Annotated in this window: 36 protein-coding genes and 2 pseudogenes (1 of these 38 running past the window's edge); 25 read left to right on the top strand and 13 right to left on the bottom strand. The window is 71.0% G+C overall.

Annotated elements, in window-relative coordinates; genetic code table 11:
• The 4 genes in view from KDK95_RS11605 to KDK95_RS11590 are tightly spaced (at most 10 nt apart) and all read right to left on the bottom strand, a layout consistent with a single transcriptional unit that may run on beyond the window.
• Window positions 1–697: the beginning of an FtsK/SpoIIIE domain-containing protein gene (locus KDK95_RS11605; RefSeq protein WP_212518101.1), read on the bottom strand. 3,818 nt of this gene lie to the left of the window's left edge; only the first 697 of its 4,515 coding nucleotides appear in the window; the start codon lies at window positions 695–697; the stop codon falls past the left edge of the window.
• A gap of 10 nt (window positions 698–707) precedes the next feature.
• On the bottom strand, window positions 708–1,562 hold the full coding sequence (locus KDK95_RS11600; protein WP_212518100.1) for a hypothetical protein: 855 nt from the start codon (window positions 1,560–1,562) through the stop codon (window positions 708–710).
• The gene (locus tag KDK95_RS11595) at window positions 1,556–2,098 is read right to left on the bottom strand and encodes a sigma-70 family RNA polymerase sigma factor (protein WP_212518099.1); all 543 of its coding nucleotides are present in this window, start codon (window positions 2,096–2,098) and stop codon (window positions 1,556–1,558) included. Before KDK95_RS11595 ends, KDK95_RS11600 begins: the two co-directional genes overlap by 7 nt.
• Complete coding sequence (locus tag KDK95_RS11590) at window positions 2,098–4,173, bottom strand: right-handed parallel beta-helix repeat-containing protein (protein WP_212518098.1); 2,076 nt, start codon at window positions 4,171–4,173, stop codon at window positions 2,098–2,100. Before KDK95_RS11590 ends, KDK95_RS11595 begins: the two co-directional genes overlap by 1 nt.
• A 331-nt stretch (window positions 4,174–4,504) precedes the next feature.
• Between KDK95_RS11590 and KDK95_RS11585 the strand changes: the two genes are divergently transcribed.
• On the top strand, window positions 4,505–5,080 hold the full coding sequence (locus KDK95_RS11585; RefSeq protein WP_212518097.1) for a SigE family RNA polymerase sigma factor: 576 nt from the start codon (window positions 4,505–4,507) through the stop codon (window positions 5,078–5,080).
• Between the two features lie 30 nt (window positions 5,081–5,110).
• Window positions 5,111–6,094: a hypothetical protein gene (locus tag KDK95_RS11580; RefSeq protein WP_212518096.1), complete on the top strand. Its 984-nt coding sequence runs from the start codon at window positions 5,111–5,113 to the stop codon at window positions 6,092–6,094.
• Window positions 6,095–6,114: 20 nt separating this feature from the next.
• On the opposite strand, the gene KDK95_RS11575 is transcribed toward KDK95_RS11580, so the two are convergent.
• Together KDK95_RS11575 and KDK95_RS11570 are read right to left on the bottom strand one after the other, a co-directional pair.
• Window positions 6,115–7,011: a hypothetical protein gene (locus tag KDK95_RS11575; protein WP_212518095.1), complete on the bottom strand. Its 897-nt coding sequence runs from the start codon at window positions 7,009–7,011 to the stop codon at window positions 6,115–6,117.
• A gap of 69 nt (window positions 7,012–7,080) precedes the next feature.
• A complete protein-coding gene (locus tag KDK95_RS11570) occupies window positions 7,081–9,432 on the bottom strand; it encodes an arylsulfatase (RefSeq protein ID WP_372463309.1) in 2,352 nt (783 codons plus the stop codon).
• A 459-nt stretch (window positions 9,433–9,891) separates the two neighbouring features.
• On the opposite strand from KDK95_RS11570, the gene KDK95_RS11565 reads away from it, so the two are divergent.
• Window positions 9,892–10,857 (top strand): polysaccharide deacetylase family protein, encoded by a 966-nt coding sequence (locus KDK95_RS11565; protein WP_212518093.1) that lies wholly within the window; start codon window positions 9,892–9,894, stop codon window positions 10,855–10,857.
• A gap of 108 nt (window positions 10,858–10,965) precedes the next feature.
• On the opposite strand, the gene KDK95_RS11560 is transcribed toward KDK95_RS11565, so the two are convergent.
• The gene (locus KDK95_RS11560) at window positions 10,966–11,343 is read right to left on the bottom strand and encodes a BON domain-containing protein (RefSeq protein WP_307844314.1); all 378 of its coding nucleotides are present in this window, start codon (window positions 11,341–11,343) and stop codon (window positions 10,966–10,968) included.
• Between the two features lie 143 nt (window positions 11,344–11,486).
• Between KDK95_RS11560 and KDK95_RS11555 the strand changes: the two genes are divergently transcribed.
• Both KDK95_RS11555 and KDK95_RS38195 read left to right on the top strand, forming a co-directional pair.
• Window positions 11,487–12,221, top strand: coding sequence for a nitroreductase family protein (locus tag KDK95_RS11555; protein ID WP_212518092.1), 735 nt, complete (start codon window positions 11,487–11,489; stop codon window positions 12,219–12,221).
• 43 nt (window positions 12,222–12,264) lie between these two features.
• A pseudogene (locus KDK95_RS38195) lies at window positions 12,265–12,357 on the top strand (TetR/AcrR family transcriptional regulator); the annotation flags it as partial.
• Window positions 12,358–12,387: 30 nt separating this feature from the next.
• Here the strand turns inward: KDK95_RS38195 and KDK95_RS11550 are convergent.
• On the bottom strand, window positions 12,388–13,008 hold the full coding sequence (locus KDK95_RS11550; protein ID WP_212518091.1) for a TetR/AcrR family transcriptional regulator: 621 nt from the start codon (window positions 13,006–13,008) through the stop codon (window positions 12,388–12,390).
• Window positions 13,009–13,149: 141 nt separating this feature from the next.
• Here KDK95_RS11550 and KDK95_RS11545 point away from each other — a divergent pair.
• A pseudogene (locus KDK95_RS11545) lies at window positions 13,150–13,809 on the top strand (SDR family NAD(P)-dependent oxidoreductase); the annotation flags it as partial.
• A 47-nt stretch (window positions 13,810–13,856) separates the two neighbouring features.
• On the opposite strand, the gene KDK95_RS11540 reads toward KDK95_RS11545, so the two are convergent.
• Entirely contained in the window at window positions 13,857–14,486 is a 630-nt protein-coding gene (locus tag KDK95_RS11540) for a TetR/AcrR family transcriptional regulator (protein ID WP_212518089.1), read from the bottom strand.
• A gap of 238 nt (window positions 14,487–14,724) precedes the next feature.
• Between KDK95_RS11540 and KDK95_RS11535 the strand changes: the two genes are divergently transcribed.
• Window positions 14,725–15,561, top strand: a complete 837-nt coding sequence (locus KDK95_RS11535; RefSeq protein ID WP_212518088.1) for an NmrA family NAD(P)-binding protein — start codon at window positions 14,725–14,727, stop codon at window positions 15,559–15,561.
• A gap of 136 nt (window positions 15,562–15,697) precedes the next feature.
• Here the strand turns inward: KDK95_RS11535 and KDK95_RS11530 are convergent, their stop codons facing one another.
• The gene (locus tag KDK95_RS11530) at window positions 15,698–15,919 is read right to left on the bottom strand and encodes an MbtH family protein (protein ID WP_212518087.1); all 222 of its coding nucleotides are present in this window, start codon (window positions 15,917–15,919) and stop codon (window positions 15,698–15,700) included.
• Window positions 15,920–16,158: 239 nt separating this feature from the next.
• Here KDK95_RS11530 and KDK95_RS11525 point away from each other — a divergent pair, with 239 nt between their 5' ends.
• From KDK95_RS11525 to KDK95_RS11440, 18 genes are all read left to right on the top strand, one after another.
• A complete protein-coding gene (locus tag KDK95_RS11525) occupies window positions 16,159–17,709 on the top strand; it encodes an amino acid adenylation domain-containing protein (protein WP_212518086.1) in 1,551 nt (516 codons plus the stop codon).
• Between the two features lie 211 nt (window positions 17,710–17,920).
• The gene (locus KDK95_RS11520) at window positions 17,921–20,869 is read left to right on the top strand and encodes a type 2 lanthipeptide synthetase LanM family protein (RefSeq protein WP_212518085.1); all 2,949 of its coding nucleotides are present in this window, start codon (window positions 17,921–17,923) and stop codon (window positions 20,867–20,869) included.
• A 17-nt stretch (window positions 20,870–20,886) separates the two neighbouring features.
• Window positions 20,887–21,117 carry a hypothetical protein gene (locus KDK95_RS11515; protein ID WP_212518084.1) on the top strand — a complete coding sequence of 77 codons (231 nt, stop codon included), beginning with the start codon at window positions 20,887–20,889 and terminating at the stop codon, window positions 21,115–21,117.
• 168 nt (window positions 21,118–21,285) lie between these two features.
• On the top strand, window positions 21,286–24,189 hold the full coding sequence (locus KDK95_RS37390) for an ATP-binding protein (RefSeq protein ID WP_212518083.1): 2,904 nt from the start codon (window positions 21,286–21,288) through the stop codon (window positions 24,187–24,189).
• A gap of 366 nt (window positions 24,190–24,555) precedes the next feature.
• Entirely contained in the window at window positions 24,556–25,458 is a 903-nt protein-coding gene (locus tag KDK95_RS11505) for a GNAT family N-acetyltransferase (protein WP_212518082.1), read from the top strand.
• Window positions 25,459–25,576: 118 nt separating this feature from the next.
• A complete protein-coding gene (locus tag KDK95_RS11500) occupies window positions 25,577–26,710 on the top strand; it encodes a TauD/TfdA family dioxygenase (RefSeq protein ID WP_212518081.1) in 1,134 nt (377 codons plus the stop codon).
• A gap of 63 nt (window positions 26,711–26,773) precedes the next feature.
• Window positions 26,774–28,576 carry a non-ribosomal peptide synthetase gene (locus tag KDK95_RS11495; protein WP_212518080.1) on the top strand — a complete coding sequence of 601 codons (1,803 nt, stop codon included), beginning with the start codon at window positions 26,774–26,776 and terminating at the stop codon, window positions 28,574–28,576.
• A complete protein-coding gene (locus KDK95_RS11490; RefSeq protein WP_212518079.1) occupies window positions 28,573–29,349 on the top strand; it encodes a thioesterase II family protein in 777 nt (258 codons plus the stop codon). The genes KDK95_RS11495 and KDK95_RS11490 overlap by 4 nt, the downstream gene beginning before the upstream one ends.
• The gene (locus KDK95_RS11485) at window positions 29,346–30,098 is read left to right on the top strand and encodes an aspartyl/asparaginyl beta-hydroxylase domain-containing protein (protein WP_212518078.1); all 753 of its coding nucleotides are present in this window, start codon (window positions 29,346–29,348) and stop codon (window positions 30,096–30,098) included. Before KDK95_RS11490 ends, KDK95_RS11485 begins: the two co-directional genes overlap by 4 nt.
• Window positions 30,098–35,164: a non-ribosomal peptide synthetase gene (locus tag KDK95_RS11480; protein ID WP_212518077.1), complete on the top strand. Its 5,067-nt coding sequence runs from the start codon at window positions 30,098–30,100 to the stop codon at window positions 35,162–35,164. The genes KDK95_RS11485 and KDK95_RS11480 overlap by 1 nt, the downstream gene beginning before the upstream one ends.
• 29 nt (window positions 35,165–35,193) lie before the next feature.
• Window positions 35,194–42,462, top strand: coding sequence for a non-ribosomal peptide synthetase (locus KDK95_RS11475; protein ID WP_212518076.1), 7,269 nt, complete (start codon window positions 35,194–35,196; stop codon window positions 42,460–42,462).
• Window position 42,463: 1 nt separating this feature from the next.
• The gene (locus tag KDK95_RS11470; RefSeq protein ID WP_212518075.1) at window positions 42,464–45,952 is read left to right on the top strand and encodes a non-ribosomal peptide synthetase; all 3,489 of its coding nucleotides are present in this window, start codon (window positions 42,464–42,466) and stop codon (window positions 45,950–45,952) included.
• Window positions 45,953–46,073: 121 nt separating this feature from the next.
• The gene (locus tag KDK95_RS11465; protein ID WP_212518074.1) at window positions 46,074–46,322 is read left to right on the top strand and encodes an acyl carrier protein; all 249 of its coding nucleotides are present in this window, start codon (window positions 46,074–46,076) and stop codon (window positions 46,320–46,322) included.
• Complete coding sequence (locus KDK95_RS11460) at window positions 46,319–46,903, top strand: ferritin-like domain-containing protein (RefSeq protein ID WP_212518073.1); 585 nt, start codon at window positions 46,319–46,321, stop codon at window positions 46,901–46,903. Before KDK95_RS11465 ends, KDK95_RS11460 begins: the two co-directional genes overlap by 4 nt.
• Window positions 46,900–48,564, top strand: coding sequence for an AMP-binding protein (locus tag KDK95_RS11455; RefSeq protein WP_212518072.1), 1,665 nt, complete (start codon window positions 46,900–46,902; stop codon window positions 48,562–48,564). Before KDK95_RS11460 ends, KDK95_RS11455 begins: the two co-directional genes overlap by 4 nt.
• A 37-nt stretch (window positions 48,565–48,601) precedes the next feature.
• On the top strand, window positions 48,602–49,507 hold the full coding sequence (locus tag KDK95_RS11450; protein WP_212518071.1) for a branched-chain amino acid transaminase: 906 nt from the start codon (window positions 48,602–48,604) through the stop codon (window positions 49,505–49,507).
• Window positions 49,507–50,742, top strand: a complete 1,236-nt coding sequence (locus KDK95_RS11445; protein WP_212518070.1) for an acyl-CoA dehydrogenase family protein — start codon at window positions 49,507–49,509, stop codon at window positions 50,740–50,742. The genes KDK95_RS11450 and KDK95_RS11445 overlap by 1 nt, the downstream gene beginning before the upstream one ends.
• An 11-nt stretch (window positions 50,743–50,753) precedes the next feature.
• Window positions 50,754–52,052, top strand: a complete 1,299-nt coding sequence (locus tag KDK95_RS11440; protein WP_212518069.1) for an MFS transporter — start codon at window positions 50,754–50,756, stop codon at window positions 52,050–52,052.
• Window positions 52,053–52,109: 57 nt separating this feature from the next.
• On the opposite strand, the gene KDK95_RS11435 is transcribed toward KDK95_RS11440, so the two are convergent.
• The 3 genes from KDK95_RS11435 to KDK95_RS11425 all read right to left on the bottom strand — a co-directional run bounded on the left by KDK95_RS11435 (window position 52,110) and on the right by KDK95_RS11425 (window position 57,557).
• Window positions 52,110–52,844: an AfsR/SARP family transcriptional regulator gene (locus KDK95_RS11435; protein ID WP_212518068.1), complete on the bottom strand. Its 735-nt coding sequence runs from the start codon at window positions 52,842–52,844 to the stop codon at window positions 52,110–52,112.
• 224 nt (window positions 52,845–53,068) lie between these two features.
• On the bottom strand, window positions 53,069–55,627 hold the full coding sequence (lanKC, locus tag KDK95_RS11430) for a class III lanthionine synthetase LanKC (protein WP_212518067.1): 2,559 nt from the start codon (window positions 55,625–55,627) through the stop codon (window positions 53,069–53,071).
• Window positions 55,611–57,557 (bottom strand): AfsR/SARP family transcriptional regulator, encoded by a 1,947-nt coding sequence (locus KDK95_RS11425; protein ID WP_212518066.1) that lies wholly within the window; start codon window positions 57,555–57,557, stop codon window positions 55,611–55,613. Before KDK95_RS11425 ends, lanKC begins: the two co-directional genes overlap by 17 nt.
• Between the last annotated feature and the right edge of the window lie 114 nt (window positions 57,558–57,671).

Raw genomic sequence — 57,671 nt, 5'->3', positions numbered from 1 at the left:
TGAAGTCGACCGCGAAGCCGTCGCCCGAGGCGGACACCGCGGCGTCTGCCTGCGCGGCCTCGGTCAGCCGCAGCAGTTGCCTGCCGATGGGCAGATCGGCGCCGACCGGCCAGGGAATCTCCGGCTCGGCCCCGGCCGCATCGCGCCGCACGTCGCCCTCGGGGGCGAGCACCGCGATCGGGACGACGGGCGGGGTGCCGGACCTGCGGGATCGCCCGGACGACGCGGCGATCCAGCCTCGTCCGTCCGGCGTGATGGTGAGGGTGAACGGCTCCTCCGCCTCCGTCACCTGGATGACGTGCCCGGCGTCCGGGCCGACGGTGTAGGTGCCGGGACCGAGCAGCCAGGCGCCTCCCGCGTCCGGGCCGCCCACGACGCGCAGTTCCGCCACCGACCGGCGCGCGCCGACGACCCTGCGCACCGGCACGTCGTTCCACGGCTCCGTGCCGCCGAGGACGAGGGCCGTGCCGTCGACGATCCCGGCCCCGCGCAACGGGAGCTCGGCCGGGAGCAGCCGCCCCTCGACGCTGAGCAGGGGCGCTTCGAGGCTCGAGAAGCCGGATGTGCTCTCGGCGAGGGTTTCGGCGACGCGGCCGATCCGGCTGCCTCCGTGCACGCCGAGGACGAGCTCGGTCGGCTCGGATCCGGCACCGGTACCCGAGCCGCGTACCGTGACTCTGAGCTGTGCTGCTGACAAGGGTCTTACCTCAGCTGTCTGTGTCGTGGTCGGCGTCGCGGCTGCTGACGGAGAGCGCCAGCTCGTGGAGTCCTTCTTCGGGCGCTGCGGGCGGGGTCGATATCGGTTCCGTCGGTGCTACTACCGCCACCGCCGTGTTTACGTCCCGCAGCGGCCTTCCGTCGAACGGCAGGCCCAACTCCTCCACGGCGCCGAGCCCGTTCCGTCCGATCCGCACTGTCCAGCAGCCCGAATCAGGCTTCTGCTGGGTGACCTGAATCCCGTGCGTATCCCCGAGCGTCCCGATCCAGTCGGCGGCACCTGCCCCCGAGACCGCTATCGTCCCCGGGCAGTAGTCGAGGTCGACGACAAGCCATCCCTCGCCCTGCATCCCGAGCACCAGCAGCGCCGCGTCGGCCGGGTCCGCCGTCAGCTCGTCGGTCGGCGCGACCCACCGGTTCGCCGCCGTCGCCGTCCACGGAGCGCGCGGCTTTCCGGCGTCCGCCCCGGGCAGCAGCACCTCGACCTGACTCGCGCCGGCCAGCACCGCGTACGGCGCCGGGCTGTCCTCGCCTTCCGCCAGCGAGGCCAGCGCGACGGCGGCGAGCGTCGTCGCTTCCGTCGTGCCGAGCCCCGGTCGACCGGCCCGGAGCGCGCGCGGGGCCTTCGGCCGGCGTGCAGCGGCCGCCGCGCTCGCCGCGCGATCGGCCCGTCGCGCCCAGTCGTAGAGCGAGCCCACGGACCGCACGAGCGGGGCCGCGAAGACCAATAGCGCCAGGCCGAGCACGGCCAGCGGCCAGTACCGCGTGATCTGCGGGGAAAGGAAGCCGCTTGCCGTGACGAGATCGGGCGGCGGCGCCACGGCCGGGTGGAGCTCGGTCAGCATTCGTCGATTCCTGTTCTCAGCAGCGCTCCGCGCAGCGCGCGCGTCGCATGGTGTGTGCGGGACTTGACAGTGCCTGGCGGGATGCCGAGGTCGGCGGCGATCCGCGGTCCCGAATGGTCCAGGCAGTAGAAGCGGACGAGGATCTCCCGGTGCGCGTCGGTCAGTAGGCGCAGCGCCCGCGCGAGCACGACGGCGTCGAGCACCTGCTCGTCCACCGGCGCGGACGGATCGACGTGGTGCGGGGCGAGCTCCTCCTCGACCTCGCGCGGCCGGGCCGCCGCGCGCCGCCGCGTGTCCACGACCAGGTTGCGGGCGACTGTGAACAGCCACGCCCGCGGCGAGCCCGCGGCGCCCTGGTCGACCAGCGTCGGCGCCGCGAGCCACGCGCGCAGCAGGGTCTCCTGCACGATGTCCTCCGCTCGGTGCGGATCGTCCGGCACCAGCCTGCGCACGTAGCGCATCAGCGGCCCGCGGTGCTCGGCGTGCAGGTTGTGCCAGAACCCTGCGATACCCGGGTCCGCGATCTCGTCGGCCACTAGCAGGCTTCCGGCGCGGGCAGGTCCTCGGGCCGCAGCCGGACGAGGTCGGACTCGGTCGGATCCGCCAGCGCGGCGAGCCGCCGCGCGTGGTTCTCCGTCATCCGCTGGAACACCTGCCGCGCGGTACGGCCGTTGCCGAAGCCGCGCTCCCGGGGCAGCGAGCCGAACAGGGCCGCGAGCTGCGCGACCGTGTCCTCGTCGAGTTCGTAGGCGTGCGACGCGGCCTGGTGGGTGGCGATGGCCACGAGCTCCCCGACGCTGTAGTCCTCGAACATCAGAGTCCTGGTGAAGCGGGAGGCGAGTCCGGGGTTCGCCGCGACGAAGCGCCCCATCTCTCCCGGATAGCCGGCCACGATCACCACCGCGCGGTCCCGGTGGTCCTCCATCAGCTTGACCAGCGTGGCGATCGCCTCCTGGCCGAAGTCGTTGCCCGGCGAGGCCGGCGTGAGCGAGTACGCCTCGTCGATGAACAGCACCCCGCCGAGCGCCCGCTTGAACACCGCCTGCGTCTTCGGCCCGGTGTGCCCGACGTACTCGCCGACCAGGCTCGACCGGTCGGCCTCGACCAGGTGGCCCGACTCCAGCAGCCCGAGCGCGGCGAGGATCCGCCCGTAGAGCCGGGCCACGGTGGTCTTCCCGGTGCCCGGATTGCCCGCGAAGACGAGGTGCCTGCTCAGCGGCGGGGCGGGCAGGCCCGCGTCCTGCCGCCGTCTGACCAGCCGCATCACGTCGACGAGGGTCGCGATGTCCTGCTTGACGGAGGCGAGCCCGGTCAGCCCGTTCAGCTCGGCCAGCACCTCGTCGAGATCGGCCGCCGGCTCCGTCCGCGCATCCGCTCCGGCCTCGGCGGCTGGAGTTCCACCACTCACCGCGGCGGGCGTCCGGATACCCCGAGGCAGGCTGCTGACCGCCACGTTCTCCGTGCGGCAGTCCTCGAACACCCCGCGCGCGTCGTCGTGCGCCGCGTAGTCCTCGGCGCAGTCATGGACGGTCAGCCGCCGCAGGACCGGATCGGCGCCCGCACCGATACTCACCGCGGGGTAGGCCGTGTCCGATATCTCGCAGTCCGTGTACGTCCCGTGCGCTCCGTCCGCGATGTACAGCCCGTTCTTCCCGGCTCCGGCGATCGTCAGCGAGCTGATATCGGGGGCGGCCCCCGTCCACACCACGACGGCGCCGGCGCCGGCCTTCTCGACCCGGCAGCGGTCGAGTGACGCCTTGCCCGGAGTCTGGAGCAGGAAGCCCGCCGAACCGACCCCGAGCACCGCGCAGTCCGCGAACCGGACCCGCGACCTCCCGTCCGCGGTGACGCCCGTCAGTTTCGCGCCCTCGATCACGCAGCCGTACGCATCGACCTCGGCCTCGTCCGTCGTGCGCACCCCGTGCTCGTCGCCGCCCTCGATGCGTATTCCGGACAGCCTGGCGAACGACGCGCCGCCCAGGTGCACCGCACTGAACGAGGTCCGTCCGAACCGGCCGTCGGCCACGTCGGCCCGCGCGCGGTCGCCGCACAGCATCCCGTTGCCCCCGCTCCCGGACACCGTCAGGCCGCGGGCCACGAGCCTGGCCCGATCTCGCAGCACGAGCCCGCTCGCTCCCGCATCCGCGATCTCGATGTCTCGGAGGTCTGCGAAGCCGTCGTCAGTCAGCACGATCCCCGCACCCGAGACCCTCACGACGCGGCTGTCCCGGATCGCCAGGGCGGCCCGTCCCGCCCCGTGCACGGCGGCGGTCGCCGACCCTTCGAACGTGCAGGACTCGATGACGGCCGGTCCCGTGGCAAGGCAGCCGATGCGCCCACCCGTCACCGTCGCGTCCGTCAGCCGCGCCCCGATCCCCAGTCGCACGACCGTCTGCGCCGAATCAGTGCCCTGAATCCGCACCCCGGTGACGCTCGCGCCGGCGCCCAGCGTCACCGAGCCGATGACGCGGCCCGGCTCCTCGCCCTCCACGGCGAGAGCCACGCCGGCAGGCACCTCGACGTCCCCCGTGAACGACTGCCCGCCCGGCCACCCGACCGTGCTCCCGGCCTCCGCACCCCGCAGCCGGGCCGCCAGGACGCTCAGTGACATGCCCCGGGCATTGTCCCGACCTACCACCGCGCGCAGCGGCCCCGCTCGCATCAGTTCTCGACCCATCCTTCTTGAGGCAGCAGTACCGGGAGATCGTCGCGGAGCAGAATGTCCGCCGGGTGTCCAAAGCTGGAAGTTAGGTTAACTAAGTCGGCGGATCGGCGCTCGCTCGAGCCAGCCGCCGGCTGAACACCGCGAGCTACCTGCCAGCCGGTCGATCCGGTCCAGAACAAGGCCGCCCGGGGAGTCGTGCAACCTTTCTGCACCTCCATCTTGTTGAGCTCATGTCCGCCCACTTACGCTCGCGACTGGATCAAGAAGGGGGGCTCGCATGGCCGGGGCACAGCATGATGCGGAGTTCACCGAGTACGTCGCCGCCCGCACGGCGTGGCTGCGCCGTACCGCGTACCTGCTGTGCCAGGACTGGCACCGGGCCGACGATCTGACCCAGGCCGCGTTTCTGCGGCTCTACGTGCACTGGGAACGTGCGCTGAAGGTCGAGCACCTCGACGCCTACGTTCGCACGATCCTGGTCAACACCTTCCTCAATGAGCAGCGTTCGCCCTGGTGGAAACGGATCACGCTGACGCACGGCCGTGCGGGCGGCGAGGAGTTCCCCGTGCTCACCAATGCTCAAGCCCGCAGCCACCTCGGCGCCCGCTCCGAAACCGCGCCCGGATACGCCGCGGCCCCGCAGGACGCGTCCGAGGACTCGCTCGATCTGCTGGCCGCTCTCGCCGAACTGCCACCCCGGCAGCGTGCCGCCCTCGTCCTGCGCTACTACTGCGACCTCTCGATCACCGACACCGCGCACCTGCTCGGCTGCACCCCCGGCACCGTCAAGAGCCAGACCTCACGCGGGCTCGACGCGCTCCGCCGGGTCCTCGAGGTCCGCCCCACCGCCTGAAACCCGGGAATGGAAAGGAGAACCAAGCAGATGTCCCTGGACAGCGACAACCTGGCCGAGCGTTTCGCGCACGTCTTCGACGCGCCCGAGCCCGCAACCGACATTGACCCGCACAACCTGCTCGAGGCAGGCCGGCGCATCAAGAGACAGCGGCGCCGGACACGGCAGATCACCGGCTCCGCGGCCGGCCTCGTCTGCCTCCTCGCAGCAGGCGCGTTCGTCCTCACTGCGTCGCACCCCACCGGCCGTACCCCGGACACCACCACGTCCGAGGCCGGCGATCCGCTCACCATTCAGGCCGACTTCACCTGGCTGCCCGGCCCGACACGCTCGATCCAGTATTCGAGCGGTAGCCTCCGCGGCAGCGGCTACGTCGACCACACCTGGAGCGACGGCACGATCCCGGTCACCGAGGACCTGACCTGGAATACGACACCCGACCCGATCATCCGCAAGCTCAAAAGCGCCGGCACCGTCAACGGCCAGGCCGCCTATTACACGAGCGACGGCGCACTGTATTTCAAGTCCCCCGCCGGCCAGTGGGCCGAACTCACCGCCGCCGCCCTCCCGGGCGGCAACGCCGCCCCCGACTACGGCCACGTCCCCGTCGCGACCGAACTGGCGATCGCCCGCTCGGTCCGCTTCGCCCCGCGAGAGATCGCCCTGCCGATCCGGATCGATGACGCCGACGCCAAACCCTCCCGCGTCACCTTCTCTACTCAGGGCAACGACGCGTGGACCCTGCAACTGGCCTACACCGAGGGGCCGATCGACATCACGATCGACGTCAAGCCGGGGAAACCCTATCCGACGAACCTTGGAGTGGAGTTGAACTATTACGTCTCCACACACACGTTCAAAGACGCGGCTAAGGCATCGAACGGACTCGGAATCAACATCGAAATGGCCAGCTTGAAGCAATCCGCACCCGGCGACCCCACGGCCTACCTCTCGCGGATCACCTCACTCGGCCTCGACCCGGCAGACTGGACCACTCACCCCATCGGGAACTGACGCGGCTGGCGATATCGACATTAACGGCGGCGGAAGCGCCTTCTGGCGTACAGTCCGCCGCCCAGAAACAGGAGCGCGGCAGGCACGGCGACGTCGAGCACGGGAACACCGTGCCGTTGCGGTTGCGACGCCGCGGTGTCCTGCGTTCCGGTCAGAGTCGCCGCGCTGTCGCTGGGTGCGGCCGGATCACTCGGCATCGACATCGCCGACGCCGACCGTGAGTTCTTCGCGTCGGCGCTCGGACTCGGACTCGGACTCGATGCGGCGGTGCCGGTGCGCGACGGCGTTGGGGGAGTGGTGGCCGCGGAGGTACGCACCGCCTCGTGCGTCGGGGCGGAGGTCGTGGTCTTGTACGTGCTCGGCGACGGCTTGGGCTGGGTCCAGCCCTGCGCGTATTGGCTGTACTCGAAGTTCATGCCGAGTTCGTTCATGGAGCACGGGTCGGCGCTGTACGCCAGGTCGTACTGGTATTCGCCGGACGGACTGGCGGTGGTGAACTCGGTGCGGATGTCGAGTGTGTGTGCGGCCTTCGGCGCGAAGGTGGCACCGAAGTACTGCACCTGGCTCTGCCAGTCGACGGCCGAGGCCATCCACGTCAGCCCGAACGCGTGCCAGGCGCCGCCGTCCACCCGCCAGGAAAGCGCCGGTGCGCCGGTCCCGCCGTGAACACCAGGTGGCGGAAGCAGAGCCAGGATGAAGCTCGCGTTCGAGAGCACCGCGGCCGTGGTGTTCGTCAGGCGAGTACTGTCGACGATCGCCGCACCCGCCTTCACGGACGTGGGCGTACCGCTCACGTTCGCGGCAGACAGATTGCCATCGGAGCACGACGGCGAGACCGTTGCACCGTAGGCGTATCCGGCCGGGACGCCGAGCGCGGCCAGTAGAGCGACGGTGCAGCACAGGACACGCCTGACCATGAGAGCCCCCGATGTCAATGGATAGCGGACGCATTCTGGCACACCTGGGCCCGCGCGGATATACGACTTTCAGTCGATCATGAACCAGCCGCGTACCTGCGCCTCGTGGTCGACGTAGCGCTCGCCGGAGACGTCGACGACGACCTTGTCGATGGTGCCGCCGGTGAACTCGAACGGCCCCTGGTAATCGGGGGTGACGGACGACGCGCTGTCGCGGCCGACGCAGATTCCGTCTCCGACGACACAGAAGTAGCCGGGTTGGGTCGTGATCTGCCCGGTACCGACATGCCGGTCATCGATATAGAGGTTCACGGTGCCGGTGGTTCCGGGCATCGCAGGGTCGGAGCTTCGTCCGTCGGCGGTGAAGTCGACCGTGATGACGTGCCGGCCCGGCGTGACCTCCTGATCCGCGCGCACGGTCTGGAGGTGCGTGCCCACCCAGTTGAACGCGTAGTGCGGCCGGCGGTCCTTGACGTAGAGACTGTGGCCTCCCGCGAGGCCGCCATGGGCATACAGGACGCCATGCACATCGGGGGAGTCGATATCGACCCCGGCGGCGATCGTGTACGAACGCCCGCTGATCACGACTCCCGACTGTTCGGGCACCGGGGAGCAGTCGGGGTAGTAGACGTATCGGTCTCGCGGCGGCGTGCCGTGCGGGCGTTCCGCGAGCGTCTGTTCGAGGGCCGTGCGATCGTCTAGAGGCAGGCCGTGGTAGACGCCTGCGTAGTAGTACCACAGGCTCTTGAGGGTCTCGAGGCGGGCCGGCTCCTGCGCTGCGATGTCGTGGACCTGCGCGCGGTCGGCCGCCAGGTTGTAGAGCTCCCACTGATCGTGCTCGAAGTTCCTCCAGCCGCTCAGCGGCGGGTGAACCGTGCAGGCCAGCCATCCCTCGTGGTAGATCGAGCGCTGACCGAGCATCGAGTAGAACTGGGTGTCCTTGCCCGGTGCGGCCGGATCGGCGAGGGAGGCCGCGAAGCTCACTCCCTCGATCGGGTTCTGCGGATACCCCTTGAGCGTCGCGGGCGGTTCGATCTCCAGAAGCTCGTAAAGGGTGGGCACGATGTCGACGGCGTGGATGTACGGATGGCGTACCTCTCCGCGAGCCTTGATCTTGGACGGCCAGGCGACCAGGCACATGTCGGCGACGCCGCCCTCATAGCCGGCCCAGCGCTTCCAATAAGGGAACGGAGTATCGAACGCCCACGCCCAGCCGGTGTTGTAGTGGTTGTAGGACGCCGGGCTGCCCAGCTCGTCGATGTGCTGCAAGGACAGCTCGGCCGGAGTCGGCAGGCCGTTGAAGAAGCGCCACTCGTTGAACGTGCCGTCGGGTCCACCCTCACCGCTGCCTCCGTTGTCGGAGACGGCCACGATGATCGTGTTGTCCAGTTCGCCGATCGACTCCAGGAAGTCGATCACCCGGCCGAGCTGGTCGTCGCTGTAGGAGACGTAGCCGGCGAAGACTTCGGCCATCCGGATGAAGAGCCGCTGCTCGTCAGCGCTGAGCGAGTCCCAGGGGCGGACGGTGTCGAGGCTCGGCCACGGCTGCCCGTCCGGCCCGGTCGCCGCCGGCTCGCCGTGCGGGTTGATCGGGGACAGCTCGGTCTGCTCAGGCAGCAGGCCGAGTTCCTTCTGCCTGCGCAGGATACCGGGCCTGATGGCCTCGTAGCCCTGGTCGAAGACGCCTTTGTACCGATCGGCCCATTCCTTGAAGACGTGGTGGGGCGCATGGGCCGCGTCCAGCGCGAAGTACATGAAGAAGGGCTTGTCTGGCTCTACCGACTTCGCGTCGCGGATGAACCGGATGGCCTGGTCGGAGAAATCCCGCGCGATGTGGTAGCCGTCCTCGGGCCTTCCCGGAGCGTCGATCGAGTGGTTGTCGTGGATGAGGTCGGGATACCAGCAGCTCGACTCGCCGCCGAGGAACCCGTAGAAGCGCTCGAAGCCGCGTCCCAGCGGCCAGCGTCCCTTGTAGGAGGCCATGCTGGTCTCCTCACCCGGAGTCAGGTGCCACTTCCCGACGCAGTACGTGTTGTAGCCGTGCTCGAGCAGCACCTCCGAGATGAACCCGTTCTCGAACGGGATGCGCGTGGAGATCCCCGGGAAGCCGGCACTGAACTCGGCGATCGTCGCCATGCCGTTGGAGGTCGCGTTCCGGCCGGTCAACAGCGATGCCCGGCTCGGCGAACACAGTGCGGTGGTGTGGAAGTTCGAATAGCTCACCCCGAGGTTCGCGATCCGCGTCATCGTCGGCGTCTCGACCGGGCCGCCGAAGCAGTCCATCGTGCCGTAGCCCACGTCGTCCCAGGCGATCAGCAGCACGTTCGGCGCGTGTTCGCGAGCTTTCGGGGCCAGGAAGGGCTGCCAGTCCGGCCGCGAGTCTCGGATATCGAGTGCGATCTTCCCCTTGAACGATCCCACCACAGCCAACTCCGCTTTCTCCCTCGTCGCGTCCGCCGGCAGACGGGGGCGCGGTCGGCGATGACCTCGACGGCGAACTCGGCGGCACCGATCGGTTGCCGGGGCCGACCGGCCTGGCCCGGAGCCCGGCACGAAGTCGCCCGTATCTCAGCCTGCGGCAGTCGGCTGCCCGTCGCCACCGCTCGTCCGCTCCTTCGCTCGAATGCAGTAGGCAGGGGAGAGGCGGCCGGGCCACGGGTGGGAGAACCGACTCTGCCGGCCGCCGGCCTGGATAACTCCCGGCCGTATGACGAGGTGTCACCGCACTGCAGCCGACCTTGGGCCGCTCGGGTCATGCAGGCGCGGCGACGCACTCGTGCGGAGCACACCGGGGGCGGGATGACGCGGTGTCGGCTTACGTTCGAAGTGCCGAGATCATGTACGGGAGTAGCCCGCGAGCGGGCCTGATGGGAGGTCGGGATGCGCAAGTGGGGCGCGCGGGGCGAGGCGAGCGGCGGCGAGGACGGGCAGCGGCGTGGGACGTCGTCCCGTAGACGGGTGCTGTGCGCGCTCGGCGGCTGGACGCTTGTGGCCGGGGGCGCGATAGCCCTGGAGGAGACCGTGCTTCCGGGTGCTTCTTCCCTGGAGGAGACCGCGCTACCGAGTGCTTCTCGTGCCGCCGCGTCACCGCCGATGATCGCCGCGCGCAACGCCGTGACCGCGTCCGGGGCGCACTCGCCCGCCGGCGGATCTGCGCGACCGGCTGGAGCGGGCGCGGCCCCGCTTGCGCTTGGGGACCGGCGCGTACCGGTCCCGCCGCCGGGCGCGGAGATACGCAGCGCCCCGGTCTGGTACGTCGACGGACGCGGGTCGAAGGCGATCGCGCTGACCCTGGATGACGGCCCGGACCCGGTCTACACCCCGCAGGCACTTGACCTGCTCGCCGCCCATGGGATCACCGCGACGTTCAACATGGTCGGCCGTCAGGTCGCCCAGCATCTGTCGCTGGTGCGCGAGGTCGCCGCGGCCGGGCATGCGATCACCAACCACACGTGGGACCACAGCGACCCGCGGCGGCTGACCTACGCCCAGACCTGTGCGCAGATCGACCGGTGCAACCAGGTCCTGGCCGACGCGGGGCAGCACCCGCGCATCTTCCGCGCCCCCTACGGCAACTGGACCCGAAGCGTGTACCGGGCGTGTGCCGCCTACGGCCTCACGCCGGTGGCCTGGTCGGTCGATCCGCGCGACTGGGCACGCCCCGGCGTTGGGGCGATCGTGACGAACGTGCTGACCCACACCCGAAGCCGCGACATCATCCTCGAGCACGACGGAGGCGGGAACCGCGCGCAGACCATCGCCGCGATGCGCATCTTTCATCCCCGCGCTACTCGAACGCGGATATCAGTTCGTGGCGATGTGAGACGGGCGTGTTCACCGACGTAAGACGGGCCTGTCCACCGGGGCAGTAACGGAGCGTCGTTCCGGGGGCGCGTGGCCCGGCGTGAGCGCTCCTGGCGTACGCCGAGCATCCGTCCGCGCGCTCGCTTCGGCTCAGCCACCGAGCGGCCCGGTGCCTCCGGCTCTGCCGTGGGTTTCGTCGTAGTCGAAGCCGAGTTCGCCGGCGACGGCGACGACTCCGTCCGTGCGGGCGACGACGCCGCTGATCAGCCCGGCCTGTCCGCGGGTCGGAACCCGGCCGTGTAGGTGGACCACGCCGTCCTCGACCCGCACGCGCACGGCCGCCGGGTCGATCCAGAACATGCCACGTATGACGTCCTCGGCGACCTCGCGGCGGATCTCCTCATCGGAGCGCGCGAACACCTTCAGCACGTCCTTCCGGCTGACCACGCCCTCCAACCGCCCATCCGGATCCGTCACGACGAGACGCTTGACGTGCTGCTTCAGCATGCTCCGGGCGGCTTCTGGAATCTCCTTGCGAAGAACTCCCCTTCACGCTCCCCGAGAACCCCAGAGCGCGCAAAGGTCTTTAGTCCCGCCCGAACCTGGCCGCAGGACCCGTCCGAGCGCGCCCGCGCCGCGCCGATCATTGATCCCAGAGGAGGTTATCCGCGATGACCAACCTGGCAGACCTCATCAGAAACCGCCGTTCCGAGCGGGGCGGCTACGATCCGGACCGTCGACCCCCGGACGCCGACATCCGCGCGATCCTCGAGGCGTCCCAGTGGGCCCCGACCGCGCACAACATGCAGAACTTCGAGGTGATCGTCCTCGACGATCCGGCGGTGCTGGCCGAGATCGGCCGGGTGCCCGGCGGCGTCTCGGCCGAGTTCATCCGGGAGAACTACGCCCAGCTCTCCTTCAGCGAGGACGAACTGATCGCCAAGGGCACGGGTCTGCCGGCGACGATGTTCCCCCCTGAGTGGCGGCAGCCGGAGACCCCGTCCGATGATCAGCCCGCGGCGGACCTCATCGAGCACGGCTTCCTCGACCAGACCATGCGCTCTTGCCCGCTCGTGCTGATCGTCGTCTACGACACCCGCAAGCGGGCACCCGCCTCCGAGGGAGACGTCCTCGGGTTGATCAGCCTGGGCTGCGTACTGGAGAACATGTGGCTGACCGCCACCTCGCGCGGTATCGGCCTGCAGGTGATGAGCGTGTTCAGCGACACCGGCATCGAGACGCGCTTGCACGAGATCCTCACGATCCCCGACCACATGAAGATCGCCTACGCCTGCCGCCTCGGCTACCCCGCCACGCAACCCGCCCGCTACCTGCGCGTGCGCCGTCCGCTCGAGCACTTCGTACACCGCAACACTTACACGCGCCACCTCGCCCCCACGCGCTGAGCCCGTCCCCCGCAGCTTACGATGGAGTGCTCTGCGAATACACCCGGACCTGCTGGCTCGTCAGCTAAGCCTGGTCTTCGATGGAGCCAGCGCCCGCGCCGGGATCCAGGCTGACAGCCTCACCGTGCACCGTTGAGTTGAGCGCGCAGCCCTGGAGGTCCCCGGGCTATCCGACCGTGGTCTTGGCGCCATCCCCGGCCGTGGCGGGGAGGGCGTTGTCGATCAGGACGGCGGCGATGGCGGCGGCGGTGGGGAAGGATTCGGTGTTGAGGACTCGGGTGCGGGCCGCGGCGCCGTCGAGGAGCAGCGCGAGTTGTTCGCCGAGTTGCTCGGGGTTGGCGGCCCCGGCTTCGCGGGCGGTATCGGCCAGGCGCGCGGCGATGGCGTTCTTGTAGTCGCGTGCGTAGCGGGACGCGGGGTGTTCGGGGTCGTGGAGTTCGACGGCCGCCGCGATGTAGGGGCACATGGGCGTGAGCTCCCCTGTGCCTGACGCGGGCAGCTCGAACGCGGCGAGCAGCCGTTCGCGCGGGCTGAGGTCGGTGTTGTCGAACACCGCTGGCATGACGTCCGGATCGAACTGGCGCAGGTATTCGGCGACGAGCTCGTCCTTGCCGGCGAAGTGCTGGTAGGCCGTGCGCTTCGAGACCTGGGCCGCCGCGCACAGCTCGTCCATGCCGGTGCGGTTGATGCCCTGGTCGCGGAACAGCTGCCGGCACGCGCCGAGGATGCGTTCGCGCGCGCCCCGGCCGCGGCGCAGGCCTTGGGGACCCTTCTCCAGCTCCGTCATGCCCGCAGTCTAGCCCAGACTGGTACCGATCGGTGTACATAGCTTGCACGCGGGCGCACCCTCCGCTACGTTAAGCACACGGCTCGGTGTACATAACGCCGAAGCCGTTCCGGACGCCCGTCTGAACACTGGAGTGATCGTGGGGGCTCGACCGGCATGGCGCTGGCCGGCGCCCGGCTGTTCGTCGAGGAGGGAGCGCACGTCTTCATCCAAGGCCGACGGCAGCAAGCGCTCGACGAGGCCGTCAAGCTGATCGGCCGGAACGTGACCGCCGTGCAGGGGGACGCGTCCGACCTCAAGGGCGCGATCGACGTGCTGTGGGCGAGCGCCGGGATAGGCGAGCAGGCCAGGCTCGGCGAGATCACCGAGGCCCAGTTCGAGGCCACCTTCTCGCTCAACGCGCGCGGGACGCTGTTCACGGTGCAGAAGGCGCTGCCGCTGCTCAACGACGGTGCCTCGATCTTCATGACCGGTTCGAGCGCCTCGCGCAAGGGCTATCCCGGCTGGAGCGTGTACGCCGGGAGCAAGGCCGTGCAGCAGGCCTGGGCCCGGGTGTGGCTCAACGAGCTCAAGGACCGCCGCATCCGCGTCAACGTCCTGACCCCTGGCCAGGTCGCCACGGCCAAGCAGGAAGAACTCTTCGACGAGGCGACCAAGAAGGCCTTCGAATCCCTGATCCCCCGCGGCCAGATGGGCCGCCCCGAAGAGATCGCAACCGTCGCCCTGTTCCTCGCCTCCGACGACTCCAGCTACGTCAACGGCATGGAACTGGTCACCGACGGCGGCACCACCGTCATCTGATAGGGAAGCGCCCCGACGGCCGGCTTAGGTATGTCGGGGGAGCCGTTCTATCGCGGCGTCGCCTGGTCGTGGATGTGGGCGATCACGGTGTCGAGGGCGGCTTCCAGGGCGCCGGTGGTGTGCTGAGCCTGGGCGAGCAGGAGTCCGCCCTGGACGGCGGCCAGGAGCGCTAGGGCGAGCCGGTCGGTGTCGGTTTCCGGTCGCAGGGTGCCGTTGCCGACCATGCCGAGCAGGCCTTCGCGGATCGCCGCGGCCCACGCGGTGAAACTCGCGGCCAGGGCAGTGCGGGCCTGCGGGTTGTGGTCGGACAGTTCGCTGGACAGGCTGCCGAGTGGGCAGCCGCCGGTGCCGCCATGCTCCCGGGCGGCGTCGATGACGACGTCGCGCCATGCGTTCAGGGCGTTGAGGCTGTCGAGCTTGGCGAGCAGCGGGGTCTGGTTCGCGAGGATCGCTTGGGTCTGGAAGGCGATGACGGCCCGGGTCAGGTCGTCCTTGTCGGCGAAGTAGTGGTAGATCTGCGACGAGCTGACCCCGGCGGCGTCGCGCAGTGCCGGGGTGCTCGTGCCGGCCGCTCCGTGCCGGTACATCAGATCCGCGGCTGCGGCGACGATCCGGTCGCGGGTCGCGCGGCCCTTGCTGGTGCTCGGCGCGTCCTTCCGCGCCGTCTGCGTCGACATCGGTTCACCCCCAGAAGTGGATTTGACGATCCAATCTTAGCGGCCGTAGATTGGATAGCACAATCCAATCCGTGCGTGGCGAGCGGTCGCGGCCGACTGCGGAGTGCGGACTGCGGACTGCGGACTGCGGACTGCGGACTGCGGACTGCGGGGCGCTTCCTCCGCGTCGGCCTGGCCTCACCTGAGGACGTGCGCCGCCCGGCGGCCGAATACGGCACTACCGACGAAGGAGAACATCGTGATTCTGGTCACCGGCGCGTCCGGGAAGGTCGGCTCCGAAGCCGCCCGGTTGCTCGGCGCGCAGCACCAGCCCACCAGGGCGCTGGTCCGCGATCCGTCCCGCGCGCCCCGCGCCGACATCGAGATCGTCACCGGGGACTTCGAGGTCCCGGACACGCTGGATGCGGCCATGCGCGGGATCGAGACCGTCATCCTGGTCAGCCCCGCCGTACCCGCGCAGGAGATTGCGGTCATCGCCAGCGCCGCACGGCGAGGCGTACGGCACATCGTCAAAGTCACCAGCAAGGCGTCGGCCGATTCTCCTGTTGATCGCCGCCGCGGCCAGGCGCAGATCGAGGCGTACCTGGAAACCTCAGGGATTTCCTATACGCTGCTGCGCGCGAACGCCTACATGCAAAACCTCCTCGCCCTGGCCCCGACGATCAAACAAACGGGCGGGTTCGTGATGTCCGCCGGCGACGGCCAGGTCGGCATGATCGACGCTCGTGACGTCGCCGCCACCGCCGCGACGGTGGCCACCTCGCCCGAGGCGCACGCCGGCCGAGCGTACTGGCTAACAGGGCCAGAGCTGATCACCTACGACGACGTCGCCAAGGAGCTTTCGGACGCGCTCGGACACTCGGTCGGCTACCGCCGAACCACGCCCGCCGAGCACCTGGCGGCGATGATCCGGGCGGGCGTTCCCGAACCGGTCGCGACCTCCAACGCCCAGGCTTTCGGGCTGATCGCCGAGGGCGACGCGGCGTGGCTCTCCGACGAGGTCGCAGCCATCACCGGCACGCCGCCGCGCCCGCTGCGCACCTTCATCGCCGACCACATCGCGGCATTCACCTGAAGTTCGAGCCATCGCAGTTCGTCGATCGGGCGCGCAAGACTCGCGCGCCGCCTGCCTGGTCGTGGACAGGGGAGACGTAGTCGGGGCGACGGCTCGGTGGTAACTTCGAGCCGTCCGGTCCCGTTCCCGGCGTTTGTCAGCCCCGGTCGCCCGCCATGGCCGCGATCAGGCTCGCGGGGCGGATGTCCGTCCAGTTCGTCTCCACGTACTCGAGGCAGCTCGCCCGGTCGGCCGCCCCGAACGCCGTACGCCAGCCGTCCGGTACGTCGATCGAGGCCGGCCACAGAGAGTGCTGATTCTCCTCGTTGACCAATACGAGATAGTGCGCGGATTCGTCCTCGAACGGATTGGTAAGCATTTTTCATCCTTCGACAGATGGCCGTGTTGAAGACGACGTTAGGCGAGATGCATTCCTCGGGCGTCTTCGCGGCGTCGCCGCGGCGTCTCGTGGCTGTGACGAGGCATCGCGTCGGCCGCATTCGTCTGACACACTTGCGTCGACCCGTACCGGATATGCGGAGGAGAGCCATGTCAGGGATTTCCGATACCGACGCTGAAAGCCGGGACGAAACGCTGTCCGCGCTATTCGCGAGACAAGTGCGCGAACGGCCCGACGACCCGGCCGTCGTGTTCGGCGAGACCCGTCTCAGCTATGCAGGACTCGACGGCCGCGTGCGGTTGCTCGCCCGGCGGCTCGTGGAGCGCGGCGTGCGGCCGGGCGCGCGGGTGGCGGTCATGCTGCCGCGCAGCGAGATGCTCGTCATCGCGCTGCTCGCCGTCGTCCGGGCCGGAGCCGCGTTCGTCCCGATCGACCCCGGATATCCGGCCGCCCGCATCGCCTTCATGCTGGAAGACGCCGAGCCGGCCTGCGTCCTGACGACGCGTGAGCACGCCGGAACCTCCTTCGGGGCGCCGCGGCTGCTGGTCGAGGACGAACTCGCCGCGCCCGGCACCGCGCCGGTGACCGGCGAAGCAGGGCCCTTAGACGGGCCTCTCGGCGCGGCGTACGTCATCTTCACCTCGGGTTCCACCGGCCGGCCGAAGGGCGTGGCGGTCTCGCATCGCGCGATCGTCCGGCATCTGCGGTGGATGCAGGAGCAGTTCCGCCTGCTGCCGGGCGAGCGCGTCCTGCAGAAGACGCCCGCCGGATTCGACGTGTCGGTCTGGGAGTTCTTCTGGCCGCTCATCGTCGGCGCCACGCTCGTCGTCGCCGATCCCGACGCCCACCGCGATCCGGCGCTGCTCGCCGACCTCATCCGCACCCACCGCATCTCGGTGATGCACTTCGTGCCGTCGATGCTGCGTCAGTTCCTCGGCGATCCAGCGGCGGCCGAGGCCGCACGCGCCTCACTGCGGCTCGTGATCACCAGCGGGGAGGAGCTGCCCAGGGACCTCAGCGGCCGTTTCCTCGAGACCGTGGGCTGCGAGCTGTTCAACCTCTACGGTCCGACCGAGGCCGCGATCGACGTCACCTTCCACCGCTGCGACCCGGCCGACGGCGCGCGCGTGCCGATCGGAACGCCCGTGGCGGAGACCCGGATGTACGTCCTCGACGCTGAACTGACGCCGGTAGCCGAGGGCGAGACCGGAGAACTGTACATAGCGGGCGTGCAGCTCGCCGACTACTACCTCAACCGGCGCGGGCTGACCGCCGAGCGCTTCGTGGCCTGTCCGTTCGAGCCGGGCGGCGCGCGCATGTACCGCACGGGCGACCTGGGCCGGCTCGACGATCGCGGCCGGATCGAGTTCCTCGGCCGCGCCGACTCGCAGCTGAAGGTGTTTGGGGTGCGGGTCGAACCGGGCGAGATCGAGTCCGTATTCACCGCGCACCCCGCCGTCGACCAGGCGGTGGTGGTGCTGAGCAAGGCCATCGGCCCGCAACCCGAGCTGCTCGCCTTCGTCACTCTGAATGCCGCCGACGCCGCCGCCACCGAGACCCTGGCGCGGGACCTGCGTCTGCACGCCGTCAAGACGCTCCCGCCGATGCTCGTCCCGTACGGCCCGATCGTACTGCCCGCCTTCCCGCTGACCGTGAATGGCAAGATCGATCGCAGTGCCCTTACCACGCGCCCCCTCACGCCGGAGCCGCGCACCGAGGTCCGCCTGCTCGCGCGCCAGATCGAGGGCGAGCTCGCGGCGCCGGTCTGAGGATACGCCGCAGCTCAGGCGGGATTCCGCGGCTCAGTCTGGAAAATGGGCGTAGCCGGCGCTAAGAACATACGTAGGTCGCCCTGTTGTCCGCGCACCCCGGCACGGCGGAGTATCGGTGCAGCGAACGGAGCCGCGTCGGGCTCCGCGGACGGCACACCGGAGGCGAACTGATGACTGGCATGCGCGTGTGGCGCCCGGGTGCCGCGTCGTGATCGAGACCTCCGCCGGCCCGTCCGACCGGGCCGAGACGCACGCCTGGTGGCTGCGCGCCCTGTCTCCGGCCGAAGCCCGGGATGCCGCCGGCACTCCGGAGTGGGCCGCCTTCGCCGCGGCCGCCGTGGCGAAGGCACCGGTTGCCGTCCGGCCGCCCGAGGGCGAACTTCCCGGCACGAGCGGCTTCGCGGCGATCCTCGCGCCGTTCGCCGACCTGGCCGCCGAACGCGTTCGAGCCGCCGCGGCCGCGCTGGACGGCGAGGTCGACCTGACCGCGATCCTCGACGAGTTCGCGCAGCGGCTCGCGGCGGTGCTCGGCCGGCTGGCCGCGCGGACGCTGGTGCTGGAATTAAACGTCGCCCGGGTGACCGGCCGGTTGGCGGGGGACAGCCCGACCGATCGGTTCCGCGCTTTCGTCGGGCACGCGGCCTCGCACGACGGACTGGCTTCGCTGCTCGGCGAGTACGCGGTGCTGGGCCGGATTCTGGCCCAGGCCGGTCTGCACGCCGCCGAGGCGCTGGCCGAGGTGCTGCACCGGTTGTCCGCCGACCGCCCGTCGCTGGTCGCCACGCTGTTCTCGGGCCGCGATCCGGGCCCGCTGGTCGAGGTGCGCACGTCAGTCGGGGACGGGCACCGGCGCGGCCGGTCTGTCGCACTGCTGCGCTTCGCCGACGGCTCCCGGCTCGTCTACAAGCCGCGTTCCCTTGCCGCGCACGGGCATTTCAACGACCTCCTCGCCTGGTTCAACGCGCGTACCGCCGGCCCGGCGCTGCGGGCGGCGGCGGTCGTCGAAGGAGACGGGTACGGGTGGGCCGAGTTCGTACCGCACCGTCCGTGCCGAGGTAGAAGCGAATTCGAGCGCTTCTACGAGCGCCAAGGCGCGCTGCTGGCGTTGATGTACGCCCTCGACGGCACCGATATGCATTTCGAGAACGTGATCGCCTGCGGCGACGAGCCGGTCCTGGTGGACCTCGAGACGCTCTTCCACCCGCCCGCGCCCTCCCTCGCCGCGCAGACCGCTCCGGATCCGGCCTGGCGGGCGCTGGAGTCCTCCGTGGACCGCGTCGGGCTGCTGCCGCGGCTGCTGCTCGGCGAGGAGAACGCGCTCGATCTGTCCGGCCTCGGCGGCGACGCGGGTCAGCACTGGCCGGTCGACTCGGTGTCCTGGGCGGACGCGGGCACGGACGAGATGCGCCTTATTCGCGGGACGCACGCGTTCGAGCCCTCGCTCAACCGGCCGTACCTGGCCGCCGGCGACGGCGCGGCCGAACCGGCCGACTTCACCGAGGCGCTCGTCGCCGGCTTCCGCGCCGCCTACGACACCGTCGTCGCCGGGCGCGACGAACTGGTCGGGCCGCGCGGCCTGCTGCACCGTTTCGCACGGGACGAGGTCCGGGTCGTGCTGCGGGCCACGCACGTGTACGCGACGCTGCTCGAGGAGTCGACGCACCCTGATGTGCTCAGGACGGCCGCGGACCGGGACGGAATCCTCGAGTCGCTGCGGGAGAATCCGCTCGGCGGTCCGCGCGGCGCGCTGCTGGAAGACTGCGAGCAGGCGGATCTGCGGATCGGGGACGTGCCGCTGTTCACCGCGTGTCCCGGGGCCGTGGATCTGTGCGGCGCCGCCGGAACGCGAATTCCGGGTGCACTGGCGCAAACGGGCCTCGATCGGGTTCAGGACAAGATCGCGGCGATGGGCGTCGCGGACCGGCACGATCAGGAGTGGGTCATCCGCGCGTCGCTGGCCGCGCGCTGCGGCACCCGGCCCGCGGCCGCGCCCGCCGTCCGGGCCGCCGCCGCGATCGCCGCGGCCACGGCGCCCGACCCGGAGACCCTGCTCACCACCGCCCGGGCCCTCGGCGATCAGCTGATCGCCAGTGCATTCAGCGACGGCGAGCGCACCAACTGGGTCGGGCTCGAACCGGTCGGCGCCGGGCACTGGCGCGTGCGTGCGATGGGCGCGGACCTGGCGCACGGCTGCTGCGGTCCGGCGCTGTTCCTCGCGCAGCTCGCTGCACTGACCGGCTCCGAACGCTACGCGCGGATCGCCCGGCTGGCGCTGGCCCCGGTGCCCTCCGTCCTCGAAGCCCTCGCCGGGCAGCCCGAGGACCTCGCCGTCGTCGGCTCCGGCGCCTTCGCCGGCCTGGGCGGCATCGCCTACGCGCTGGCGCAGGTGGCCGCCGCGTTGCAGGACGCTGAGATCGGCGGCTGGGTCGAGCGCGCGGTGCTGCTCACCGCCGCGGCGGCCGAGGCGGAGGACGAAGTCGGGGTCGGCGACGGGACCGCGGGAGGGCTCGCGGCGCTGCTGGCCGTGCATCAGGGCACCGGCTCGCCCGCGGCGTGGGACGGGGCGCGGGCCTGCGCCGCGCGCCTGCTCGGCCGACCGGTTCCGGCGGAACCTGGCTTCATCCGCGGCGCGGCGGGCGTCGGCTGGGCACTGTCGAAATTCGCCGCGGCGGCCGGGGATCCGGCCGTGCAGAACGCGGCGTCCGCCATGCTGCGCGCCGCGGACGCCGCCGGCTCGGACTCCTCGTGGTGCGAGGGCCTGGCCGGGTACGCGTCGGCGCTCGCCGCCGCAGATGGGTCGGGGCTCGCCGCGCAGGCGGCGGCCGCGCTGCGGGCTCTCGCGCTGGCCGGCCCGCTGCCCGACGACAGCCTGTGCCACGGGGAACTGGGCGCGGTGCATGCGCTCAGCCGCGCCGCCGACCCCGAACTGCGCGCCGCGGCCGCCGAGCGGGCGGCGGCGCTGGCCGAGGCCCTGGCCGTGCGGCCGCCGCGCTGCGGGACGCCCGCGGGCATGCCCACCCCCGGCCTGCTCGCCGGCCTGGCCGGAATCGGCCACGGCCTGCTGCGCATCGGCTTTCCCGACCGCATACCCTCGGCGCTCCTCGTGGAGCCGCCGATTCCCATCCGGCGCCCTTCGCAGGCGTCGTATACCCGGTGATCAAGGAGGAGACGGACATGAACCTGACAGACATCGATGTTGACGCCGACGAGACGGTGAAGGCGTGGAAGGCGCCCGGCGCGGGTCGCGGCGGCCCGGCCGGCCACCCGGCGGGGCAGATCCGGCTGAGCGCTCCCCGGCGCCTGGGCCGCCGGGCCGAGCTGCTGGCCGGCCCCGAGCGCGGCCGCAACGAGGACACCGTCATCCCCACCATCACGACGGTCACCGCGGGCCTGCAGTCCGCCTGACCCATCGCCTCGGCACGCCCCCTGATCCGCCGGCCCGGCCCGGTGAATCAGGGGGCGCACGCGCGAAATTCCCACTGTTCGCTGAAAGGCCACTCCCGTACTGGACGTCCGAGCCGGTAGGTTCGTGACCGTCCATTCACCGTGAGCCACGGCCGAGGGGGAACCTGCGTGCGCACCTCATCGCCGATCATCGTCGGGCGCGATCCCGAGCTGGGCCTGCTCGCCGGCGCGCTCGACGCGCTGCCGGCCCGCGGCAGCGCGGTGTTCCTGCTGGGCGAGGCCGGAATCGGCAAGTCGCGCCTGGCCGGCGAGGTCGGCGCGCGGGCCCTGGCCGGCGGCGTGCCGCTGCTGCGCGGCCGCGGCAGCCCCACCGGCGCGGTCAGCCCCCTGCGACCGCTCGTCGAGGCGCTGGCCTCGCGCTTCCGGGTGCACGGCCCGCTCGTCGACCACGAACTCGAGCCGTACCGGCCCACGCTGGCCCGGCTGGTCCCCGAGTGGCGCCCGCAGAGCGGCGGCGCGGCCTACCCCGGAACGCTCGTCGAACTCGCCGAAGCCCTGCTGCGGCTGCTGGCCGTCCTCGGCCGGGACGCCGGCTGCGTCCTGGTACTCGAGGATCTGCACGACGCGGACCCGGAGACGCTGACCGTGGTCGACTACCTCGTCGACAATCTCGCGGACCTGCCGATCGCGCTCGTCGGCACGCTGCGCCCGAGGCCCGGCCCCGCGCTCGAGCTGGCGCGTGCCGCCGAGCGCCGCCGCGCGGCCGAACTCGCGCCGCTGCGGCCGCTCGACGCGGAGGAGGTCCACGGCATGGCGGCCGCCTGTCTGGACGTCAAGAAGGGCGACGTGCCGCAGGCGGTCCTGGCCCGGCTCGTCGGCGGCGTCGACGGCAACCCCTACCTGATCGAGGAACTGCTCAGCGACATGGTCGGCACCGGCGCGCTCGAGCAGGTCGGCGGCCGGTGGCGGATCGCGGACAATCTGGACGCGAAGATCCCGGCTTCGGTGCTGGAGAGCCACCGGCAGCGCCTCGTCCGGCTCGACCCGCCGGTGCACGACCTGCTGCTGGTCGCCGCCCTGCTCGGGCCCCGCTTCTCGGTGACCACCGTGCAGTTCGCCACCGGCCACGAGGACCGCGGCCTGTTCGCCTGCCTGCGGGCCGCCGCCGAGGCCGATTTCATCCGGCCCGACGGCGCCAATCCCGACCAGTACGTCTTCCGGCACGCGCTGACCGCCGAGGCGCTGGTCGCCGCGACCCCGCCGGCCGAGCGCGCCGTGGTCGCGCGCGGTGCCGCGGCCGCGGTGCGCCGGGCCGATCCGGAGCTGTCCGACGAGCGGTGCCAGCAGGTCGCCGCGCTGCTGCTGGCGGCCGACGACACGGCGGGCGCGGCCCTGCTGTACGCCGAGGCCGGACGCCGCGCCACCGCCGCGGGCGCCGCCTCGGCCGTGGCCCTGCTCGAACGCGCGCACGCGCTCGCCGCCGAGACCGACCGGCCCGCGGTCGTCGAGGCGCTCGTCCACGCCCTCGCGGACGCCGGTGAGCTGGACCGCGCCCTCGCGCTTCTCGACACGCTGCCGCCCGCCGCGGCCGCGGCCCTCGGCACCGATCGGCTGGTGGCGCTGCGCACCCGGCTGGCCTGGACCGCCGTGGACGCGGAGCGGCCGGCCGAGATCGTCACGCAGCTCGCCGCGGCCCGCGAACTGCTGGGCGACGGCGGCCGCCCGGAGCAGAACGCCGCGCTCGCCATCGCCGAGGGATATCTCGCGCTGTTCCCCGGGCAGCGCGGCGGCGCCGAGGACGCCGAGCGCCTCGCCCGCGCGGCTGTCCGGATCGCCGAGGCGGTTCCGCTGCCTGAGGTCGCCTGCCAGGCCTGGCAGCTGCTAGCGCTGCTCGCCCGGGCCCGGGGCTTCGTGGAGGCCGATGACTGCCTGAACCGGATGCTGGCGGTCGCCGAGGCGCACGCGCTGCCGAAGTGGCGGGTGGAGGCCCTGCTGAGCCTCGGCGGGGACGCGTGGATGCGCACCGGGGGCACCACGGGGCTCGACGAGGCGTGGCGCGCGGCCTGCGAACTGAGCGCCATCATTCCGATGCAGACCGCTGACTGCCTGCTGGCGATGAACGCGGCACTGCGGGGCGAGCAGGAGGCGGCGCGGGAGATCATCGGCCGCAGCCTCGAAGCGACGGTGCGGCTGCGCAACCTCTCCGCGCACCGGTATCTGCTGCTGGTGTCCGCGATCCTCGGGGCGCACCGGGGCAGCCGGCGGGAGATGGAACGGGACCTGCAGACCTTCCGCCGGGCGGGCGGCGAGAACTCGCCGCTGATGCCGAACGTGCACGGCCTGTGCCGCGCGATGTGCGCGCTGCTGGAGGAGGACCGCGACCAGGCGAGCGCGGAGCTGAACGCGGCCCTGGACTGGGAGGACCGGCACCCGAACCTGTTCTACCTGACCGGCCGCTGCGGCCTGCGGCCGCTGCTGGAGATCCTGGCCGGCCGCGCCGGCCGGGCCGAGTACGAGGCGGCGCTCGCCGCCCCGGCGGCCGCGCTGCGCTGGAACCGCCAGTTCCTGCAGTTGGCCGACGCGGTGCTGCTGGGCCGCGAGGGCCGGCCGGAGCAGGCGCAGGCGGCGCTCGCCCGGGCCCAGCAGGACGCCGAGATCTTTCCGACGCCGCGTCACCTCGGTCTGCGCCTGGTCGCCCCGGCCGCTCTCGAGGACGGGTGGGGCGATCCGATCGGGTGGCTGCGCACCGCCGAGGAGTTCTTCCACGCCGCCGAGATCGCCCCCGTGGCCGGCGCCTGCAGGGCACTGCTGCGGCAGGCCGGCGCGAGCGTCGCCCAGCACCGCGACCGGCGCGAGCAGATACCGGCGCAACTGCGGGCGCTGAGCGTCACCGTGCGCGAATACGAGGTTCTCGGCCTGATCGCCGAGCGACTCGGCAACCAGGACATCGCCCGGCGGCTGTCCATCTCGCCGCGCACCGTGGAGAAGCATGTGGCGAATCTGCTGGCGAAGATCGGGCGGCCGGACCGGGAGAGCCTGCGCGAGGTCGCCGCCGAACTCGGCCCCTCCTGACCTGGCCATAGCCGCTTACTGAACCGTTAATCAACCGGTTCTGCACCGCGTCGGCCCAGTATGGAGCGCCGACGAAAAAAGAAAGGCGTGAAGCGACGATGTCTCAGATTCTCGCTCTCCAGCAGCTCGAGGCCGACCTGGAACCCCACCCCTTCCCCTGCTTCAGCATCTACGCCAGTTCGCTGACCGGCACGGCGCTGTAAACAGCTAACACTAAGGAGAGCACACCATGCGAGAAATCATCATCCTGCCCTGGCCGACGTCCCGTAAGAAGAAGGCCTGACACGACACTGCCGGGTGTGTGAACGTGGGGATTCCCGCGTTCACACACCCGGCAGTGTTTTGCGACGGTGAAGGAGGAATCCCATGCACTTCCGCACAGTCGGTCCAGGGCACAGCAGTGCGCTCCGCGATCTGGCCGCAGAGGAGGATCTGCTCGACTACGACTCCGGCCTGGTTGCGCTGGATGGAAACGGCGTCGTCACCGAGGCGATCCTGTGGCAGGACAGCAGCCATCCCATCACCGACCAGCGCGGCCGTCTGCTAGCCGCGTTGCACGGATCACCGCCTGAATCCGAGAACGCGCAAGCCCTGCGCGCGCTGGTGGAAGCAGCGTGCGCGGACCTGCCGGACGAGATCACCCAGCTGCGAGCCGACATCTCGGCGCACGAGCAGGCGGGTGTACTCGGCGGGCTTCTCGCGCAGGCGGGGTTCGAGGAGCACAACCTCGTCGTACGCAAACTCGTCACGCAGCAGACGCACTCGCCGGCCGAACTGCCTCCCGGCGCCGTCTTCCGGATGCTCGACCGAGACAACGAAGCAGAGTTCGCATTCGCGCTCGGGTGCATCCGGGCCTCGATCGGCCAAGGACTGGCGACCGAGCCGGTCGGCGAGGCCGAGGACGGCCGAATCGCCGAATACACCGAAGCGTGGCTGGACGGCATCGATGGCGAGGTCTTGAGGTCCTACGTCATCGAGTACGAACGCGAACTCGTGGCGCACGCCCTGGTGTCGATGACGCCCGCGGAGCGTGGCGCCGAAAGCGAGGCGATGATCGTCGACGTCCTGGTCCCGGACGCCCGGCAGAAGGGGCACGGCTGGTCACGTCTGCTCACCGCCCGGATCGAGCATCTGGTCGCTCAAGAAGGCGTGCGTTCGCTGGCCGCGACCGTCGCCGCGCTCCGCGGTGTTCGTCCGCAGGCACTGCTCGACAATCTCCAGCGCGCGGGCTGGTGGGTGGATACGGTCACCGTGCTCAAGCGGTGTTGAAATCGCGAGACGGCCCGGCGACGGTGCGGAGACGCGCTACAGACGTGCGAAGAATGGCCGGTGCCTATCGTCGTTTCCAGTAAACGGCGTATTCGCACCGGATCGCAGGAGTGAGCTCATGGCGTGTTCCGACAGCTCGTCTGATACGGCGGTTCTGGACTGGCAGCTGGTTCCCGGCAAGCCGGCCACGACCGAGGTGATCGGATTGAGCGGGATCGCAGAAGCCGCGCAATGGTTGTCGGCCGCATTGCCCTCGCTGCGCAATGCTCTGCACGAGCACGGCGCGCTCTATCTCCGGGGTCTGCCGATTACCACGACCGAGGATTTCGCCGTAGTGCGCGACATCCTCATCTCGCAGTCGACGCCCTATCGGGAAAAGGCCACCCCGCGCAGTGACCTCGGCAACGGGGTCTTCTCCTCGACCGACATGCCGGCGTCGCATCCCATCATGCTGCACAACGAGAACAGCTACACACTGACCTTTCCCGGCCTGCTGCTGTTCGGCTGCCTCGTCGCGCCCGAGGAGGGCGGGGCCACGCCGGTCGCCGACTGCCGTAAGGTGCTCGCCGCGCTTCCGCCGCGGCTGGTGGACAAGATCCGCGCGGCCGGCTGGCTGCTGACCCGGAACTTCTCCGACTACATCTCCACCGACTGGTGGACCGCGTTCGCCTCCGCCGATCCGTCGGCCCCGGCCCCTGACCCGGCCCCGGCCGCGGGCGCGGGCGTGGGCGAGGACCCGCGGAGCGCGGAGCGGGGCCCGGACGGCCGGGACAACCAGATGCGCCACTGGGTCGAGAGCTACTGCGCGGAGAACCTGATCGCCTACACGTGGCTCGCGGACGGCAACCTGCGCACCAGCCAGCTGCGGCCCGGCATCGTCAGCCATCCGTCCACCGGCGAGGAGGTCTGGTTCAACCACCTCGCCTTCTGGAACGAGTGGGCGCTGGACGACGAGCTGCGCGAGACGCTGATCGACGAGTTCGGCCCGGACGGCTTCCCGTTCAACACCGCCGCGGGCGACGGCGAGGCGCTGACCCGCGAGGATCTGGCCGCGATCCGTGCGGCCTACGACGCGGCCACCGTCCGCGAGGCCTGGCGGCCGGGCGATCTGCTCGTCGTCGACAACGTGATGACCGCCCACGGCCGCGACCCGTTCCGCGGCGCGCGCCGGATCGTGGTCGCGATGGGCGAGCCGGTCGAGCTGGCGCAGTGCAAGCCGACCGTCGAGCCGGCGGCCGTGTTCGCCCGCTGATCCGGCGCGGTCACGGGGCTTCAGGCACACACAACGATTCACACCTTCAAGGAGTGCCGGCTCATGCCCGATTCCGATCGGAAACCAACCGACGTGCTGCGGCGCTTCGCCGCCGCGGTCCACGCAGACCCGGACCGCGTCGCGGTGCGCGGAGGTGACCGGGCCCTGACGTTCGCCGACCTCGACGCCGCCTCCGCCGGACTGGCCGCGGCGCTGGTCGCGCGGGGCATCGGCCGGGGCGAGCGGGTGGGTGTCAGCCTGGCGCGCGGCGCGCGGCTCGTCGTGGCGCTGCTGGCCGTCTGGCGGGCCGGCGCGGCTTACGTGCCGCTCGACCCAAGCCATCCCCGCGAGCGGCTCGAGTTCATGGCCGAGGACGCCGGTATCCGGGCCCTGATAGCGACGGAGGGCTCCGGCTTCCGGCCGGCCGACGTCGAGTGCCTCGACGCGGACAAGACACCCGCCGCGCACGAGCGCGTCGGCCTGCCCGGCGACTCGCTCTCGCCCCTCGACCTTGCGTACGTCATGTTCACCTCGGGATCGACCGGGCGGCCGAAGGCGGTCGCGGTGACCCGGGGCGGCGTCGCCTCTCTGCTCAGCGCCCTTGAGGAGTTCGGCGCGTACGAGCGAGAGCCGCGGGTCGTCGCGTGGAACGCCAGCGCCGCCTTCGACGCTTCCGTCCAGCAGTGGGCCAGGGTATGCCGCGGGGACACCATCGTCGTTCTGGACGAGGAGGACCGCAAGGATCCCGAGCGCCTCAAGGCCCTGATCGACCGGTGGTCCGTGACGGACCTCGACCTCACACCCTCGCACTGGCAGCTGCTGCGTTCGACGCTGCTCTCGCGGCGCCCCGAGGGCGCGCCGCTGCGGCTGTTCATGGGCGGTGAGCCGGTGTCCGAGCACACCTGGCAGGAGATCACCGCCGCGCGCGACGCGGTGGAGGGCCTGAACCTGTACGGGCCCACCGAATGCACCGTGGACAGCACCGCCGCGTGGATCGCGGGAGGCTCGCCGACGATCGGCGGCGCGCTGCCGCGGGGCGACGTGTTCGTGCTCGACGAAACCCTGTGCGCCGTCCCGGCGGGCACTGCGGGGGAGCTCTACATCGGCGGCTCCCGAGTGGCGCTGGGCTACCTGAACCGGCCGGGCCTGACCGCCGGCCGCTTCGTCGCCAACCCCTTCGGTGAACCCGGCTCACGCCTGTACCGCACCGGAGACGTGGTGCGCGCCGCCGCTGACGGCACACTCGAGTTCCTCGGCCGCAGCGACCGGCAGGTCAAGTTCCGCGGTTACCGGATCGAGCTCGGCGAGATCGAGGGCGTGCTCACCGGCCACCCCGAGGTGCTCGGCGCCGTCGCGCTGATCCGCAGCGAAGAGGTCTCCGGTGAACGGCTGGCGGCGTACTGCGTGCCCGCCGAAGGCATGGCGCCGACCGCCGAGGCCCTGCGCGAGCACGCGGCCGCGTCGCTGCCCGACTTCATGGTGCCGACCGACTTCGCCGTGATCGAGCAGCTGCCGCTCACCGTCAACGGCAAGCTCGACGTCGCCGCCCTGATCGCGGCGGCGCGGCCTTCGCAGGGCCCGGACACGCAGGCCGGGACCCTGCCGGAGAGCGCGTCGGAGAGGCTGCTCGCCGAGGTGTGGTCCGAGGTCCTGGGCCGTCCCTCGCTGAGTGTGGACGACGACTTCTTCGCCCTCGGCGGACACTCGCTGCTCGCCCTGCGGGCCGTGGGACGGCTCAAACGGCAGCTCGGCGTGAGCATCGCGGTCAAGGACGTCTACCGGTATCCCCGGCTCGGCGACCTGGCCGGCTACGTCGAGGAGCTCGGGCAGGCCGGCGCCGCCCCGGTCGAGGCGGCGACGGCATGACGACGATGGTCAAGGACACGGTCGTGGTGCGGCCCAAGCGCGTCGAGAACGCCACCCGCACCCTCGTCTGCCTCGGTTTCTGCGGCGGCGGACCCGGCTCCTACCTGCCCTGGGCGCAGATCATGCCGCCCGGCACCGAGCTGGCCGCGATCTGCTACCCGGGCCGGGACGGACGCTTCCTCGAGGACTGCGCCCGGGACTGGGACGAGCTCGTCGAGGACGCGCTCGCGGCGGTCCGCTCCGCGGCCGACCGGCCGTACGTGCTCTTCGGCCACAGCATGGGCGGCTGGACGGCCTTCGACGTCGCGGTCCGCATCGAGGAAGCGGGCGGCCCCGCCCCTGAAGCGCTCGTCATCTCCTCCGCCAACGCGCCGAGCCGCGGTCTGACGCCGCAGGACATGTTCCCTTCGCGGCGGGACACCGACGAGCAGCTCATGCACTGGATGCGCACCTTCGGTCTGCTGCCCGCGCACGTGCTGGCAGAACCCGACCTGCAGGACATGGCCATCGAGCTCATGCGCGCCGACATCACCGTCCGGGACACCTTCCGCTACCGGGACGGCGCCGTCGTGAACGTGCCGCTCCAGGTGCTGACGGGCGCCGACGACGAGGTGATCGAGCCGGACACGGCGCAGCAGTGGCAGAGGCTCGCCGGCGGCGGATTCCGGCACGACCGGCTGCCCGGCGGCCACTTCTACACACCCGAGATCTGGGCCGAACTGCCGAAGCGCATCGCAGCGCTGCGCCCGGCGGAACTTCTGGAGACGCGATGACCCCCGAGATCGACGCGCTGTTCGCCCGCGTCAAGCAGAAGCACGGCGCCGACTCGATCCGTCGCGTGGAGGAGATGACCGCCGCCGGCCGGTCAGACCGCCACCCCGCCCAGAAGGGCGCCAAGTGGATTCTCCCCGGCATCTCCCGCAAGCCGTGGCACGACCCGTATGAGTACGCCGAGATCGGCTCGATCGCCAAGGCCTTCGAGGCCGAGTACGGGGCCATCAAGAGCGAACTGCGGTCCGCCTGGGCCGTGGACCGGGACGCGTTCTCCGACTACCGGCACTACCTCTCGACCCAGCGCGACTGGCAGGCCCTCTACCTGTACCGGAACGCCGGCCTGGTCGAGGAGTCCGCCGAGACCGCCCGCACCGCGTTCTCGGTGCTGCGGGATCACGTCGTGCAGACCGGGGCCATCTGCCCGCTGCTGGAGAGCCACTTCTCGGTGCTCCTGCCGGGCGCGCGCATCAAGCCGCACTGCGACCTGTGGAACTTCAGCATCAACCTCCACTTCGCGATCGACGTACCCGAGGGCTGCGGCATCAGCGTCGCCGGCGAGGCAAGGCGATGGGAAGAGGGGCGGTGCCTGCTGTTCGACTACTCCTTCGAACACGAGGCGTGGAACGCCGGCACTGCGCCGCGCACCTGCCTCCTCGTCGACCTCTGGCATCCGGAGACCACCGAGGCGGAGCGCGAGGCGCTGGTCGGACTCATCACGGAGATACGCCGATTCGTAGGAGAGAGCTGATGCACCCCCTGTCTTTCGCCCAGCGTCGTCTGTGGTTCTCGGCTCAGTTGGAGGACGGTGGTGTTTCGTACAACGTGCCGCGGGTGGTGTGTTTGTCGGGTGTGTTGGATGTGGGGGCGTTGGAGTGTGCGGTTCGTGATGTGGTGGGGCGTCATGAGAGTTTGCGTACGGTGTTTCCTTCGGTGGAGGGGGAGCCGTGGCAGCGGGTGCTTTCGGTGGGTGAGGCGGGGGTGGTCTTCGAGGTTTTCGATGTGGCTGCGGGTGAGTTGGATGGGTTGTTGGCTGGGGCGGTGGTGCGGCCGTTTGATTTGTCGGTGGAGATTCCGGTTCGGGTTTCGTTGTTCCGGACGGGTGTGGATGAGCATGTTCTGTTGTTGTTGATGCATCATATTGCGAGTGATGGCTGGTCGGTGGGGCCGTTGTCGCGTGATTTGGCGGCGGCTTATGCGGCGCGGGTTTCGGGGTCGGTGCCGGTGTGGGATGCGTTGCCGGTGCAGTATGTGGATTATGCGGTGTGGCAGCGGGAGTTGTTGGGGGATGAGGGTGATCCGGGGAGTTTGATCGCTCGTCAGTTGGGTTTTTGGCGGGAGCGTCTTGAGGGTGTTCCGGTGGAGTTGCGGTTGCCGGTGGACCGGCCGCGGACGGCTGCCGGGGGTGTGCGGGGCGGGGTGTTCGAGTTCGAGTTGTCGGCGGATCTGCACGGGCGGTTGCGGGCTTTGGCGCGTTCGTGCCGGGTGACGATGTTCATGGTGGTGCATGCGGCGGTGGTGGCGTTGTTGACGCGGCTGGGTGCGGGGACTGATGTGCCGGTGGGTGCGGTGATCGCCGGGCGTAACGAGGCGGCGTTGGAGGATCTGGTCGGGTTCTTCGTCAATACGCTGGTGTTGCGGACCGATACCTCGGGTGACCCGTCGTTCCGTGAGCTTCTGGAGCGGGTGCGTGCGGTGGATCTGGATGCGTACGCGCATCAGGACGTGCCGTTCGAGCGCCTGGTCGAGGAGCTCAACCCGGCCCGCTCGGCCACCCGCCACCCCCTGTTCCAGGTCCTCGTCACGGTGAACCAGCAGGAGACGCCCGCCGCCCTGCCCGGGATCGAGACGACCTGGACGAACCGCGATCTCGAGGTCGCCAAGTTCGATCTCGCCCTCACGCTGAGCGAGACGCACGGAGCCGGCCAGGAACCGGCGGGTCTCAAGGGCGTCGTCACGTACTCGCGAGACCTCTTTGACGCGGAGACCGTCGCGGCGATCGCGGACCGTCTCGGCGCGCTGCTCGAGGCCGTGGCCGCAGACCCGGAGCTCACGATCGCCGAGCTTCCGCAGCGGGCCGCCCTCGGCGGCGAGCAGGTTGATCTTGCCGGGATCGAGGCGGCGCTCGGTTCCCACCCGGGCGTCGAGTGCGCGATAGTGCTGGCGGCGCCGGCCGCGTCGGACGACGCCGCGCCGGTGCTGGCCGCTTACCTCACACCGTCCATCGGAGCAGAGCTCGACAAGGACGCGCTGCGCGCCTGGTGCGAGCGGAGGCTTCCTGCCGCGGAGTACATACCCTCGCGGTTCATCCTGCGCGCGCCGGACGCGACGCAACGAGAGCAGGCCGCCCCCGGCGGTGATCCGCGCACCCCGCAGGAGGAGATCCTCTGCGCGCTGTTCGCGGAGGTCCTGGACGTTCCATCCGTGGGCGTGCACGACAACTTCTTCGCCCTCGGCGGCCATTCGCTGCTGGCCACCCGCCTGCTGGCCCGGATCCGCGCGGCCCTGTCCGCCGAGATCGGGATCAGGGAGCTGTTCAGCGCCCCCACGGTCGCGGCTCTCGCGCAGCGGCTTCGCGCCGGCGACGAGCCCCGGGCGGCGCTCGTGCGCCGACCGCGCGCGGAGCAGCCCCCGCTCTCTTCCGCCCAACGCCGCCTCTGGTTCCTGACCCAGATGCAGGACGGTGGTGTTTCGTACAACGTGCCGCGGGTGGTGTGTTTGTCGGGTGTGTTGGATGTGGGGGCGTTGGAGTGTGCGGTTCGTGATGTGGTGGGGCGTCATGAGAGTTTGCGTACGGTGTTTCCTTCGGTGGAGGGGGAGCCGTGGCAGCGGGTGCTTTCGGTGGGTGAGGCGGGGGTGGTCTTCGAGGTTTTCGATGTGGCTGCGGGTGAGTTGGATGGGTTGTTGGCTGGGGCGGTGGTGCGGCCGTTTGATTTGTCGGTGGAGATTCCGGTTCGGGTTTCGTTGTTCCGGACGGGTGTGGATGAGCATGTTCTGTTGTTGTTGATGCATCATATTGCGAGTGATGGCTGGTCGGTGGGGCCGTTGTCGCGTGATTTGGCGGCGGCTTATGCGGCGCGGGTTTCGGGGTCGGTGCCGGTGTGGGATGCGTTGCCGGTGCAGTATGTGGATTATGCGGTGTGGCAGCGGGAGTTGTTGGGGGATGAGGGTGATCCGGGGAGTTTGATCGCTCGTCAGTTGGGTTTTTGGCGGGAGCGTCTTGAGGGTGTTCCGGTGGAGTTGCGGTTGCCGGTGGACCGGCCGCGGACGGCTGCCGGGGGTGTGCGGGGCGGGGTGTTCGAGTTCGAGTTGTCGGCGGATCTGCACGGGCGGTTGCGGGCTTTGGCGCGTTCGTGCCGGGTGACGATGTTCATGGTGGTGCATGCGGCGGTGGCGGCGTTGTTGACGCGGCTGGGTGCGGGGACTGATGTGCCGGTGGGTGCGGTGATCGCCGGGCGTAACGAGGCGGCGTTGGAGGATCTGGTCGGGTTCTTCGTCAATACGTTGGTGTTGCGGACCGATACCTCGGGTGACCCGTCGTTCCGTGAGCTTCTGGAGCGGGTGCGTGCGGTGGATCTGGATGCGTACGCGCATCAGGACGTGCCGTTCGAGCGCCTGGTCGAAGAGCTCAACCCGGCCCGCTCGGCCACCCGCCACCCCCTGTTCCAAGTCCTCGTCACCGTCGAGCAGAGCGACGGCGACGGCCTCGAACTCGCGGGCCTGCGAGCGGAGCCGCGTCCGATCCACAAGGGACAGGTCAAGTTCGACCTCGACTTCGGCCTGGTCGAGCGGCGCACCGCGGACGGCGCCCCGGCCGGAATCAGCGCCGACATCCAGTACGCCTCCGATCTGTTCGACGCCTCCACGGTCTCCGAGATCGCCGACCGCCTCGTGCTCCTGCTGGAAGCCGTCGCCGACGACCCCGAGCGTGCAATCGGACAGCTCGACCTTCTCGGCGCCGACGAGCGCGACCTGCTGCTGCACGGTCGCCATGGCAAGCCGATCCTGTACCCGGACGACCTCGGCGTACACCAGGTCTTCGAGCGCCGGGCGGCGAGCACGCCGCAGGCCGTGGCCCTCGTCTGCGGCGATGCCACAGTCAGCTACGGCGAGGTCAACGCCGCCGCCAACCGGCTCGCACGTCAGCTCGTCGCGCGCGGAGCAGGGGCCGGAAAGCTGGTGGCCGTCTGCCTCGAACGCGGCCCAGAGCTCATCAGCACGCTGATCGCGGTACTGAAGTCGGGCGCGGCGTACGTCCCGCTCGACCCGGACTATCCGGCGCAGCGCCTGGCGTTCATGCTGGCCGATTCCCAGGCGGATCTCCTCGTCACCACGGCTTCGCTGGCCGGCCGGCTGGACGGCGTCGACGCGGATCGCCGGATTCTGCTCGACGCCGAGCGCGCGAAGCTGGCCGCACTCGACGACTCGGACCTCGAGCCGCAGGCGGGACCGGACGACCTGGCCTACGTCATCTACACCTCGGGATCGACCGGCACACCGAAGGGCGTGCTGATCGAACGGCGCGCGATGAGCAACCGGCTCCAGGAGATGAGGCGGCAGTACGGGCTCACCGAGCGAGACAGGACCCTGCAATATGCCTCGGTCTGCTTCGACGCGGCGGCCGAGCAGATCTTCCCCACCCTGATGAGCGGCGGCCGGCTGGTGCTGCGCGACGAGGAGAAGTGGACGCCCGCCGAGATCGTCCGGGAGGTCAACCGCAGCGGCGTCACCGTCGCCGAGCTCACCCCGTCGCTGTGGCAGCAGCTCGTCCCGCGCCTCGAGTCCGGCGAGCGGCTGCACGACGGGTTCCGCCTGATGATCCTCGGCGGCGAGGCGGTCCCAGCCGCCCTCGCGGCCCGCTGGTTCAAGCACAGCCGGGTGCCGCTGCACAACACCTACGGACCCACCGAGACCACGATCACCGCGACCTCGTTCGTGCTCACGGCCGAGCAGCAGACCGTTCCGATCGGCCGGCCGCTCGCGAACACCGAGGTCTACGTCGTGGACGAGTTCGGCGGGCTGGCGCCCGACGGGGCCGCCGGGGAGCTGTGGATCGGCGGAGTGGGCCTGGCCCGAGGCTACCTCGACCGGCCCGAGCTGACCGAGCAGAAGTTCGTCGCGCACCCCTTCCGGTCCGCGCGGCCCGGCGCCCGGCTCTACCGCACCGGCGACCTGGTGCGCTGGCTGCCGGACGGGAACCTGGAGTTCCTCGGGCGGATCGACGACCAGGTCAAGATCCGCGGATTCCGGATCGAGCTGGGCGAGATCGAGTCCGTGCTCGCGGCGCACGAGCAGGTCTCGGCCGTGCACCTGCAGGTGCGCGAGAGCGCGCAGGACGCGGCCGACCGGCGGCTGGTCGCCTATCTCACGTCCGCCACGCCCGGCACCGGGCCGGAGACCCGCGAGCTGCGGGACTGGTGCGCGACGCGGCTGCCCGAGTACATGGTCCCCGCGCACTTCGTCCTGCTCGACGAGATGCCGCTCACCCCGAACGGCAAGATCGACCGCGCGGCGCTTCCCGCGCCCGAGGAGCCGGCCGGCCCCGACCGGGTCGACGATGCGCCCGCCACCGAGTTCGAGACCGCGCTCGCCGAGATCTGGACCGACGTGCTGCGGGTCGACCGGGTCGGCATGCACGAGGACTTCTTCGAGCTGGGCGGCCACTCGCTGCTCGCCATGCAGCTCGTCAACCGGATCAGCCTGCTGACCGGACTCGAGCTGAGCGTGCGCGACTTCTTCGCCAGACCCACGCTCGACGCCCTCGCGCCGTACCTCCTCGAACTGTTCGCGGCGGATGACGACGCCCAGACCTGCTGAGCCCGCTACGGGAAGGAAGAGAGACGCCGATGGACCGGGAAGGTGCCGGAAAGCGCCTGTTCGAGCGGATGGCCGCGCGGGCAGGCGGCGGTGAGTTGTCCTCGATCCCGCGTCGCGCCGGAGCAGCAGGCGCGGGTGCGGAGCTGTCGTTCGGGCAGCAGCGTTTGTGGTTTTTGGATCAGCTGGCGCCGGGTGGATCCGAGTATGTGATGTCGTACGCGGTTCGGGTGCGTGGCGGCTTGGATGTGCGGGCTCTGAGTGCGGCTCTATCCACACTCGTAGCCCGGCACGAGGTCCTGCGGTCCCGATTCGTGCTCGGCGCGGACGGCGAGCCGGTTCAGCTCGTCGACGAGAGCCCCGGCCTGCAAGTCTCTCTGGTCGACGTGGACGGGGTCGATGAGGCACGACTCGTGGTCGAGCGTGAGGTGCGTCGTGGGTTCGATCTGAGTGCGGGCGGTCTGTTCCGGGCCGGTGTGGTGCGGGTTTCTCCCGTCGAGCACGTTCTGTGGTTGTCGATGCATCACATCGTGGCCGACGGCTGGTCGATCGGTGTGCTGTGCCGCGAGTTGGGTGCGCTGTATTCGGGTGACGCGCCCGACCTGCCCGAGCTGCCGATTCAGTACTCGGACTTCGCAGCATGGCAGCGGGAGAGGCTCTCGGGCACGCTTCTCGAAGGACGGCTCGGCTACTGGCGCGAGCAGCTCGCGGGCCTTGAATCCTTGGAGCTGCCGCTTGACCGGGCACGTCCGCCGGTTCGGTCACATGCGGGCGGCGTCGTCGACTTCACCGTTTCGGCGGCTGCGGTGCGCCGACTGCGCGGCGTAAGCAGGGACCGTGGTGCGTCGCTGTTCATGACGGCGTTGGCCGCGTGGGTGGTGGTGTTGGCGCGGTGGAGTGGTCAGGATGACGTGGCGGTGGGTACGCCGATCGCCGGGCGTGATCGGGCCGAGCTTGAAGGGCTGATCGGGTTCTTCGTCAATACGCTGGTTCTGCGGGTGGATGCGACGGGTGATCCCGGGTTCGGGGAGCTGGTCGATCGGGTGCGGGAGGTGGTGCTGGGGGCGTTTGCCCATCAGGACCTGCCGTTCGAGCGGCTGGTCGAGGAGCTCGCCCCGGAACGCGAACTAGGCCGCAACCCGCTGTTCCAGGTCGGGTTCACCCTCGACAACGCCGGCACCGGCGAGCAATGGACACTGCCCGGCCTGGAGGTAAGCGACTTCGAGATCGAGCGCACCGTCGCGAAGTTCGACGCCTTCTGCGGATTCGCCGAGCAGGCCGACGGAAGCCTGCGCGGCGAGTTGACCTACTCCGCGGAGCTGTTCGACAGGGCGTCGATCGAGCGGATGGCCGGCCATCTAGTGCAGGTGCTGGAGGGCGTGGCCGCCGAACCCAAGGTCGGGATCGGCGAGGTCGGGATGCTGACTGAGGCCGAGCGGCGTCAGATCCTGAACGAATTCAACGACACGGCGGCGCCGTTCCCGGACGGCACGACCATCCATCGCATGGTCGAAGCCCGGGCCGCGCGCACCCCGGAAGCCGTCGCGGTGGTGCACGGCGACGACGAGCTGACATACGGCGAGCTGAACGCGCAGGCGAACCGGCTCGCGCGGCTACTGGTCGCGCGCGGCGTGGGGCCGGACACGCTCGTCGCCGTCGGCATGGAGCGCGGCCTTGATCTGATCGCGGCCCTGCTCGGGGTGCTCAAGGTCGGCGGCGCGTACGTGCCGGTGGACCCCGAATACCCGGCCGGGCGTCTCGAGTTCATGGTGCGCGACGCCCAGGCCCCGGTCTTGCTGACGCAGAGCCGTTACGCGGCCCTGTTCGCCGGGATCACCGACGTCGAGCAGGTTCTGATCGACGGCGACCGCGATCGGATCTCCGAGTACGAAGACACGGATCTCGGCGAGCGCTCCGGGCCGCGGGATCTCGCGTACGTCATCTACACCTCGGGATCGACCGGCACCCCCAAGGGCGTCGCGGTCGAGCACCGCTCCGTGTGCAACCTCGTGGGCACCGGCTCCTTCGGCGACATGACCGAGCGGGACACCTTCGCTCAATGCATGAACTTCGCATTCGACGTCTTCGCTCTCGAATGCTGGTCCGCCCTGACCGCCGGCGGCAGGCTCGCGATCATCGACAAGAGCACCGTGATCGAGACCCCGGCGTTGCGCGCCGCGCTGCGCAGGCACGGCGCAACCATGATCGTTCTCAATGCCGGCCTGTTCAACCAGCACGTCCTCGAATGCCCCGACGTGTTCGCCGGGCTCCGCGAGGGCATGTTCGGCGGCGAGTCCGTCGACGGTTCGGTGGCGCAGGCGCTGGTCAGCGGCCCGTACTCGCCCGACCGGGTGATCAACGTCTACGGCCCGACCGAGGCCACGGTCGGCGTGACCTACTTCGACGTGGACGGCTCGCACCTCGGCCGCCGGGCCCAGCCGATCGGCCGTCCGGTCCCGAACGCGCAGGCGCTGGTGGTGGACCGGTACGGCGCGCTGGTGCCGATCGGGGTTCCCGGCGAGCTCTGGCTCGGCGGAGTGGGCGTGGCCCGCGGCTACTGGCGGCGTCCGGAGCTGAGCGCCGAGCGCTTCGTGCGCAACCCGTTCGCGGCTTCCGGCGACTCCCCGGAGCACGTCTACCGGACCGGCGACCTGGTGCGCTGGCTGCCCGACGGCAATCTGGAGTTCCTCGGCCGGGTCGACCACCAGGTGAAGATCAGGGGGCTGCGGATCGAGCTCGGCGAGATCGAGACCGTGCTGAGCGCGGACCCCGAGATCACGACCGCGATCGTGATCGTGCGCGAGGACACGCCGGGGGACAAGCGCCTGGTCGCCTACTGCGTCCCGGCCGACGCGGCGAGCGTCCACGGAGGCATCGACGTCGCGGCCGTGCGCGAGCGCGCCGGACTCAAGCTGCCGGCCCACATGGTCCCTCAGTGGTTCGTCGCCCTCGACACGATCCCGCGAAGCCCCAACGGAAAGATCGACCACAAGGCGCTCGCCCGGCCGGAGGAGACCGACCGCGTCGGCGCCGTCAGTACGTACGTCGCGCCGCGCACCGAACTCGAGACCACTGTCGCCGATGTCTGGGCCGAACTGCTGCGCGTCGGGCAGGTCGGTGCCCTGGACGACTTCTTCGAGCTCGGCGGCCACTCGCTGCTCGCCATGAAGGTCATCAACCGGCTACGGACGCTCGCCGGGCTGCACATCGAGCTCAAGGAGTTCTTCGCCGCCCCGACCGTAGAGGCCGTCGCGGCCCGGCTTCGCCCGTACACCGGCGCCACCACTCCCATCATCCGCCGCGACCATCCCGCCGACGCGGGTGCGGGGCTGTCGTTCGGGCAGCAGCGTTTGTGGTTCTTGGACCAGTTGGCTCCGGGTGGTTCCGAGTATGTGATGTCGTACGCGGTTCGGTTGCGTGGCGGCTTGGATGAGCGAGCTCTGATTACGGCTTTGTCGGGGCTCGTCGCCCGGCATGAGGTGTTGCGGTCGCGATTCGCGGTCGGTGCGGACGGGGACCCGGTTCAGCTGGTCGATGCCGACTGCGGGATCGAGATCGCTGTCGCCGAGGCGGACGACCTTGATGAGGCGCGGTCCGTCGTCGAGCGTGAGGCGGGTCGCGGGTTCGATCTGAGTGCGGGTGGCTTGTTCCGCGCCGGCGTGGTCCGGGTGTCTCCCGTGGACCATATTCTGTGGTTGTCGATGCACCACATCGTGGCCGACGGCTGGTCGGTGGGCGTGCTCGGCCGTGAGCTGGGTGCGCTGTACGCGGCGGCGTTGTCGGGTGATGCGCCCGACCTGCCCGAGCTGCCGATTCAGTACTCGGACTTCGCGGCCTGGCAGCGGGACTGGCTGTCCGGCGGCGTTCTTGAGCGGCAGCTCGGGTATTGGCGCGAGCGTCTGGCCGGTCTCGATGTGCTGGAGCTCCCGGTGGATCGGCCGCGCTCGGCGGCCGGCTCGGGCGCGGGCCGGACCGTGGACCTGCGGATCTCGGCGGACGCGGTGCGCCGACTGCGCGGGGTGGGCTCGGATCGTGGTGCGTCGCTGTTCATGACGGCGTTGGCCGCGTGGGTGGTGGTGTTGGCGCGGTGGAGTGGTCAGGATGACGTGGCGGTGGGTACGCCGATCGCCGGGCGTGATCGGGCCGAGCTCGAAGGGCTGATCGGGTTCTTCGTCAACACGTTGGTTTTGCGGGTGGATGCGACGGGTGATCCCGAGTTCGGGGAGCTGGTCGATCGGGTGCGGGAGGTGGTGCTGGGGGCGTTCGCCCATCAGGACCTGCCGTTCGAGCGGCTGGTCGAGGAGCTCGCCCCCGAGCGGGAACTAGGCCGCAATCCGCTGTTCCAGGTCGGCTTCGTCCTCGACAACGCCGGCACCGGCGAGCAGTGGAGCCTGCCCGGGCTCGAGACGACGCCCTTCGCTACGGAAGGCGTGCAGGCCAAGGTCGATCTCCTCTGCTCGCTGGCTCTCGATGCCGACGGCGGTCTGCGCGGACAGCTCACGTACGCACCCGAACTGTTTGACGCCGCGACGATCGAGCGGATGGCCGGCCACCTGGCGCGGGTGCTGGAGGACGTCGCTGCCGATTCCGAGGCACGGCTCGGCTCGGTCGGAATGCTGACGGAGAACGAGCGGCGTCAGATCCTCGAAGACTTCAACGACACGGTGACGCCGTTCCCCGACAACACCACTCTGCACCAGCTCGTCGAGCAGCATGCCGCGCGCGCCCCCGAGGCCGTGGCCGTCGTGCACAATGACGGCGCGTTGACGTATGGCGAGCTGAACGCGCGGGCGAACCGGCTCGCGCGCCACCTGGTCACGCGCGGAGTCGGCTCGAACACGCTCGTGGCCGTCGGCCTGGAGCGCGGCATCGACCTGATCGTGGCCGTGCTCGGCGTCCTCAAGGCGGGCGGCGCGTACGTTCCGCTGGATGCCGAATACCCGGCCGAGCGCCTCGAGTTCATGGTGCGCGACGCCCAGGCCCCGGTGCTGCTGACGCAGAACCGGCACAGCGACCTGTTCGCCGGGATCACAGACGTCGAGCAGGTTCTGATCGACGGCGACTTCGCGCAGCACGAGGACTCGGACCTCGGACTACGTTCGGGCCCTGACGATCTGGCCTACGTCATCTACACGTCGGGATCGACCGGCACCCCCAAGGGCGTCGCGGTCGAGCACCGCTCCCTGTGCAGCCTCGTCAGCACGGGATCGATCGTGCGGGTGACCGCGGAGGACACCTTCGCGCAGTGCTGCAGCTTCTCGTTCGACGCCTTCGCCCTTGAAGTCTGGACCACGCTCACCGCGGGCGCGACCCTCGCCGTCCTGGACAAGGACACGATCCTGAGCCCGGTGGACCTGCGCGCCGCGATCCGCGCCCGCGGAATCACGGCCATCGGCCTGACGGCGGCGCTGTTCAACCAGCAGCTCACGGAATGCCCGGATCTGTTCTCCGGCGTGCGGGAAGTGCTGTACGGCGCCGAGGCCGTGGACCGCGCGGTGGCGGACGCGCTGGTGGCCGGCCCGTTCGCCCCGGGCCGGGTGACCAACGTCTACGGCCCGACCGAGTGCACGGTCGCCGCCACCGGCTTCCGCCTCGACCTGTCGCACACGGACCGCCGCGCGCAGCCGATCGGCCGCCCGATCGCGAACACGCAGGCGCTGGTGGTGGACCGGTTCGGCGCGCTGGCCCCGGTGGGCGTGGCCGGCGAGTTGTGGCTCGGCGGAGTGGGCGTCGCCCGCGGCTATTGGCGGCGCCCGGAGCTGACCGCTGAGCGCTTCGTCCGCAACCCGTACTCGACCGACGCGGCAGCCCGCGTGTACCGCACCGGCGACCTGGTGCGCTGGCTGCCGGACGGGAATCTCGAGTTCCTGGGCCGGATCGACGACCAGGTGAAGATCCGCGGCCTGCGGATCGAGCTCGGCGAGATCGAGAACGTGCTCGGCGCGGATCCCGAGATCCGCGCGGCGGTCGTGATCGTGCGCGAGGACACGCCGGGGGACAAGCGCCTGGTCGCCTACTGCGTTCCCGCCGATCCGGCCGCGGCCATCGACCCGGCCGCGGTACGCGAGCGGGCCGCCCGCAGCCTGCCGAAGCACATGGTCCCGCCGTGGCTCGTCACCCTGGACGCGATCCCGTTGACGCCCAACGGAAAAACCGACCGCAAGGCGCTGCCCGCCCCGGACGAGTCGTCAGCGCGCCCGGCCTACGCGGCCCCGCGCGATGAACTCGAGATCGCGCTCGCCACCGTGTGGGCCGAAGTCCTGGAGATCGAGCGGGTCGGCATCGACGACGACTTCTTCGAGCTCGGCGGCCACTCGCTCCAGCTCGTGCGCGTCGTCAACCGGTTGAGCCAGGCCGGGATCACGACGAGCGCGCGGCAGATGCTGCAGTACAAGACCATCGGGCTCCTCGCGGACGAGATCCGCGGCGGCGGCACGGATTGCGCGGGCGACGCCGCGCGGCTGACCGTCGAACTGGCACGTCCGGCGGCCACACCCGACGCCAAGACGGTCTTCCTCGTGCACGCAGGGGGCGGCAGCGTGCACTGGTACCTGAATCTCGCCCGGGAGATCGGCACGCGGTTGCGCGTGATCGGCATCCAGGCCGCAGGGCTCGACGGAATGCAGGCGCCCCTCGACGACATGGGCTCCATCGCCGCGCGGTACTGGGACGAGATCCGCGCCGTCCAGCCGGAGGGCCCGTGCCTGCTGCTGGGCTGGTCGTACGGCGCGCTCGTCGTGCACGAGATGGCGCGGCAGCGGCCAGCGCAGGTAGAGCACGCGTTTCTGCTCGAACCGCCGATGACCGGGCGCACCGGCCGGGTCGGCGAGCAGCTGCGCGCGTACGCGCAGGGCTATCGGGAGGCCGCCGAACTGTGGCTGCGCGGCCAGTCCGAGCAGCGCGAGGAGCGCCGGGCGACCGAGCAGCGGCTGCGGATCGCCGCCAAGGGGCTCGAGGTCGCGCAGGACAAGGTCGCCCTCGACGAATGGCTGCCCTACGAGGCGCTCGGCAAGCTCTACGTCGCCGCGATGAACCACGGCGTCCGTCCCCCCGAATCTCCGGTCCCCGCCACGCTGTTCACCAGCGCCGACGTCCGCGACGCGGTCGAGGGTTCGACCTACAGCGACGGCGACCACGCGCAGTACCTCGATTACTGGCGCGAGGCCTGCGCGGGCGAGCCGCGCACTGTCGACCTGCCCGGACGCCACATGGGCATGCTCGCCGACGCGGCCGCCCTCGACCTGGTCGTGCGGGAGATCGCGGCGCACGCCTCCGAACCGGTATTAGAATATGGAGATTGACATGGTGGATGACGAGGCGCTGCTGCGCGAGTTGTTCTCCGAAGTCCTCGGTTTCGGCGGGGTGGGCGCGGACGACAGCTTCGTCGCCCTCCGCGGAAACTCGCTCTCCGCGATGCGGCTGCTCGCCCGGATCCGCGACGCGCTCGGCGTCGAGCTCGGCATCAGGGACCTGTTCAACGCGCCGACGCCCGCCGGGCTCGCCGAACGGCTGCGCGCCGGCGAACCGGGCCCGCGCGACGCTCCCGTGCCGGTGGCCGACCGGACCGGTCCGATACCGCTGTCCTTCGCGCAGCGGCGGCTGTGGTTCATCGACCAGTTCGAGGGTCCGCGCAGCACCTACAACATCAGCGTCACGGTGAGCCTGTCCGGCAGCGTCGATGAGCAGTCGCTGCGCGCGGCGCTCGGCGACGTGGTCAGGCGGCATGAGAGCCTGCGGACCCTGATCCGGCAGGACGAGGGCGAGCCGGTCCAGTTGATCCTGCCCGCGGACGAGGCGCCCCTCGTCGTCGAGGTCGAACACGACGTGCGCCGGGAGGATTTCGACGAGCGGATCGCCGCGGCGTTCGCGCACGTCTTCGACCTGGCCGCGGAGCTGCCGATCCGGGCGTGGCTGTTCTCCCGGAGCGCTACGGAGCACGTCTGCGTCCTGGTCGTGCACCACGTGGCCGCCGACGGCTGGTCCATCGGCCCGCTGCTGCGCGATCTCGGCCGCGCCTACTCCGCGCGGCTGGCGGGCCACGGTCCCGACTGGAGCCCGCTGCCGGTGCAGTACGCCGACTACACCCTCTGGCAGAAGGCGCGGCTCGGCGCGGAGAACGACCCCACCAGCCTGCTGCACGGCCAGCTGGCCTACTGGCGCGATCAGCTCGCCGGGCTGCCTGCGGAGCTGGCGCTGCCCAGGGACCGGCCGCGGCCGGCCGCCGCCACGCACGCGGGCGCAGTCCGCCGCTTCCAGGTGCCGGCCGACCTGCACGCGAGGCTGGCCGCGATCGCGCAGGAGAACGACGCGACGGTGTTCATGGTGTTCCAGGCCGCGCTCGCGGTCCTGCTGACCCGGCTGAGCGGGCAGTACGACATCCCGGTCGGCACGGCCGTGGCGGGCCGCACCCACGAGGCCCTCGACCAGCTCGTCGGCTTCTTCGCCACGACCCTCGTGCTGCGCACCGACACCTCGGGCAATCCGTCCTTCCGCGAACTGCTGCAGCGCGTGCGGACGGTGGACCTCGACGCTTTCGCCCACCAAGACGTCCCCTTCGAACGGCTGGTCGCGCTGCTCAACCCGCCGCGTTCGGCAGCCCGGCACCCGCTGTTCCAGACCATGCTCGTCGCGGAGGTCGGTGAGCGGGCGGGCCTCGAATTCGCGGGCGCGGACGCGCGGCTCGACGCGAGCGCCACGGCCGCCGCGACGACCGCCAAGTTCGACCTGAGCCTGCGGATCGCCGAAAGCCTCGCCGCGGGCGGCGGCCCGGCGGGCGTCGCCGGGGAGTGGACGTACGCCGTCGACCTCTTCGAAGCCGCCACGATCGACTCCATCGCCGAACGCTTCCTCGCCCTCCTGGAGGGTTTCGCGGCGGATCCGAACCTGCCCATCGATCCCTCCGGGGTGCGCGACCAGGCGACCGCGCACATCCAGGACCCCGACGAGTACCATCGCGTCGTCGAGGTCTGGAACAGCACCGGGCGACCGGCCCCGACCAGCAGCCTGACCGAGCTGTTCTCCGCGCGGGCCGAGCTGGTCCCCGATGCGGTGGCGGTGTCCTGCGGAGCCGACGAACTGACGTTCCGCCAGCTGGAGCACCGCTCGGATCGTCTGGCCGGACTGCTCGCGGCCCGCGGTGTCGGCCCGGAGTCGCTGGTCGGGGTATGCCTGCCGCGCAGCCCCGATCTGGTCGTGTCCTTCCTCGCCGCGCTCAAGGCCGGCGGAGCATACCTGCCACTGGACCCCGACTATCCGGCCGAGCGCCTCGCGACCACGCTCGCCGATGCGCGCCCGCTGTGCGTGATCGCGACCCGCGACACGGCCGGGAGGCTGCCCGAGGGCGCCGCAGTCCTCCTGCTCGACGACGGCGAGGCCGAGCAGCCTCTCGGGCCGCCCCCTCGGATTTCGCAGCATCCGGATACGCCTGCCTACGTGATCTACACCTCCGGCTCGACCGGGAGGCCGAAGGGCGTCGTCGTGACCCGACGCGGCCTGTCGAACTACCTCGACTGGGCTATGGAGCTGCTCCCGCACGGCGCCAGGCACGGGGCGCTCGTCGCCACTTCGCTGACCTTTGACCTCGCCGTCACGGCTCTCTATCCGGCGCTGCTGCAGGGCGGCGACGTGCGCCTGGCCGCGCTGGACGAAGCGCGCGACCCGCAGCAGCTCGCGGCCCGGATGGCGCCCGGGGACGGGGTGAGCGTCGTGAAGATGACGCCCTCCCACCTGGAGGAACTGCTCACCGGCGCGGCGGCGCAGGAGCGCGGGATCTCCTTCGGCGCGGCCGTGCTCGGCGGCGAGACCCTGCGCCCGCGGGTGCTCGAGGCCCTGAGAACGGCGGCGGATCGCGGATCGCGGATCATCAACCACTACGGTCCGACCGAGACCACCGTCGGCTGCCTGGTGCACGACGCCACCGATTGGGACGACCCGGCCGCCGCCTCGGTGCCCGTCGGCCGTCCGGTCGCCAACATGCGCGCCTACGTGCTCGACGAGCGGCTGCGCCCGCTGCGCCCGGGTGCCGTCGGCGAGCTGTACCTGGCCGGCGCCCAGGTCGCCCGCGGCTATCTGGGGCGTCCCGGGCAGACCGCGGAGCGCTTCCTCGCCTGCCCGTTCGGCGGCGTGCCCGGAGACCGGATGTACCGCACCGGCGACCTGGTCCGCTGGGGCGCCGACGGGCTGATCGAATTCGTGGGCCGCGCGGACGACCAGGTCAAGATCCGCGGCTTCCGGGTGGAACCGGCGGAGGCCGAGGCGGCGCTCGCCGGCTGCCCCGGCGTGGCGCGGGCCGTCGTGCTGGTCCGCACGGACCGGCCCGGCGATCCGCGGCTGGTCGGCTACGCGGTCCCGGCCGGCTCCGCGACGCTCGACGAGACGCGGCTGCGCACCCGGCTGGCCGAGCTGCTCCCGGCCCATCTCGTGCCGTCCGCGCTGGTGGTGCTGCCCGCGCTGCCGCTCACCCCCAACGGCAAGGTGGACCGCAGGGCACTGCCGTGCCCGGAGCACCGCCCGGCGGGCGCCGCGCGGCCGCCCGGCAGCCCCGAGGAGGCGGCGCTCTGCGGCCTGTTCGCCGACATCCTCGGACTCGAGTCCGTGGCGCCGGACGAGGGCTTCTTCGACCTCGGCGGGCATTCCCTGCTCGCGACCCGGCTGGTGAGCCGGGTGCGGCAGGTGATGAACGCCGAAATCGATATCAGGGACCTGTTCGACGCTCCGACGGCCGCGGGCCTGGCGACCCGGCTGCGGGCGCCCGCGAAAACGCGCGCCGTACTGCGCCCGGTCGCCCGCTGACGGCGCGAGACGGGCCGGAGATGCAAGGGCGACGGCCGAGGAATGACGCCTGAGTAGCTTTCTATTCGAGACCGGGGATTCCGTCTCGGATCCCATGTCAACAGAAGGGTTTTCCACCGCCATGGAATACAACGACGCCGTCGAGCTGGTGACCCGGCTCGTGTGCGGATTCCGGAATGTCGATCCCGCACAGCTCGCCGAGACCGACGATCTCGCCGAGACGCTCGGATTCGACTCGCTCGACGCGGCCGAGCTGGTGGCCGCCATCCACAAGGAGACCGGCCGGGAGTTCGCCGCCGCCTCCCCGCAGGACCTGAGCACCGTGCGGATCATCGCCACCCGCCTCGTCGGTCAGGAGGTCGCGGCGTGATCATCGACGTGGGGGACAGGACCTTCGACGAGCTGGACCCGGTCTGGCTGCTCAACCAGTACCGCGCGGCCGAGGTCGACGGCGCCGGGGCCATCATGCGGATGAGCCGGCTCGCCGACGAGCACCGGCTGCGGGTCGACCTCGCCAAGCACCTGCGGGACGAATCCGTGCACGCCTGGCTGTGGACCAAGGCGCTCAACGACATCGACGGGGAGATCGTCGAGGTCGACGAGCCCTACCAGAAGCGCCTGGCCTTCCACTTCGGCCTGCCGCGCACGCTGGACGACCTGCTCGCGCTGACCTGGGTCTCCGAGTCGCGCGGCGTCGAGCAGTACACGCAGCACATGGACATCAAGGACATCCCGGTCTCGATCCGGCAGATCCTGCGCGCCATCCTCAAGGACGAGACCTGGCACGTCTCGTACATCCGGGAGGAGCTCGAGCGCCGGATGCGCACCGACGACGCCCTGCGCGCGACCCTCGACCGGGCGCTGGCCGCGGACGCCATGGCCGTCGCCGACATCGGCTTCGCCGGCGCTGCGTCCCTCGACGACCGGCAGCTGAAGACCGTGAACGCATGATCGGCGTCACCGCGGGAGCGGCCGAGCGGGCGCTCGCGCCGGCCGGCCCGGCGCGGGGCCCGGTGGATCTGACGGGGCCCCGCGCCCGCGTCCCGGGCAGGTCCCTGGAGGAGGTCGTCCGACCGTTCGAGGAGGCCGGACGCGGCATCACCTTCCTCGACGGGCGCGACCGGCGCACCCTCACGTACCGCGAGCTGGCCGGACGGGCCGCCGCCGTCGCGCAGCGCCTCGGCGAGTTCGGCGTGCGCCCCGGCGACCGGGTGGCCGCGAACGCGGGCAACGACCTCGACACCGTCGCACTGCTGATGGGCGTGTGGTTCGCGGGAGCCGCGTTCGTCTCGCTGCCCAAGCCGTCCCGCCGCGACGCCGGACGCTTCGCCCGCGACTTCGGGCAGCTGCTCAAGGCCTGCGACTGCGCCTTCGCGGTGACCGAGGACACCGAATCCGAACTCGCGGCGTTCGGGGGTCTCAAGGTCATTCCGGCCGCCGCCCTGCGTGGGCTCGAGCCGCTGACCCGCGGCGTGCCGGATGCGCTTATCGGCGACACGGCCCTGATCCAGTTCACCTCGGGCAGCGTGTCGATGCCGAAGGGCGTGGCGATCGGCAGTTCCACGCTCGCCGGGCACATCGACATGCTCAGGCGGCACTACCAGCTGGAGCCCGACCACGACCGGATCGTGTCCTGGCTTCCGCTCTACCACGACATGGGCCTGATAGCGGCCTTCCTGCAGGCCCTCATCGCCCGCGTCGATCTCGTCCTGATGCCGCCGACCTCGTTCGCGTACGGCCCGGCGACATGGCTCAACACCCTCGCGGCAGAACGCGGTACCTTCACCGCGGCGCCCGACTTCGCCTACCGGATGGCGGCGACCGTGCCCTACGACTCAGGGCTCGACCTCTCCGGCGTCCGCGTCTCGCTGTGCGGCGGCGAGCGTGTCAATCCGCGTACGATGCGCGACTTCCAGACGGCGACCGAGCCGCTGGGGCTGCTGCCGGGAGCGCTGATACCCAGCTACGGGCTCGCCGAGAACGTCGTCGGCGTCTCCAGCCCGACACACGGCCTCGGCCCGCGGGTCGGCCCGGGAGGCCACGTCCCGCTCGGCGCCCCGATGCCCGGAGTCGCCGTGCGCGCGCCCGAGGGTCCGGTGCCGGGTCCGGTGCTGATCCGCGGCGCGTACCTGTTCGACGGCTATCACACGATCGACGGCTTCATCCCCGCGGCGCGCGGCGGCTGGCACGACACCGGAGACGACGGATTCATCCACGACGGCGAACTGCACGTCGTCGGGCGCCGCGCCGAGGTCGCCTCCATCGCCGGGCGCAACGTCTTCGCCGAGGACATCGAGGCGGTCGTCCGGGACACCGCGGGCGCCGCGGTCGGAGCCTGCGCCGCGTTCCGGCTGCACTCCGACGACCAGCGCTTCGGCCTGATGGTCGAGGTGCCGCCCAGCACGGCGCGCGCGGGGGACGGGATCGGCGAACTGGGCTCCGGCATCCGGGCCGCGGTCCGCGACGCCCTCGGCGTGCGCGTCGCGACCGTCCAGGTCGTGCGGGTCGGCACCATCCCGCGCACCACCTCGGGCAAGGTGCAGCGCGCCCACTGCCGCCAGCTGCACGCCGAGGGCACGCTCGGCCGCCGGCTGCTCGCCGCCATCGACTGAGCGCCTCAGACGGCCACGGGAAGGGAGATTTCCGAAAGTGCAGACCGAGCAGAAGTTCATCTGGCTCGACGGCGACCTGGTCGCCTGGGACGACGCCACCGTCCACATCACCACACACGCCCTCCACTACGGCATCGGGTTCTTCGAGGGAATCCGCGCCCACGGGACGAAGCAGGGTCCCGCCCTGTTCCGGCTCGGCGACCACCTGCGGCGGCTGCGCAACTCCGCCGCCGTCTACGGCATGGAGCTGCCCTTCGCGCTCGACGAGCTGGCGCGGGCCTGCCGCGCCGTCGTCTCGGCCAACGGACTGACCGACTGCTACCTGCGTCCGCTCGTCTTCCTCGGCGAGGGCCCCAACCCGCTCGCGGCGCCGCTGCGCTGCGCGATCACGGCCAGTGCCAACGGCCCGCTGGTCGGCGCGGCCAAGGCCATCGGTGCCAGAGCCCAGATATCCTCCTTCCAGCGATTCGGAGCCAACGCGCTGCCGCCCGCCGCCAAGGCCAGCGGGCAGTATCTCAACTCCGTCATCGGCCAGAGCGCGGCGCTGCGCGCCGGCTACGACGACGCCCTGTTCCTCAACGAGAACGGCCTGGTCGCGGACGGCTGGGCGCACAACATCTTCACCGTGTACGACGGCGTGCTGTCCGTGCCGCCGCAGTGGACCGGCGGGCTGCCCGGCATCACCCGCGACAGCGTCATGACACTCGCCGCCGAGGACGGGATCACCGTCGCCGAGCGCCCGCTCGTACGCTCGGACCTGTACCTCGCCGAAGAGGTCTTCCTGACCGGGACCGCCGCCGGGGTCAAGCCGGTCGGGTCGATCGACGGGCGGCCGATGACCGCGGGCGCCCCCGGACCGGTGACCGCACGGATCGCCCGCCTCTACGCCGACGCCGTGACCGGGGAGTCCGGCGCCCATCCCGATTGGCTGGACTACGTCTGATGACTGATCTGACCCCGCCCGACGCGACGCTCGCCGCGTACCGGGACCAGGTGCGCGAGGCGATGAAGGCCTTCGACGCCGAGGACTTCGCCGCCTGGGAGGCCGACCGGCACATTCCGCGTTCCGCCCTCACCCTGCTCGCCGGCCGCGGCCTGTTCCGGGCGCGCTGGGCCGACGGAGCCTACCTCGGCATCGGGCGCATGACGACGCTGATCGAGGAACTCTTCCGGTACGACTCGGGGCTCGCCATCGCGGCGATGGGCCAGAGCGAGATCTTCATCGGCGCGCTCGCCCGGCACGGATCCTCCGGGGCCCATGCGGCCCTGCTGGAGGACGCGCTCGCCGGGCGGGCAGTGGGCTGCTTCGCCGCCACCGAACCGCAGGGCGGGGCACAGCTCGCCGGCATCCGCACCCGTGCGACGGCCGAGGACGACGGCTGGCACCTGCGCGGCACGAAGCGCTACATCTCGAACATCGGCAGAGCCACCCACGCGGTGCTGCTCGCGCGCACCGACAAGGCCGAGAACGCCGCCGACCTCTCGCTGTTCATCGTCCCGCTGAACACCGCGGGCGTCACGGTGGACGGGTTCTTCGACGCCGCGGGCGTGCAGTCCTGCGACGTGGGCCAGCTCAGCGTGGACGCGCATCTGCCGGCCGACGCCCTGCTCGGAAGCCCCGGCCTGGGCCTGCTCTACGCCTCGCACCTGCTCCAGTTCGAGCGCCTGGCCATCTGCGCCCTGCTGCTCGCCGGAGGCGAATCGGCACTCGAGCTCGCGGCCGGACACGCCCGCGGCCGGCATACCGACGGCGGCCGAGTCATCGACAAGCAGGTGATCCGCCATCACCTCGCGACGGCGCGGGCGGACCTGTGGAACCTGCAGAGCAGGTTCGCCGAGATCCTCGCCTTCGCCCGGCGCGAACAGGCGCTGCCGCCGCACCAGATCTCCGCCCTCAAGCTGAGCGCGGGCAAGCGGGTGCTGGAGATCATCGACCTGTCGATGCAGATATTCGGGGCCCGCGGCAACACCACGGCCTACCCGCTGGAGAAGCTCTGGCGCGACTGCCGGATCGCCCGCGTCGGCGGCGGCACCGACGAGGTGCTCTCCGACATGGTCGCCTCGTTCGTCGACCGACCCGACCGCCGGGTGGAGCAGTACCTCGCCGAAGCCCGCGACCTCGACGTGCCGCTGCCCTCGGTCGCCCGCGGGCACCGCGCCACCGCGCTGGTCCGATGAAGGCGGCCGACATGTCGCAGACCATCGAGCAACAGCAGCCGACCGAAGAGCGCGCTCCCGCGCCGGAAGCGAAACAGCCTTCGCTCTGGCGCAGCCGCGACTACCTGGGCCTGTGGACCGGTGACGCGATCTCCGCACTCGGCACCAGCATGTCGACGATCGCCTACCCGCTGCTGGTGCTCTTCTCCTCCGGCTCGGTCGCCCACGCCGGCGTGATCACCGCGGCCGCCATGATCGGATCCCTGCTGACGACGCTCTGGGGCGGAGTGCTCGCCGACCGGGTCTCGCGCAAGGCTCTGCTCATCCTCAGCCCGCTGATCGAGGCGGCCGCGGTCGGCGCCGTCGCGCTCCTCGTGCTGCACGGCCGCACGAGCATCGCCGTCCTCGCGGTCGCGGCCTGCGTCGGCGGGCTGGCCGGCGGCGTGCACACCGCCGCACGCAACCCGGCCCTGCGCCGCATCGTGCCCAAGGAGCAGATGGCCGTCGCCTCCAGCCAGGTGCAGGGCCGGGACATGGCCGCCCAGTTCTTCGGCAGTCCCCTCGGCGGCCTGCTGTTCTCCGCCGCGCGATGGCTGCCGTTCGGCGTCGACTCGGTCACGTTCCTCTTCTCCGCGCTGGGCGCCACCCTGATCCGCCGCCCCCTCGGCCCCGACCGAACGACCGAGGAGTCACGGAGCCGCAGCATGCTCGCGGACCTCCGGGAGGGCCTCGGCTACGTGAAGGGCGTGCCGTTCCTCAGGTTCGTCGCACTGTGGACCCCCGCGATCAACATGGCGGCCGGCGCGTACTTCCTGCTCTTCATCGCGGTGCTGAAATACCGCGGCGCCGGCCCCGCCGCCATCGGCCTGGTCAACTCCATCGCGCTGCTCGGCGGCGTGACCGGCGCGGTGCTCGGCCCGATGATCCTGCGCCGGATCCAGGCCAGGCGGGTCCTGATGACCGCCTGCTGGATCTTCACCGGCGCGGCCGCGCTCACCGGAGTCCTCCCGACGCCCGCCGAGATCGGCGGATCGGTGTTCCTGGTGATGCTCGCGGTGGTCCCGGTCAACGCCCTGTTCGCCGCGTACCAGGTCAGGCTCGTCCCCGACAAGTACAACGGCAGGGCCTCGGCGGTGGTCGGCTTCGGCGCCCAGGCGCTGCAGTGGATCGGCCCGCTCGTCGCCGGAGCCCTGGCCGACGCCCTCGGCGCCCCCGCCGCACTCCTGATCGTGGCCGCCGCACTGGTCCCGCTCGCGGTGGCGCCACACCTGAGCTCCTCGCTCGCCCTGCTCGAGCGCCCCGTCGAGGAGGTCGCGGAACACCGCCCGTGACCGTGCTCGAACAAAGAAGTGCGGCCTGCCGGAATCCCGGCAGGCCGCACTCGTGGTTCACGCCGCCCGGGTACGGCTCGGCCACAGCATCCGGGGGATGGCCGCGCTCGGATCCACCCCGAGCTCTTCGCGCAGCAGCACGCGGTACTGGTGGAACCGGCGGTGCGCGTCGGCGATCTCGTCGGCCTGCAGGCAGGACTTGACCGCGATACGCCGCGGCCCCTCGCGCAGCGGATCGGCCTGGGCCGCGGCGTCCGCGAGCTCCAGGACCAGGGCGTGCTTCCCCTGGCCGAGAAAGCTCTCGGCCAGCGCCTCGAGCGTCTGGATGCGCCGAAGCTCCCACTTCTCCTGGTAGGGCTGCAGCCAGTCGAGGTCCCAGCCGAACAGCAGCGGATAGCGCAGCAGGTCCCACAACCCGAGGAAGTCGTCGTGGCTCCCGGCCATGCCGCGGCGCCCGGCCGTCGGCACCGCCCACCGCGCTGCGAGCCGGTAGTCCACGTGCACGTCCTCGCGCAGCGCGATCGAGGCGTTGGAGACCTGCAGCAGTTCTCCGTCTGTGGCCTGGTTGAGCCGCCAGAGCGTCTGGCGCAGCCGGGCGGTCGCCCGGGGCGCGGGCACATCCGGCCACAGCCGGCAGGCCAGGTCCTCGCGGTGCAGCGGCCCCTCGGTCAGGGCCAGCGCGGCGATCAGCTTCTGCTGCCTGTCGCCGAGGTCGATCACTTCGAACTGCCGGCGGCAGATGAACCCCGGCAGCAACGACACGTGCAATGGACTGGTCCCGGCTCTCGCCATGGTCGTCTCCGTATCTCCGTGATGCTCCTGAGGTGCGGCCTGCCGGGGTCCGGCAGGCCGCGGCCTGGCGCCGTCCGCTACAGCGCGTAGGTGGTGCGCAGGATGCTGCTATAGGCGCTGGGGCACCAGACGACCTCGTCTCCGTCGTCAACCGAGAGCTCCTGAAGTGCGAGAATCTGGTTCATCGTCGAGTACTTCCTTTCTCTTCTCATCGGGTTGCGGACTCAGGCGAAGAGGTCTGCGCCTGGGCCGTCGAGGATCCGGCAGACCGCCAGGAGCACGCCTGCGGAGCCGCTGGAGAGGTCGGCGCTGAACCGGAGTGCGCCGGTGCCGAGGAAACGGACGCCTTCGCCGTGCGGGACCGCGTACTTCAGCAGTCCCGTCGCGACCTTGACGGCGCGCTCGCGGTCGGTCGACCGGCCGGTCAGTTCGGCATGATCGGTCAGGAAGTGGGCCAGCCCGGCCAGTCCGGCGTAGAGCCCGGACTCCGTGGCGCACAGCTTGTCGGCATCGGCGACGATGCGCGGCAGGGCGGCGGCGAACCGCTCGTCCTGCACGCCATCGGTGTGGACGTAGCGAGTCAGAACGGTTCCGACACCCGCCGAGCCGATGGCGTAGTACGGCATGGCTCTGCGGACCGCGGCGTTGTCCGGGAACGACAACGCGCCGTCCGGCAGCTCCATCGCCCGGTCCAGTTCCTCGTGCAGCAGCCGGCTCCCTGCCGCCAGGTAGCGGACCTCCCCGGATTCTTCGAAGAGCCGGTGCAGGAAGAGGGCGAGCCCGGAGCGGCCGTGAAAGAGCCCGCGGGCGTCCTGGGGGCCGAGCAACGGTCGCGGCTCTGCGGTCTCTGCGATGAAGTCGCCGGCCGCGGCCGCCCGGTCGAGGCAGCGCCCGTCGCCGGTCCGGCGGTACAGGTCGAGCCACATCAGCCCGACCCCGGCCCGGCCCCCGGCGAGGGTGGCGCAGGAGGCGGTGAGCGGGTGGTTCTCCGCCAGCAGGGCGAGGTCGTTCGCCTCGTCCAGGTGGCCGAGCTGAGCCAGTACCCTCGCAATCCCCGCCACGCCCACGTCGAGCCCCGGCGGCAGTTCCCCGCGCAGGTCGAGACCGTCTTGGCGGAGGCGTTTGCGCACCGCGTCCGGAACCGCGACCCGGGCGCTCAGCAGAGCGTGGACGACCCCGGCCGTCCCGTACCCGACGCACACCGTGTTGGTGGCGAAGGCGGCCGGCGGCGGCGGGAAGACCCAGTCCGCCCGGTCGCAGTCGGCCATCGCGAGCAGCCCCGCCGCCAGCCGGTCGGCGAGCCGGGCCAGGCAGCCGACGGGGTCGGCGTCCACCTCGTCAGGTGTCGGCGTGGTCGGTTCGCGGTCCGGGCCGGTCGGGTAGAAGGCCGTGGCGCGGGCCCAGAGATCCGCGGGCGGGGCCGTGACGGCGGTCAGGTCCCGCCGGAGCAGTGCGAGGTTGTCCGGCGCGCGCTCGGCGACGGCGTGCGCGTTGGCGAACATGGCCAGGGCCAGTGCACCGAGCGCGAAACGGTCGGCCAGCAGCGGGTCGGAGCCCTCGGCGAGCAGCGCGGCCGACGGCACGAAGCCCGGAGTCCCACCGGCCACGGCGGGCTCGTCGAGCGGGGTGGCCATCTCGAAGTCGACGAGCCGGGCGCCGGTGCCCGGCGTGACGATGACGTTCGACGGACTGAGATCCCCGAACCGGTATCCGAGGGCGTGCAGGCGACCGAGTGTGTCGTCGAGGCCTGCCAGGATGCGGCGGCAGTCGGCGAAGTAGGATTCCGAGTCACGCTGCGCCCAGTCGGCCCGGATGAGCGGGGTGTTCTGTCCGACCCAGGTCCGCAGTGGTACGCCCGCGACGAACTCCGTGGCGAGGAATTCGTGCTCCCATTCGCTGAAGTACTCCAGCGGCTCCGGGCACAGCCCCGGCGCGGCCTGGTGCAGGCGGGTCAGGGTCGCGTGCTCGGCGCGCAGTCTCTCCTGCGCGCTGAGGCCATCGGGCGTGTAGCCGTTGTGGGCCCTGGCCTCCTTCAGGAAGACGGCTCTCCCGCTGCGGACGTCACGCGCCTGATAGGCGCCGCCGGCGTTGCTGGTCTGCAGTACCCTGACGACCTCGTAGTTCCCCATGACGATCGAACCCTGATGGGCCGCGGGCTCCTCGTCGACAAAGGGATCGGTGATCCCCGGGGGCAGTAAGAACGCCGGCGTGCGCAGGTCCACGATGTCGCGCCCGGCGCCGTCCCGGACCAGCAGCTCCTGCTTTCCGTCGGGCAGCAGCCTGCTGCGGCCGCGGAAAGCCCCGTACCTGTACTGGACCGTACGCGAGTTTCGATAGCGCCGATCGGTGAGAACGTACGCCCCTTCTTCGCCGTCCAGGGCCTCGGCCAGCCGGTTGAGCAGGCGCCGTGCGGTCTCGGTGTCGGGCGGGTAGAGGGCGCAGAACTTGCCGGCTTGGGGCCGCGGCGCGTGCTTGTGGTGGAGGAAGAGGTAGAAGCGCCGGGTGGCGACGTGTTTGAAGGGCACGTTCGCGGCGAAGCAGGCTTCGGCCACCGTGTCGAGCACCGGTTGGATCCGGCTGATCTGTGCCGATACGTGGATCTTCCAGCCTTGATCGACCTCGGGAAGCCCGGGGCGGGACCAGAAGGCCCAGATGTCGCGATCGCTCCGACACCAGCCCTCCGGCACGGCTCCGGGGCTCAGTCGCGGCCCAGGGGCGCGCACCGTGCAGAACGGGGCGTAGTACTCGCCGTCGGCGAGCGCTGTTTCAAGGACGTCGAACAAGGGGGCCTCCTGCGTGGACGGTGCGCGCGGACCAGGCCGGGACAGGCGCCGCCTTCGAACGGGCGGCCAGCTCGCGGGCGTAGAGATAGGTGATGTAAGGCAGCGAATACGTTGCGCCGTCGGGCGAGATCAGGGCGCCCTCCTCAAGCATCGATTCGAGCTCGACGCAGGCTCGGTCCGGTGCAACGCCCGCGACCGCCGTGACATCGCGGAGGGTGAAGCGCGTCGGGGGCACCGTCGGGGGCACCGTTTCCGCCAGATCTCGCACAATCGCCCGGTGCGACGGGCGCAGGCAGCACCACTCGCGGGCTGCGCGAGCGCGCACCCGGACGTCGCCGACTTCCAGGTGATCCAACGCCGTCTCGGGGGACGAGAGGCGTGCTGCGTACTCAACCAGCTCGAGGTGCGGGAGCACGGCGAGCTTGAGCGCTGCGGCGCGGATCGTCAGCGGGAGCATTCCGCACAGGACGACGAGGCGTTCGGCCGCGGCGGGGTCGGACCGCACCCGGCTGGAACCCGCGACTCCGGCAAGCAGGGCGAGTGCTTTGTCGGCGGACAGCGGTGCAAGCTGCATCCGGCAGGTCGGCGTGAGCCCCGCCAGTTGGCTGCACGCGGTGACGATGGCCGAACTGCGACCGCCCGGCAGCAGCGTGCGCACGGTCTCCTCGTCGGAAGCGTCGTCGAGGACGAGCAGAATGCGGCGGGTGGCAGCCCACAGGCGCCATCGAGCCGCTTCCCGCTCGGGATTGACCGAGGCCGGCTCGGGCCTGCCCGTGTACGACAGAAGTTCCGCGACGACCGGCATCAGGGGCCTGGGGGAGCCGTCGGGTTCTCGGAGCCGAACGAAGATCCGTCCGTCCGGGAACGCGCGATCCAGCCCATGGGCAGCGCGCAACGCGAGGGCGGTCTTTCCGACACCGGCCTCTCCCACCAGCAGGCACGTGCCGCCATCGACCGCCGCGACCTCCGTCAGCTCGGCCAGAGCAGCCGTCCGCCCGACGAAGCCGGCGTTCTGCGGCGGCAGATCCACGGCCGACGCCAGGCGCCGAACACGCACCCGGGTGTCTCCGCCCTCATCCGCCAGGATGGCGCGGTAGACCGATTCCGCCACCGGGCTAGGTGAAAGGCCCAACTCGCGGGCCAGGAGCTTGCGTGCCTCGTCGTACTCGGCGAGCGCTTCGGCGCGGCGCCCCGAGCGGTACAGCGCCGTCATCCGGGCGACCTGCAACCGCTCCCGCAGCGGATGCCGCCCGAGCAGCTCGCCGGCCGCCTCGGCGACCTCGTCGGCCAGGCCCGCCTCCAGCGCGACGTCGGCCCAGTCCTCGCATAAGGCCGTGTAACGCACGTCGAGCCGTTCGGCCTCCGCCCGAACGGAATCCGAGGCGGCCAGCTCGCCCAACGGCGGTCCGTCCCACAACCGCCGCGCCCGACCCAGGATCCGCGCCGCCCGCTCGACGGCCCCGCGATCGGCCGCCTCGCGCCCGGCCCGGGCCAGCGCCGACAATCGCAAGAGGTCCAGCTCGTCCTCGGACACGAGCAGCTGATAGCCGCCGGACCGCAGCAGCAGCCGTTCCCCGGCCCCGGCCTCCTGCAGAATCCGGCGGATCCCGAGGACATACGCCTGCAGGTTCTTGCGCGCCGTCCGCGGCGGCTGCTGCCCCCAAACCGCCTCGGTCAGCGCTTCGACCGAGACCGCGCTGCCGCTGCGGCACAGCAGCATCGCGAGCACCAGCCGCTGCTTCAGCGGCCCGAGCGCCACCTCGCGCCCACCCACCCAGCCCCGGAGCGGCCCCAGCACGCGGAAGCGCAGCGTCGTCGATGTCGATGTCGATGTCGATGTCGATGTCGTGGTCGTCGTTGACGGCGACGGCGACGGCGACGGCAGCGACGGCGGCGAAAACCCCACAGCGTTCGGCGCGGATCGCAGCATGCCCAACTCCACCCGGTCGTCTCTGACCGGCGACCAGACGGTAGCGGGCCACCATCAATCCTGCTGGCAACCCCGACAGCGGTCATCGGTGCCCACCACCCCTGTCTCTTATAC

Source organism: Actinospica acidithermotolerans (assembly GCF_018139625.1).
In the GTDB taxonomy this organism is placed as follows: Bacteria; Actinomycetota; Actinomycetes; order Streptomycetales; family Catenulisporaceae; genus Actinospica; species Actinospica acidithermotolerans.
The sequence above is the reverse complement of the archived record's forward strand: the minus strand, read 5'-3'. Positions and strand labels throughout refer to the sequence as shown.

Bases quoted from the DNA above. Each gene is read 5' to 3' on its own strand.
- KDK95_RS11485 (WP_212518078.1), top strand. From the start codon at position 29,346: ATGACCCCCGAGATCGACGCGCTGTTCGCCCGCGTCAAGCAGAAGCAC.
- KDK95_RS11465 (WP_212518074.1), top strand. From the start codon at position 46,074: ATGGAATACAACGACGCCGTCGAGCTGGTGACCCGGCTCGTGTGCGGA.
- KDK95_RS11515 (WP_212518084.1), top strand. From the start codon at position 20,887: ATGAACCTGACAGACATCGATGTTGACGCCGACGAGACGGTGAAGGCG.
- KDK95_RS11565 (WP_212518093.1), top strand. From the start codon at position 9,892: ATGCGCAAGTGGGGCGCGCGGGGCGAGGCGAGCGGCGGCGAGGACGGG.
- KDK95_RS11500 (WP_212518081.1), top strand. From the start codon at position 25,577: ATGGCGTGTTCCGACAGCTCGTCTGATACGGCGGTTCTGGACTGGCAG.
- KDK95_RS11600 (WP_212518100.1), bottom strand. From the start codon at position 1,562: ATGCTGACCGAGCTCCACCCGGCCGTGGCGCCGCCGCCCGATCTCGTC.
- KDK95_RS11590 (WP_212518098.1), bottom strand. From the start codon at position 4,173: ATGTCACTGAGCGTCCTGGCGGCCCGGCTGCGGGGTGCGGAGGCCGGG.
- KDK95_RS11575 (WP_212518095.1), bottom strand. From the start codon at position 7,011: ATGGTCAGGCGTGTCCTGTGCTGCACCGTCGCTCTACTGGCCGCGCTC.
- KDK95_RS11425 (WP_212518066.1), bottom strand. From the start codon at position 57,557: ATGCTGCGATCCGCGCCGAACGCTGTGGGGTTTTCGCCGCCGTCGCTG.
- KDK95_RS11490 (WP_212518079.1), top strand. From the start codon at position 28,573: ATGACGACGATGGTCAAGGACACGGTCGTGGTGCGGCCCAAGCGCGTC.
- KDK95_RS11480 (WP_212518077.1), top strand. From the start codon at position 30,098: ATGCACCCCCTGTCTTTCGCCCAGCGTCGTCTGTGGTTCTCGGCTCAG.
- KDK95_RS11470 (WP_212518075.1), top strand. From the start codon at position 42,464: ATGGTGGATGACGAGGCGCTGCTGCGCGAGTTGTTCTCCGAAGTCCTC.
- KDK95_RS11440 (WP_212518069.1), top strand. From the start codon at position 50,754: ATGTCGCAGACCATCGAGCAACAGCAGCCGACCGAAGAGCGCGCTCCC.
- KDK95_RS11550 (WP_212518091.1), bottom strand. From the start codon at position 13,008: ATGACGGAGCTGGAGAAGGGTCCCCAAGGCCTGCGCCGCGGCCGGGGC.
- KDK95_RS11555 (WP_212518092.1), top strand. From the start codon at position 11,487: ATGACCAACCTGGCAGACCTCATCAGAAACCGCCGTTCCGAGCGGGGC.
- KDK95_RS11580 (WP_212518096.1), top strand. From the start codon at position 5,111: ATGTCCCTGGACAGCGACAACCTGGCCGAGCGTTTCGCGCACGTCTTC.
- KDK95_RS11505 (WP_212518082.1), top strand. From the start codon at position 24,556: ATGCACTTCCGCACAGTCGGTCCAGGGCACAGCAGTGCGCTCCGCGAT.
- KDK95_RS11475 (WP_212518076.1), top strand. From the start codon at position 35,194: ATGGACCGGGAAGGTGCCGGAAAGCGCCTGTTCGAGCGGATGGCCGCG.
- KDK95_RS11540 (WP_212518089.1), bottom strand. From the start codon at position 14,486: ATGTCGACGCAGACGGCGCGGAAGGACGCGCCGAGCACCAGCAAGGGC.
- KDK95_RS11435 (WP_212518068.1), bottom strand. From the start codon at position 52,844: ATGGCGAGAGCCGGGACCAGTCCATTGCACGTGTCGTTGCTGCCGGGG.
- KDK95_RS11530 (WP_212518087.1), bottom strand. From the start codon at position 15,919: ATGCTTACCAATCCGTTCGAGGACGAATCCGCGCACTATCTCGTATTG.
- KDK95_RS11455 (WP_212518072.1), top strand. From the start codon at position 46,900: ATGATCGGCGTCACCGCGGGAGCGGCCGAGCGGGCGCTCGCGCCGGCC.
- KDK95_RS11495 (WP_212518080.1), top strand. From the start codon at position 26,774: ATGCCCGATTCCGATCGGAAACCAACCGACGTGCTGCGGCGCTTCGCC.
- KDK95_RS11585 (WP_212518097.1), top strand. From the start codon at position 4,505: ATGGCCGGGGCACAGCATGATGCGGAGTTCACCGAGTACGTCGCCGCC.
- KDK95_RS11445 (WP_212518070.1), top strand. From the start codon at position 49,507: ATGACTGATCTGACCCCGCCCGACGCGACGCTCGCCGCGTACCGGGAC.